The sequence below is a fragment of the Hypericibacter sp. genome (genome assembly GCF_050729195.1).
In the GTDB taxonomy this organism is placed as follows: domain Bacteria; phylum Pseudomonadota; class Alphaproteobacteria; order Dongiales; family Dongiaceae; genus Hypericibacter.
Genome location: NZ_JBOHKS010000031.1, coordinates 1 through 50,442 on the forward strand (window position 1 = coordinate 1; position 50,442 = coordinate 50,442).

Consider the following 50,442-nt stretch of genomic DNA (forward strand, 5'->3'; position numbering starts at 1 on the left):
GCGACCTGAAGCTTAATCTCTCGAGCCTCGCGAGCGAGGTGGGCCTGACCGAGCAGCAGCGTGCCGGGACCTTCGTCGCCTCGGCGCTGGCCTCGCGCAATGCCGAGGTCAGCGAAGCGATCCTCGCGGAGTTCGCGCCCAGGCTCACGCCCGAGGCGCTCACTGCGGCGAAATCGGCCGCGGCGATCATGGGGATGAACAACATCTATTACCGCTTCGTCCATCTGGCTTCCGCGCCCGACTACAAGACGCTGCCGGCGAAGCTGCGGATGAACGTGATCGCCAAGCCCGGCGTCGAGAGGGCCGATTTCGAGCTCTGGTCGCTCGCGGTCTCGGCCGTCAATGGCTGCGGCATGTGCATCGACGCCCATGAGCGCGAGCTGCGCAAGGCGGGCCTGGCACCCGAGCAGATCCAGGCCGCGGTGCGGATCGCAGCGGTCGTCCATGCGGTCGCCACCACGATCGAGGGCGAAGCCATGACCGGTGCTCCGACGGAAGCCGCCGCCGCATAAAGGCCTGCCTCTGATTTGGTTCGGCGCCGCCCCCGCCGATGGTCAGACGCTGAGGGACTGGCGCCACGCGAACCCCGACATCGATATGATCGCTGCGCTCTACTTCAAAGCTTCGAACGAGCGCTTCGATCTCGGACGCCGACCTTCTTCCCCCGGAAGGTCGGGGTTTGTCGTTTGGGGCGACGGTCCCCTGTTGTCATGCCCGGACTTGATCCGGGCATCCAAGCGTTCAGGCGTTCAGGCGTTCAGGCAAGGAGCCGTTGCCCTGGATCGCCGGATCAAGTCCGGCGATGACATAAGAGCGAGCGTCTGCCCACCGCGTGAGAGATCACCAGGCGACATGCGACTCCGCGGGAGTCCCTCACCTTCGCTGACATTCCGGCAGGAATGTCGTCATATCGTAGGCGGCCTCGTCTACGGTGGGGGCGCAGACCGGGAAGCCAGCCGTCCGCATGGCCTCCGAGAACAACTTCCGTTCTGCTTCGCTCCAGTCGGGGCCTCCGAGCAATCCTTCAATCGTCAGATCCGGATAATGCTCCAGTGCCTTCGCAACCCAGGCCTTGGCTTCGTCGCGTCGGCCGAGCACGGCATAGCAGACGGATCGAAAAATCCATGTGTACAGGTTGTAGTTCTCCGTCGACTGGCGTTCGAGGACCCGCAGCGCATCTTCATAGCGTCCAACCATGAGATACGCGTAGCTGAAAGGCGTGGTTTTCCCCGGCGGGTATCTGGGGTTTAGTCGGATGGCCCGATCCGCAAGCTCGGCGCCGCGCTGCGGCTGGCCGAGCACGGCCGCAAACGTTATATAGGCCGACATGACATCGGCGGATCCCGGGTTCAGGCCCAGCGCAATGTCGAACTCGGCCTCCGAGCGTTTGAAATCACCCTGCATGCCAAGAAGCTGACCCAGTAACGCGTGGGCGTCGGCATCCATCGGATCGAGTTCTATGGCGTGCCGCACCGCGTCTAGAGCATTCGGCAGCGCGATCTGCGAGTCAGCGCCAAAGTCAACCATTGCCTCGTAAGCGCTGCCAAGCGCGGTCCAGCCCTGGGCAAACTGTGGAGCTTCCTTAACCACCGATTCAAACAATGGAATCGATTCCTCAACGCTCTCCTTGGTGAACCGCGAAAGTGCTTCATCGCCCCGCAGGTAGGTGTCATAGACTGTCATGTCCTGCGGTTGGGTCCGGCGATGAGTTTGGTGTTCCGCCAGAGATATCGCGCCTTGCCAACCGACCACCTGCGCTGCCACCTGTTCTGAAATCTCGGCCTGCACCGCAAAGAAATCGGCAAACATGCGGTCCCAACGCTGGGACCAGAGATGCCCGGCAGTTCTCGCATCGATCAGCTGAGCGGTTATCCGGATCCGGTCCTCGTCGCGCTGGACCGAGCCTTCCAGCACGTAGCTTACGTTCAGGTCTTGGCCGACCTGCCGAACGTCAACGGGCTTGCCCTGGTATACGGCTGTCGAGTTGCGCGCGATAACGTCCACGTTCCGATACCTGGCCAGATCCGTGATGATGTCCTCCGTGAGTCCATTGGCGAGCCGCAGGGTGGCCTCGTCGCCGCCAAGATTCTCAAAGGGCAGCACGGCAATCGATGCATTGGCCATGAGCCTCGACCCGCCCGTTCCGAAGAGCCAGAGCCCGGCTCCGGCGAGCGCCAGGGCGATCGCCAACGCGACCGCAACGGCCGTAGCAGTCCTCAGGCGGCGCCGTCGCGAAATTCGCCTGACCCAGCTCATCCGGGAGCCACCGGGTCCTACGCGATAGATTCGAATCGGCCGCTGGATGTTCTTGACGCGCTGCTCGCCCACGAACCCGATCGGCACCGCAAGCTTGCCCTGGAGCTGATCGAAGCCCGTGCCGGAGACGAGCACCCCACCGGGCTCGCAGATCTGCTCCAGGCGCGCAGCGACGTTCACGCCGTCCCCGATCAGGTCATCACCGTCGACGACGACGTCGCCGAGATTGATTCCGATGCGGAAGACAATGCGACGATCGGGCGATGATGTGGCTTGCCGGGCGGCGAGCGCGTTCTGCATATCCACCGCGGCGCTCACGGCATCGACGACCGAGCCAAACTCCACGATCAGCCCATCGCCCATAAGCTTGACGATGCGTCCGTGGGCTTCGGTCAGCAGCGGATCGATGATGTCGGAGCGCAGCTTCTTGATGGCCGCAATCGTCCCCGCTTCGTCGGCCTCGATCATCCGAGAATAACCGACGATGTCGGCGACCATGATCGCTGCTAGCCGTCGCTCTGGCCTGTCTGCCACAGCTGCATGTCCTGCAAGCGATGCTCCACGATCAGTCTGTCAGACTTGATGTCACCTGACTAGGCAGACGTGTTTGTCCCTGCGACAGGGTGCGGCTTGGATCATGGCGGCGATCCATGCGGTCGCCGTCACGGTCGAAGCCGAAACCGTGACTGGTGCCAGGGCGGATGCTGCCGCCTAAACACTCACCTTCAATTTCGTTCGGCACAGGCCCCCAACATCGATGTGATCGCTACGCTCTACTTCAAAGCTTCGAAGGAGCGTTTCGATCTCGGACCCCGACTTTCTCCCCCGGAAGGTCGGGGTTTGTTGTTTTGGGGTGATTAGGTTGCTTCGCTCTCAGCGCGCTTTCTTCACCTCCCCCCTTGAGGGAGAGGCTGGGGTGGGGGGTAGCCACGGACTCGCTGGTCCAGAGATCGCGCAACTGCCTCAAACGATTCGCGACGCGCTTACACGACTGAGCGTCTGCCCACTCCCCACCCTAACCTCCCCCTCAACGGGGGAGGGGAAAGGAACTCAGGCAGCGACGCGCCGAACAGCCGCTCCACTAAACCCTTCGATCTAGGGTGCGCCCGCCATCGGATACCGGTCCAAGCAATTTCCATCGGCCTCCACCGAAATCGCCGCGTCCTCATCTCAACGGGGGAAAGAATTCACGGTTTGGCAACGGCTCTGACCTAAATCTCTTCCTTGGAAATCCCCGCGGAAATCCCCCGCCATTGCGCCTGGTTGCGCCGAGGTTTGGACGATGAAGAAGTTCACGATCGCTCACAAGCTGGGCCTGGCCTCGCTGCTGTTCCTGGTGCCGGTCGCCTATATGGTCTGGGCGCTGGTGGCGTCGCAGAACATCGCGATCGATTTCGGCGACAAGGAGAACACCGGCAATTTCTATCTGCGCGGGCTGTCCCAGCTGCAGATGGAGGTCGCGCAGTCGATCGTGTCGGGCAAACCCGTCGACGGCAAGGCCGCCGCGACGGCGATCCGCGGACTCGAAGCGAGCTATGGCGACGGGATGGAAAGCGCCGAGCTGGCCGAGGCCGCGGCGACCGCGCTCGCCGATCTCGATGGCGGGCTCACGCCGGAGAAGCTCGAAGCGGCCCGCGCGGCCTTGCGCGCGGTGATCTACCGCATCGGCGACAAGTCGAACCTCATCCTCGATCCCGATCTCGACAGCTATTACGTGATGGATCTGGTGCTGATCAAGCTGCCGGACATCCTCGACCGCACCGCCGGCATGATCAATCTCGGCCGCGCCGACTGGAAGGACGGGAATATCGGCGGCGACGAGCAGGTCGATTTCTTCGTGGCGCTGGGCGGGCTGACCTCGCTGCTCGACGGCGCGGATGCCTCGGTCGCCTCGAGCTATAGCGGCAATGCCGACGGCAGCCTCAAGGCCAATATGGACGGTGCCTATCAGACCGCCAAGACCACGCTCGGCGCTTTCGCCGAGAACGTCGCCAAGGGCGCCACCTCCGACGCCGATGCGGCCAAGACCTTCGCCGCGATCGACGGCTTCTACAAGCTGGCTTCCAGCGAGATGCAGCGGCTGCTCGAGCGCCGCGTCGCCGGCTTCAATCAGGACCAGCTGCTCTCGCTGATCATCACCGCCCTCCTCTTCCTGGGCGCGATCGGCGTGGTGCTGGCCATGATCCGCCTCAGCGTGATCCGTCCCTTGCACAAGATGACGAGCTCGATGCAGCAGCTCGCCGACGGCACTCTCGACGTCACCATCGACCGCGCCAAGAACGCCGACGAGGTCGGCGAGATGGCGCACGCGCTCGTAGTGTTCCGCGAGAATGCGGTAAAGGCCAAGGGTCTCGAAGCCGAGCAGCTCGCCGAGAGCGAGCGCCGCCTGCAGCGCCAGGAAGCGCTGGAAGCGATGGCCAAGGCCTTCGACGCGGCCATCAGCGGGCGCCTGGAGTCGGTCTCCAAGGCGGCCAAGGAGCTGGAATCGACCGCCTCGACCCTGTCGCATCAGGCCGACGAGACCAACGCCCAGGCCGGCGAGGTGGCACAGAGCGCCGCCACCGCGACCGAGAATTCGCAGACCGTCGCCGCCGCGACCGAGGAGCTGGCGGCCTCGAGCCGCGAGATCGCCTCGCAGACCGACCAGACCACCGCGACCGCCGAGCGGGCGGTCACCGAAGCCGATCAGGCCACGAAGATCGTCGAGGAGCTTTCCAAGGTCTCGCGCGATGTCGGCGGCGTGATCCAGTTCATCACCGAGATCGCGAGCCAGACCAATCTGCTGGCGCTGAATGCCACGATCGAGGCCGCGCGCGCGGGCGAGGCCGGCAAGGGCTTCGCCGTGGTGGCGAACGAGGTGAAGCAGCTCGCGGGCCAGACCGCGAAGGCGACCGACGAGATCGGCGCCAAGCTGCAGGCGGTCGATGCCGCGACCCGCGAGGCAACCGGCGTGATGCAGCGCCTCGCCCGCATCATCGCCGAGATCAACACCAGCTCGGGCGTCATCGCCGAGGCGGTGAAGCAGCAGGGCAGCGCCACCGCCGAGATCAGCCAGAACGTCCAACAGGCCGCAAGCCGCACCGGCCAGGTCTCGGCCAGCATGACCGAGGTGACGAAGAGTGCGGAGGTGACGAAGAGCGCCTCGACCGCGCTCTTGAGCTCCTCAAGCGCGCTGACGCGCCAGGCGAGCGACCTCAAGACCGAGATCGATCGCTTCCTGGCGCAGATCAAGGCGGCTTAAAAGGCCCCGACCCTCGATCCCCTTCCCATTGTCGGCTAAGCTCGCGTCCCCTGCGCTCGCTTCCCCTGCCTTCCCGGGGGTGCCGGAACCAGGAGGCCGAGATGGCCCCGCACGATCTCACGAAGGGCATGCAGACGGCGCAAACGATCTGGCATGAGGCGCATGACGCCGCCGGAGGACGAGGCGGCCGCTTCGACCTGGCGGCCTTCAAGGGACAAATCCTCTATGCGAACGGCGAAACCGCGGCCTTCGCGGGCGCCGAGGTCATCGAAACGAGCGATGACAAGGAGCCGTTCACGGGCAACTGGACCGTCCTGCTCAAGGATGGGTCGGTCTCGAATCAGACATTCACGGGCGTCGCGACATTCAAGGAAGGCCCGGACCGCGTCGGCGGCACCGGCAACTGGGCAATGATCGGCGGCACCGGAAGATTCGCCACGCTGCGCGCCCGGGGGACCTTCACATGGTCTATCGACGGCGACGATTATCGCGCCGAGTTCAGCGCGGCTTCGCCGTGATGGCGCCGTAATTCTGGAACACAGGGCTCATCGAGACAGCGGTGCTGTCTCACCAAACCGGGTCGCGCCGGCACAAAGGGCGACCGCGGTGCAACAATTGAAATCTCAATCCCACGGCGGCGACATCCTGGCAACATGATCGATATCTAGCCTGGACCCCCATGCGGCGATGACCTGAGGGCCTGCGACCGAGACGACGGTTCGGATCGCGGCTCTTCGCCGACACATCGGTTCATGCATCGGGCTCGGAGGAAATCGATATGTGTGGGATCGTCGCACTGTTCACGCGCCGCGACAGGATTTCCCCGGACGTCATCCAGCGCGCCACCCGGCGGCTCCATCACCGTGGCCCCGACGGTCAGCGCCACTGGATCAGCGCCGACGGCCGGGTCGCTCTGGGCCATGCGCGGCTCAGCATCATCGATCTTGAAACCGGCGATCAACCGATCGCCAGCCAGGACGAACGGAGCCGGATCGTCGCCAATGGCGAGTTCTACGGATACGAAGCCATTCGACAGGAGCTCCAGAATTCGGGTCATCGCCTGCGCACGCGCTCGGACAGCGAGATCGCACTGCATCTCTATGAGGATCTCGGCGCGCAATGCCTGCATCGGCTGCGGGGCGAGTTCGCCTTCGTCATCTGGGACGAAACCAACCGGACACTCTTCGCCGCCCGCGACCGTTTCGGCATCAAGCCGCTGTTCTACGCCTTCCACAACGGAACGCTCTATATCGCGTCGGAAGTGAAGGCGCTGTTCGCCGCAGGCGTGCCGGCGCGCTGGGATGCCGAATCCGTCTATCACGTCTTCGGATTCGGCGGCTATCAGTCGCGGACGCTGTTCGACGGCGTCTTCCAGGTGCCGCCCGGCCACTACCTGCTCGCAACCGACGAGCATGTTCAGCTCCATCAATATTGGGATTTCAATTACCCGACCATGGAGGCAGGCGGGGTGCGGCGCTCCGATGCGGATTATGTCGCGGAGTTTCGCCAGGCGTTGGACGAGGCCGTTCGCATCCGTCTGCGGGCGGATGTTCCCGTCGGCTGTTATCTCAGCGGGGGCCTCGACTCCTGCTCCGTGCTCGGTCTCGCCGCGCGCCATCATCCGAAATCCATTCACGCGTTCACCTTGAGCTTCGACCGCGCCGAATATGACGAGCAAGCGCAAGCCCGGGAAATGGCGGCGAAGGCCGGCGCCGAGTTCGTTCCCATTCCGATCCACCAGGACGACCTGGCCGATCATTTTTTCGATGCGATCTTCCAGTCGGAAACACTCTGCTTCAACGCCCATGGCGTCGCCAAATATCTGCTGAGCCGTGCCGTGCGCAATGCCGGCTACAAGGTCGTCCTGACCGGCGAGGGCTCGGACGAGATCCTGGGCGGTTACGCGCATTTCCGCCGCGACATGCTGCTTTACAACCGGGAAGGCCAGGATCCGGATCACATCAGGGATCTGCTTGACGAGCTGCAGAAGACCAATACCGTCTCCCGTGGCCTGCTGCTGCCGGACGGGGAAACGGGGCCGCTCGATGGCGTGAAGCGGACGCTCGGCTTCGTGCCCTCCTGGGTCGAGACCTTCTCGGGCCGCGCGCAGAAGATGCGGGCGGTGATGGCGGGCGATTTCCTCGATCGCTTCGGCCAACGGGAAGGCTATCACGCGCTCCTCAACGAGGTGGATGTTCACGGCCAGATGGCCGGACGCGAACCCGTGCATCAGTCGCTTTATCTCTGGTCGAAGACGGTGCTGCCCAACTATGTCCTGTGCATGCTCGGCGATCGCATGGAGATGGCGCATTCCATCGAGGGGCGGGTGCCTTTCCTCGATCACCATGTCGTGGAGGTCATCCGCTCGCAGCCGGTGAACCAGAAGATTCGCGGCATGACGGAGAAATATGTCCTCAGGGAAGCAGCCCGCGATGTCATCACCGACACCGTTTATCGCCGGCAGAAGCACCCCTTCCTGGCACCGCCGGCGGCACTCGACCCGCAGCAGAAGCTGAGCGCACTGATGCAGGACACGCTGCGCGGCGGTGTTCTCGCCTCCATTCCCTATTTCGATCGGCGAAAAGTCCTAGCCCTTCTCGATCGCGTCGACGACATGGATGATGGCCAGCGCGCCGTCATCGACCAGGTGCTCATGCTGCTGATGAGCACCTGCGTCCTTCAGGAGCGGTTCAAGCTGGCGACTTGAGCGGCTGCGAACGCGACCGCATTACCCCAGCCGCTTGCCGGTCTCCGCATCGAAGAGGTGCACATGATCGAGCTGCGGGTAGAGCGGCAGCGTCGTCCCCGGGGAGGGGTTGCGGCGCTCGGCGATCACGGCGCTGATGGGCGTGTCTGCGACGCGGGCCGAGACGAAGGTGCTGGCGCCGGTTGGCTCCACCACCTCGACGATCGCCGGCAGGCCCGCGCCCGCCCCGGTCAGCGCCAGATGCTCGGGCCTGATACCGTAGATGAGCGCCCGGCCGTCCACGGCGTCGGGAAGGCGCGCGAGCGGCAGCCTGATGCCGGCGCTGTCGACGTAAGCGGTGCCGCCCTCATTCACCAAGCGGCCCGTCAGGAAATTCATCGCCGGCGAACCGATGAAGCCCGCGACGAAGCGGTTGACCGGCCGGTCATAGAGCTCGAGCGGACGGCCCACCTGTTCCACATGGCCGCCATTCAGCACGACGATACGATCGGCCATGGTCATGGCCTCGAGCTGGTCATGAGTGACGTAGATCGCGGTGATGCCGAGGCGCTGATGCAGCGCCTTGATCTCGCCGCGCATCGAGACGCGCAGCTGCGCGTCGAGATTGCTCAGGGGCTCGTCGAACAGGAAGACCTGGGGCTGGCGCACGATGGCGCGGCCCATGGCGACGCGCTGGCGCTGCCCGCCGGACAGCTGCCGTGGATGACGGTCCAGCAGCGCTTGCAGCCCGAGGATCTCGGCGGCGCGGCCCACGCCCTTGTCGATCTCGGCCTTGCTGGCGCCGCGCAGCTTCAGGCTGAAACCCATATTCTCGCGCACCGTCATGTGCGGATAGAGCGCGTAGTTCTGGAACACCATGGCGATGTCGCGCTGCTTGGGCGGCACCTTATTGACCACGCGGCCGCCGACCGCGATCGTGCCCTCGGTGATCTCCTCGAGTCCTGCCACCATGCGCAGCAGGCTCGACTTGCCGCAGCCGGACGGGCCCACCAGCACGACGAACTCGCCATCCGGAATGGCGATGTCGATGCCCTGCAGCACCTTCTGCGTGCCGTAGCTCTTGCCGACGCCGGCGATATCGACGCTCGCCATCGCGCTCAGCCCCCCGCGCGGCGGTAGGCCGCGCTACGCCCCGACATAACCGCCGCCATTCACATGGATGGTGGTGCCGGTGATGTAGCTGGCGGCGTCGCTGCAGAGAAAGGCCACGGCCTGCGCGACATCCTTGGGCTCGCCGAGGCGGCGCATCGGGATGGTGTCGATATAGGCGGGGCCATGCTGCTCGAGCCAGCGCGCGACCATCGGCGTGTTGATGGTGCCCGGCGAGACCGCATTGACGCGGATGCGCGGCGCCAGCTCGCGGGCGATGGTCTTGGTGAAGGCCAGCACCCCGGCCTTGGTGGCGCCATAATGGGAATGCATCGGACTGCCGCCGGTATGAGCGGCCTCGGAGGCCAGATTGACGATCGCCCCGCCTTGTTTCATCGCCGGCACCGCGCGGCGGCAGGCATAGAAGACGCTGTCGAGATTGGCCGCGATGGTGCGGCGCCATTGCTCGTCGGTCATGGTCTCGAAGGGATGGTCCTCGAAGATCGCCGCCGCCGTGACGAGAAAATCGAGCCGGCCGAAGCGGCGGGTGCAGAGCTCGACCGCGCGCTCCACATCGGCCGTGTCGCTGGCGTCCAGTCTGACGACCGCCGTATGGGCCGAGGCCGGATCGATCGAACGGACGAACGCCGCCGTGCCGGGCTCGTTGATGTCGGCCAGGACGACGTTGGCGCCGGCCTCCAGGAACTCCCGCACGATCCCCCGGCCGATGCCGCCATTGGCGCCGGTCAGCAGCAGCACCCGCTGTGAAAAATCGAACACGCCCGCTTCTCCCCTTGCGCCCCGTAACGCCTGTCAGCTCGGCTTCATCTCGAGCAGCTCGATGATGATCCCGTTGGGATCCCGGAGATAGCCCGCATAGCAGCCGCTCACGGGACCGGTGCTCACATCGGCGATCTGGCCCTGGGGCGTGGCCCCGGCCGCCATCAATTCGCTCCAGGTCTTCCGGATATCGTCGGTCTCGAGGCAGACATGCGCGGCCGCGGTCTGGGCCGGCTGCGGCGGCGCGCCCTTGATGGCGCCGTCGAGATACTGGATGAACTCGATATGATGCCCATGGCCATAGAGATGGGCCACCATGAGCGAGGCCCCGGCGATGCCCGTGACCTCCTCCTGCCAGATCCCCTGGCGCGGCGAGACCGAGGCCGCCTTGAAGCCCAGCAGCTTGGTCCAGAACTCCACCGACTTGTTCATGTCGGTGACGGTAAAGCTGGTGTGATTGAATCCGGTGATCATCGCTCGCTCCTACACATAGCCATAGGCATTCCAGCCGCCATTCACTTCCAGCGTGTGGCCGGTGACATAGCTCGCCTTCTCCGGCGCCAGCAGGAAAGCGATGCCCTCGGCCGCTTCCTGTTCGGTGCCGAACCGCCCCATGGGGGTGCGGCGGTTGATGGCGTCCGTCGAGAAACTGCCGGCAGCGACCAGCGCCGCCGTCGGCTCGTTCATGATATAGCCGGGCGCGATCGCATTCACGCGGATGCCGCGCTCGGCCCATTCGATCGCCTGCATCCTGGTCAGGCTGATGAGGGCGCTCTTCGAGACGCAATAGGGCCCGCGCGTCGGCGCCGAGATCTGGCCCATCACCGAGGCGACATTCACGATGGCGCTGCCCCGCTCCATGCGGCGCACGGCGGCATTGGAGATCTCGAGCGGCGCCCAGAGATTGATGTCGAAGATATGCTTCCACCGCTCCAGGGTCAGGTCCAGCAGCGGCGCATGATCCCAGGCCCCGGCATTGTTGACGAGATCGTCGATGCCGCCCCAATCCGCCACCATGCCATCGAGGACGCGCTCGATCGCCGCGGGATCGGTGACGTCGCCCTGATAGGCATGTGCTTGAGCGCCGATCGCCGTCGCGGTGCGCTCGGCGGCGGGGCCGTCCCGGTCGAGCAGCGCCACCCGCCAACCCCGCTCCACGAGCAGACGCGCCGTCGCGGCGCCGATGCCGGCACCACCGCCGGTGATCAGAGCGCGTCGTCCGGCCGAAGAAGGCGCTGCCGACATAACCGATCTCTCCCTGTTGTTCCCTGACCTGAACGTCTAACGAGACGCCGCGGCCAATTCCTTCGCCGCCGCCAGGATCGCCGCGGCCTTGGGCAACAGGACCGCCTGCAGCAGCGGCGAGGCCGGGATGCGGGTATCGGGCGCGCCCAGGCGCCGCACCGTGGCACCAGGATAGGATTCGGAAATCCGCGCCGCAATCTCGGCACCGACGCCGCCGGTCCGGTTGGCTTCATGCACGATGAGGACGCGGCCTTTGCACTGGGCCACGACGGCCGCGATCGCCTCCTCGTCCAGCGGCGAGAGCCAGCGCAGATCGAGGACGGCCGCCTTGATGCCGGCGGCCGAGAGCTGGTCGGCGGCCTCGAGCGCCTCGGGCACGGAGGTGCTCCAGGCGATGATCGCGAGGTCGCTGCCATCGCGCAGGCGCCTGGCCTTCCCCATCGGGTCCGGCACCCGATCGAAATCGACGGCCTCGCGGCGCTGATAGAGCGCGCGGGCCTCGATCAGCATGACCGGATCGGATGCCGTGGCCGCGACCCGCAGCATGTCATAGGCATCCTGGGGCGTGGCCGGCATGCCCAGACGGATGCCTGGAATATGAAACAGCAGCGCTTCCAGCGACTGCGAATGCTGCGAGCAGGACCCGGGGGTGGCCCCCTGCTGGGTGCGGATCACCAACGGCACGCTGGCGCGGCCTTGCGTGAGGTAACGGATGTTGGCCGCCTGGTTGATGATCTGGTCGAGGGCCACCAGCAGAAAATCGCCCCACATGATCTCGACGATCGGCCGCAGCCCGGTCATGGCGGCGCCCACGGCCGAGCCCAGGATTGCCGCCTCGGCGATCGGCGTGTCGAAAACGCGGGCTTCGCCGAACTCGCGCTGCAGATTGCGCGAGGCGCCGAAGATGCCGCCCGCCTTGCCGACATCCTCGCCATAGACGAGGCTCGAGGCGTCGTCGGCCAGGATGCGCCGCAGGGCTTCGTTGACGGCGCCGATATAATTGATCTCGACTGGGGCGCTCGATGAGGACGCCGAAGCCCGCTGGGCATTGGACAGCTCCCCGGTGATATGGAGGCGCGCCGAATTGGCATCAGGCATCGGCCCCTTCAGCACTGCCGCCTCGATGTCCGCCATCCGGCGATCGGTTCCGGCACGGGCCTCGGTCAACGCGGCTTCGTCGACCACCCCGGACTGCAGCAGGCGCTCCGCCAGCAGAAGGATCGGATCGTTGGACGCCGCGGCAGCGCGGTCCTCCTTCGGCCGGTAATGCTCGATGTCGCGGTTATAATGACCCCAGAGCCGCGAGACGCGGCATTCGACGAAGCTGGGGCCGCCGCCGCTCCGCGCGCGCTCGGCCGCCTGCGCGATCGTATCGCGCACGGCGATCGGGTCGACACCGTCGATGGTGGCACCGACCATGCCATAGCCGTTGGCGCGCTTGGCAAGCCGGTCGATCCTGATGATGGCCGAACTCGCGGTCATCTCCGACCAGCCATTGTTCTCGCAGAGAAAGATCACCGGCAGGTCGTGGGCCGCGGCGAAGACCAGACTCTCATGCAGCGCGCCCTGGCTGGTGGCGCCGTCGCCGAAGGAGACGGTGACGATGCCGCCGGTCTTCTTGGCTTGGGCCGCGAGCGCCACGCCGCAGGCGATCGGTCCGCCGGCACCGACGATCGAGTTCTCGCCGATGAAGCCGGCCCAGGGCGCAGTGATCAGGGCCGATCCCGCCCGGCCGCCATTCACGCCATCGGCGCGGTGGCAGACCTCGGCGAACACCTCCTGCGGATCGAGCTTGCCGCTGAGCGCCCAGCCATGGCCGCGATAGGTGGCGACGATCTGGTCCTCGGGGCCTAGCGCCGCCATGGCACCGATGGGCACCGCTTCCTGGCCGGCGCAGAGATGGATCGAGCCGGCGACGACCGGCGGCGTGGCGGTACTGAGATCGAGGCAGCGCTGCTCGAAGGCCCGCAGGAACAGCATCTGCCGGTAGGCCGCCATGGCGAAGCCCGCATCCTCCGGCTTGATCGGCTTGGGGGCGTTGGCGAGCGTCATGACGCGACTCTTCCTTTGTCTCTCAGGCGTGACCAGACAGCGGGGTTTCGACGGAAGCTGTAGAGGGCGGACGGCCGCTTCCCTCAGCCGGCCTTCCGCCACCGGCTTGACGCCGGGGCGGAAGGGTTCGTCCGTATGAGGCGGGGCTTTCGGCTACTGGCCGAAAGACTCGGCCCAGGTCTTGTAGTTCGCGATCTCGTCGCCATGCAGGCTGCGCCATTTGGTGATGACGTCCTGATAGGTGGCCGCCGCCTGGTCGACCGTCATGTCGCCGCCGAGGATGCCCTGGAACACGACGAAGTTGCCGTTCACGTCCAGGTCGGTCGGATAGAAATTGGCGCGGTAGAAGCTGACGCCGGGCTTGGTCCATTCCATCAGCTGCTTGTCGGTCGGCCGGGTGATCTGGGAGGTATCCCAGCGGGAATCGTTCGGCAGATCGCCGACATTCCCGTAAAGCGCCTTCATCCGGTCTTGGGTGTGGAGGAAGGCCAGGAAGTTGCCGGCCAGCGCCTTGTTCTTGGCAAAGCTGGTGACCTGGAAGCCGGGTGTGTCCATATAGAGCAGCTTGGCCTCGGCTCCCGTCCCGAAGACCGGCACCTTCATGATGCCGACCTCGGCGCCGCCCTTCTCCATCTCGACGATCATCTGCTGGAAGCCGGGAGCCGCGAAGATCATCGCCGCCTGGCCCTGCTGGAATCGCCCCAGCCCGTCGGCGAAATTGATCGAGTTGGTGTCGTTGTTGAAATAGGGCTTCAGCTCATGGACCTTCTCGATCCAGGACTTCCACTTGGCATCGGTGAAATCGCCGCCGATCGTCATCTGCAGCAGTTCCGGCACGGTATAGACCTGCGCCTGGAACGCGGCGGCCAGCATCTCGCCGCCGAAGCCGTCCTTGAGGCCGACGACCAGGGGATCGATACCGGCCTTCTTCAGCTTGTCGGCGGCGGCGATGAACTCGGCCCAGCTCTGCGGCGGCTTCGCCGGGTCCAGCCCCGCCTTGCTGAAAAGCGTCTTGTTGTAGATGACCGGATAGATGCGGGCATCGACCGGATAGAGCCAGGTCTTGCCGTTCCACCGGGTCGAGGCCACGGTCGGCACGGCCTTGATGTCTTCCGCGCTTAAGGCCTCTTCATTGGGAACGGTGCAGCCGCCCCAGACCTGCTCCAGCGACCAGATGCCGCCCCAATTGTACCAGAGGTCGGGACCCGTGCCGCCCTTGCAGGCCGTGCCCTGGATCGTGGTGTAGGTGTCGGTCGATTGCAGCACCGCGGTGACGGTGATGTTGGGATATTTCTTCTGGTAGAGGCCGATCGATTCCTTCATCCAGTCCTCGATGCCCGGAACCTCCTGGTTGCCGAGCCACCAGAGGGTGAGCGTCGCCTTGCCGGCGCCGGCCGGGTCATAGGCGCTTCCCAGTCCGTCCGCGGATGCCGAGCCCGCGCCCAGCGCGCTGAGCAGGGCGGCCGCCAATCCGACACGCTTCAATCGATCGAGCATTCTCATGATGAAGGCCTCCACAGAGTTGTTTCTTATTGGCAGGAACTGTGATGCAGGCGTGGCGACGGACCTCTCGCCGTTTCAGGCGTTGAGGCAGCCCGTGCGGTTGACATAGATCGCCCAGAGCGAGTTGGGGCCGGTCATGAAGAGGCGGCTCTTGCGGGGCCCGCCGAAGGTGAGGTTGGTGATGTATTCCGGAACCTTGATGCGGCCGAGCAGGGCCCCGCCCGGCGAGAACAGATGCACGCCGTCGCCCGCACTGGTCCAGATATAGCCCTCGGTATCGAGGCGGAAGCCGTCCGAGCAGCCGGGATTGACCTCGGCGAAGACGCGGCTGCGCGTGGGCTTGGCCTCGCCCACCATGTCATAGGCGCGGATGTGATGAGGGCCCCCCGCACGTTCGGTGAAGCCGGTGTCGGAGACATAGAGGATCTTCTCGTCGGGGCTGAAGGCGAGACCGTTGGGGAACTCGCAATCGTCGACCACAAGCGTGACCTCGCCATGATGCGGATCGACGCGATAGACGTAATTGCCGGGCTGCTCCTGCGGCGCCTTGATGCCTTCCCAGTCGTTCATGATCCCGTAGGAGGGATCGGTGAACCAGATCGAGTTGTCCGACTTCACGACGATGTCGTTGGGCGAGTTCAGCTTCTTGCCGCGGTAGGAATCGGCGATGACGGTGATGGAACCGTCATGCTCGGTGCGGGTCACGCGCCGGCCGCTATGCTCGCAGCTCAGGAGCCGGCCCTGGCGGTCGCGCGTATTGCCGTTGGTATGGTTGCTCGGGCTGCGGAAGACCGAGACGTTGCCGTCGATGTAGCGCAGCAGCCGGTTGCCGGGGATGTCGCTCCAGATGAAGCTGTTGGCATCGCCGAACCAGACCGGGCCCTCGCCGAACTGGGTGCCGGTGTAGAGCTTCTCGAGCTCGGGGCCGAGCAGGATGCAGCGGCGGAACTCTTCCTCGTGAATCTCGAAAAGCTCGCCCATAGGCTCCCCCTGTTGCGAGATCGGTTATCCCGAAATCATCATATAGCGATAGATCATCACGGTATGATACAAGCCGTCAAGTCCGGAATCCCGGACTTCCGGGCCCGTTCCGCCCCGTTCGACGCGGCGCTCAGGTGAGCTCGCCGGCGATCCTTTTCATGATCGACAGATAGGTCGGGAACATCTGCTCGAACCGGTCGGTCGGCGCCGACATGGTGAGCGCGAAGGGCTGCGTGCCGCCACCGAGCCCGACCGCGAGGCAGCAGAGGCCGGTAGAGAATTCCTCGAGATCGGTCGCGTAGCCTTGCGCCGTGATCCGCTCGAACTCCTCATAGAGCTTCGGCAGGGTGGTGATGGTCTTGCGCGTTCGCGGGCTGAGCCGGTGGCTCGAGAGATAGTCGGTGCGGACCTGCTCGCTGGAATAGGCCAGGAGCAGCTTGCCCGAGGCCCGGGCATGGGCGTCGAAATAGGTCCCGTGCGAAACCTCGATCGCCTGCACCGAGCTGGTGCCGCGCGCCGTCACCAAGGTCACGATCTCGCCGTCCCACCAGCCCGACGCATAGGCGGTCTCGCCGGTTTCCTCGGCGATCTTCCGCACCACCGGGGCCAGATGCTCCGGCGGCGCCAGCTGGCGTTTGAAGCCCTCGATCAGCATGCCGACCCGAAGGCCCAGCACATATTTGCCCGGCCCCGAGCGGGTCAGAATGCCGGTCGCGACCAGCGTATGGAGCAGATGATAGCAGGCCTGGCGCGGCAGGCCCGTGGAGGCGACGACCTCGGCCGCCTTCAACCCATCCTTGCTTTGCGCCACGGCGAAGAGGATGCGCATGGCGCGATCGACCGACTGCACGCGCGGGGCCGGCTCCGCTTCTTTCGGACGGGCCGTAATCATGGGACGCGGTAACCAATCATGATGGGCAAGAGGAACTCGACTACGAACAGGGTCATCGTCAGCATACAGCATCCGTCGATTCGGCAATCGGGGCCGCTCAGCCCTTGACGCCGCCGGCGGTCAGGCCGCGGATGAAGAATCGCTGGCCGGCCAGATAGAGCAGAAGCATGGGGAGCGTGCCCCAGAGCATGCCGGCCATCACCATCGGCACATCGATCCGATAGCGCGAATTATAGACCGTGAGGCCGACCATGAGCGTGCGCAGATGGTCGCTCTGCAGGAAGACGATGGCGATCAGAAGCTCGTTCCAGACCCAGAGTGCCTGGACCGTGACCACGGTCGCGAGCGCCGGACCCGACAAGGGCAACAGGATCGAGCGAAAGATGCGCCAGCTCCCGGCGCCATCCATGCGCGCCGCCTCGACCAGCGAGGGCGATAGCGTGCGGAAGAAGCTCGCCAGCAGGAAGGTCGAGAAGGGCAGCAGCATGCCCGTATAGATGACGATGACGGTTTGGTAAGTGTTGAGCTGGCGCAGGCCCGCGGCGATCTGGAAGAGCGGGATGACCAGCACGATCGGCGGCACGACCATGAGCGCGATCAGCACGCCCAGCACGTAAGGTCCCGCGCGCCACTTCATCAGCGCGATCGGATAGGCGGCGAGGGCCGCCAGCGCGGTCGAGAGCAGGACCGAGCCGACGGTCACCGCCAGCGAATTGAGCACCCAGTGGAAGAGGTCGCCGCCGGCCAGCGACTGGACCAGGGTCGAGAGCACCGGCGCTTCCGGCGGCCCGAACTGGTTGCTCAGGAACTCGTCGCGCGTCTTGAAGGCGCTGACCAGCATGAAATAGAGCGGCAGCAGGGCGATGCCGGCGAAGGCGATCAAGGTGCCGTGCTGCAGAGCCTTGGCGGGCCAGCCGCTCGCCTGGCTATTCGCTTTCATAGATCGCCAATCTGCCGGTCAGCCACTGGCGCACGGCCAGCAGCAGCCCGACGATACAGAGCAGCACGACGCCGGCGGCGGCACCCACGCCGATCTGGCTGTTCTGGAACACCTGCTGATAGATGTAGAACTCGGCGACGACGGTGCTGTTCTGCGGACCGCCGAGGGTCATCACATAGACGTAGGAGAACACCCAGGACAGCATGTTGATCAGCTCGACGATCGCATAGAAGGCGAGCGTCGGGATCAGCTGCGGCACCGTCACATAGCGCAGCACCTGGAACCAGCTGGCGCCGTCGACCCGCGCCGCCTCGTAATATTGCTCGCCCACGCTGCTGAGCCGCGCCAGACAGAGGATGATGCCGAAGCCCAGCTCCTTCCAGATGATGACGAACATGATGGTCGGCATCGCGAAGGCCGGGCTGCCGAGCCAGTCGGCCGCCAGCGCATCGAGCCCCAGCGCGCGCAGGCCCGTGTTCAACTGTCCCTGATATTGGAAGAGATAACCGAACACGACGCCGACAACCGGGATCGACAGGATGTAGGGGATGAAGAGGATCGAGCGATAGATCTTCCAGCCCCGCGGCCGGTCATGGAGCAACTGCGCCAGGAGAACGCTCAAGACCAGCAGCACCGGCACGCAGAGGAAGAGCCGCAGATTGTTGCCGATGGCGCGATGGAACAGCGAATCGGTCGCGATGTAACCGAAATTCGAGAGCCCGACGAAGGTGGTCGGCAGGTAGGCCGAGCGCCCGACATGCTCGACGCTGTAGGTGAGCAGGCTCAAGGTCGGATAGGCGAAGGTCAGCCCGACGAAAGCGATCATCGGCAGCGAATAGATCCAGGGCAGCCAGCGGTCGAAGCGGTCGGTCATCATTCCCCTGGGTCGCGGCGCCGGAATACGGTAAGGCCGATATATCACAATATGATATAGTTATGTCTATATGATAGAGAGCCGTCAAGCCACGACCGCTCGTCGGCTCGCGCGCGACTCAGAGTACGGGGGGGTGGAGTGACGATCTCTTCTGAAAGAACCCCTCCCCCTAACCCCCTCCCGCAAGGGGAGGGGGCTGGGACAATTCTTGATTCATCGCTGATGTGGCGCGACGGATGAAGAGAAGACGGAGCGGTTCAAAATGCTCTCGCCCCCTCCCCTTGCGGGAGGGGGTCAGGGGGAGGGGTTGCTTCAAGACAAGACGGCGGCCCCGATCCCCAATCTCGCTCGTAGCTTAAAAGTAGAGCGAAGCGATCGGACAGAATTGCGCAGCGATCAACCTAAAACGTCACCTTATCCCCGCCCTTGAGCTTGAGGATCTGGCGCGCTTCGGCCGCGGTCGCGACCTCCATCGACAACGTCTCGATGATGTGGCGGATCTTGCGGACCTGGTCGGCGTTGCTCTTGGCCATCTGGCCCTTGCCGAGATAGAGGCTGTCCTCGAGGCCGACGCGGACATTGCCACCATTGAGCGCCGCCATCGAGACGAACGGCATCTGGTGGCGGCCCGCCGCCAGCACGCTCCACTGGTAGTCCTCGCCGAACAGCTTGTCGGCGATGCGGCGCATATGCATCAGGTTCTCCGGATCGGCGCCGATGCCGCCGAGGATGCCGAAGATCGTCTGCACGAAGAGCGGCGGCTTCACCAGCTTGCGGTCGAGAAAATGCGCCAGGGTGTAGAGATGGCCCACATCGTAGCATTCGAACTCGAACCGCGTGCCATGCCCCTCGCCCAGCTCCTTCAGCACATATTCGATATCCTTGAAGGTGTTGCGGAAGATGAAGTCGCGGCTGTTCTCGAGATGCTTCTGCTCCCACTCATATTTGAAGGTCTTGTAGCGGTCGAGCATCGGATAGAGGCCGAAATTCATCGAGCCCATATTGAGCGACGTCATCTCGGGGCTGGCCTGGAGCGGGGCCGCGAGGCGCTGCTCCAGCGTCATGCCATGGCCGCCGCCGGTGGTGATGTTGATGACGGCGTCGGTGTTCTGCTTGATGCGCGGCAGGAACTCCATGAAGACCTTGGGATCGGGCGTCGGGCGCCCGTCCTTGGGATCGCGCGCATGGAGATGGATGATCGAGGCGCCCGCCTCCCAGGCGGCGATCGATTCCTTGGCGATCTCGTCCGGCGTGATCGGCAGATATTCCGACATGGTGGGGGTATGGATCGATCCCGTCACCGCGCAGGTGATGATGACCTTGCGTGCTTGTGCCATGGTCTGGCTCCTTTACTTCTTGATCTTCTGTGAGGCGTCGCGCTTATGCGCGACCAGCGCCATCAGCCGGCGGTCGCGCCAGGCCTGACGTTCGTCCAACCGGTCGCGCGGCAGTCCGGCTTCCAGCTCCTTCTCCACCTGGTCAGAGGTCGCCGCCCAGGAGGCGATATGCTGCTGGCTCGGCCAGAGCCGCCGATAGATGCCCTCATAGCGCGCGATATAGTCGCGCACGCCGCCGGGCGCATTGAGATCGATGGTCTCGAACGGTCCCATGAAGGCCCAGCGCAAGCCCAGCCCGTCGCGGATGCCGATATCGATATCCTCGGCCGTGGCATAGCCATCGGCCACGAGGCGGAAGGCCTCCTGCAGCAATGCCCCCTGCATACGGTTCATGACGAAGCCGTCGAGCTCGCGCTTCATCACGATCGGCGCCTGGCCCAGCTCGCGCATGAATTTCGCAGTGCGATCGACCGTCGCCTGCGCGGTCCAGGGCGCCGGCACCACCTCGACCGCCGGCACCAGATAGGGCGGATTGATCGGATGCACCACGACGCAGCGATGGCGGCCCTTCAACGTCTCGGTAAATTTCGAGGGCAGGATGGCGGAGGTCGAGCTCGCCAGGATCGCGTCGGGCCCGGCGACGGCGTCCATCTCGGCCCAGATCGGAATCTTGGCCTCGAGCTTCTCGGGCGCGTTCTCCTGGACATGGACGGCACCCTCAAGCGCTTCCTTGAGGCTCGCAGCGACGCTCATCCGCCCGCGCACGATCGCCGGGCTCGCGCCGCGCAGCAAACCGTTAGCCGCGAGATCGTCCAGCACCCCGTCGACGAAACCCAGCGCCGCCGCCGCGGCCCCCGCCTGGGGATCATAGAGGGCGACATGGGCCCCGCCCCGCGCAAAGGTGATCGCCCAGGCGCGCCCGATCAGACCGGCGCCAACGACGGCGACTTTAGGAACGAGTTTGCTGGTCATGAGCCGTCCATTATCGATGACAAGGGAAACGATCCTCTTTCAGTTTGCTTTCGCTGTTTCCTGTCATGCCCGGAGTTGATCCGGGCATCCAGTCCTTCAGCCCCTGGATCGCCGGATCAGGTCCGGCGATGACAGGCATCAGTTGCACGCTCACAGCGTTTCGACATTGCCGCAGACGCTGAGCGCCTGGCCCGAGATATTGCGCCCGGCCGGCGAACAGAGGAACAGCGCCATATTGGCGACATCCTGCGCGCTCACCATGCGGCGCAGCGACGCCTTGTTCTTATATTCCATTTCCATGGTCTCGTAGGGCACGCCGGTTGCCTGGGCGCGCGCGGAGATCACGCGCTCGATGCGCGGGCCCTCGACGACTCCGGGGAGAATGGCATTGACCCGGATCCCAGCCGGCCCGAGCTCCTTCGCCAGGCTCTGGGTGAATCCCACGATCGCCCATTTGGTGGCGGCGTAGGGCGTGCGATAGGCATAGCCGAGCCGCCCCGCCACCGACGACATGTTGATGATGGCGCCATCCTGGGTCTTGCGTAGCGCCGGCACGGCTTTGCGTGCGGAATAGAACTGGCCGTTGAGATTGATGGCGACGGTCCGGTCCCATTCGGCCGGATCGATGTCCTCCACCCCCGCCGTCGGCCCCGCGATGCCGGCATTGTTCACCAGCACGTCGAGCCCGCCCATCGCCGAGAGCGCCGCGTCGAAGAACCTGTCCACCTGCTTGACGTCGGAGACGTCGGCCAGCGTGGTGCCGACATCGGGCAGCGCCTTGCGGCAGGCGTCGAGCGCCTCCTGCGACACGTCGCAGACATGGATGCGCGCGCCATGCGCCCGCAGGGTCTCGGCCACCACCCGACCGATCCCGCTGGCGCCGGCGGTGACGATGACGCGCAGGCCCGGTTTGATACCCGAAATAGTTTGTTCCGCCATGATGACCCTACTTGCTCACGCAGACCGCTCGCGCAGGACGAGCACGGCGCCCAGCACGACCAGACCGAAAATGATGTCCCGCACCGCATGGGGCAGCGTCGTCCCCGCCAGCAGCGTCAACAACGCCGTCAGCAGCAGCACGCCGCCCAGCATGCCGGCATAATGGCCGCGACCGCCGGTGATGAGCGTGCCGCCCACCACCACCACGGCAATCGACGGCAGCAGATATTCATCGCCCATGCCAAGGCTGGCCTGGCCGCTGAAGCCCGTCAGCAGGATGCCGACGAGCGCGGCGCAGAAACCGCTCAAGGCGTAGACGCCGATGAGCGTGCTGCCGACGCCGACACCCGACAGGGTCGCGACCCTGGCGCTGTTGCCGACCGCATAGACCCGCCGCCCGAAGGCCGTGCGTCCCAGCAGCACCAGGGCGCCGGAGACGAAGAGCACCACCAGTACCACCACCGGCGTGACGCCGAGGAAGGTCCCCGTCATGAACCAGCGCAAGGTGGGCGAGGAGAAGCCGTCGGGCGTGCCGTTGCTGTAGACCAGCGCGAAGCCCTGGAGGATGCCGTTGGTGGCGAGCGTGATGACGATCGGCGGCAGGCCCAGCAGCACCACGCCCAGCCCGTTGAAGGTGCCGATCAGCGCGCCGATCGCCAGCACCATCGGGATGACCCAGACAGCCGCCTCGTCGGAACCGCGGATGAGGCCGGCGGCGAGGATGCCGCAGAAGCCGATGGTCCAGGGAATGGAAAGGTCGAGGCCGCCGGTCAGGATGGCGCTGCCCTGCCCCAGCGCCAGGATCGCCAGGAAGGAACCCAGCACGATCAGCGAATCATAATATTTCCAGCCGAAGATCGTGTGGCCGCCATAGACGACCTGCGTCACCACGATCACGGCGATGAGGCAGACATAGGCCGGCATGACGAACCGCAGCAGCTCGGCGTTGCGCCGATACCAGGGAACTTTCTGGGCTTCGGCGGCGGCACGCGATTGGGTGGCGAGCCGCGGCGCCGGCCGGGCTTTCTCACTGTGGAGGAAATGCGAGGGCAGCGATCCCTCGCGCCGGGCCTTGAGGTTGAGCCGGACCTGATGGAAATAATGCGCGATCGGCGATTGCCGATTGATCGAGCCGGCCAGCACCGCCAGGACCAGCACGACGCCCTCGGTCACCGACGAGTAATAGGCCGAGACGTTGAGCACCAGCAGGATATTGACCATCAAGGTCAGCGTGTAGGCGCCGACGATCGAGCCGATGGCGCCGCCCCGACCGCCGCCCAGGAGCGTTCCGCCCAGCACCACCGCGGTGAAAGTCTGCAGCAGGACCGGATTGCCGATCAAAGGATCGCCGCCGCCGGTCTGGGCGCTGATGAACATGCCGGCCGCGCCATAGAAGCCGCCCGCGATCGTGTAGGTGAAGAACTTGATCCAGCGCACGCGGATGCCGGCCGAGCGCGCGGCGTCCTCGTCGCTGCCGACGGCATAGAGGCCGGTACCGTAGCGGGAGTTCTTGATCAGCAGCCAGATAACCGCCGCCACCGCCAGCACCACCAGCGGCGCCGGCAGGATGCCGGGGATCGCGTCGCCGGTGAAGAAGGTGGAGAATTCAGGCGCGATCATGCCGCCGGGCTTGTCCAGGATCAGCAGGGTGACGCCGCGCACCAGGAACATGGTCGAGAGCGTCACGACGATCGGCTGCAGCCGCGCGAAGGCGACGAAGAAACCGTTGAAGGCGCCGACCGCAGCCCCCACCCCGATGGCGAGGAAAGCCATGCTGATCTGGGAAGCGGCGCTGTCCTGCATCTGCGTCGCCAGCACGACATTGACCAGCGACACCACGGCGCCCGCGGAGAGATCGAAGCCGCCGCTGAGGATCACGACGGTCTGCCCCATGGCCGCGAGCGCCAGGCTGGCGCTGCCGCTCGACATGAAGCTGACTTCGAAATAGCTGAAGGGCCCCGGCGTGATCGCCATGATGAAGGAGAGCAGCGCCACGAAGACGGCGATGACGACGAGGAGGCCTCGGTTGCGGACCAGCGATGCCGCCAGTCGCGAAGGCCGGCCGCGATTGAGCGCGAGCGTCGCCATCAGTGCATGCCTCCGACGGCGGCGGCGATCGGCCGGCTGGCGGCGCCATTCTTGGCCGCCTCGTCATTGGTCTCGCCCAAGGCCGCGCGCATGATCCCCTCTTCGGAGATCTCGCTGTTCGCCAGCTCGCGCACGACGCGGCCGCCATACATCACCAGGACGCGGTCGCAGAGATTGACCAGCTCCGCGATCTCGGTCGAATAGAACAGCACCGCGCCGCCGGCATCGGCGAAATCGCGGATCAGCATGTAAAGCTCATGCTTGGTGCCGACATCGACGCCACGTGTGGGGTCATACATCAGCAAGGTCCGGCTCTCGGCCAGCAGCCATTTGCCGATCGCCATCTTCTGCTGGTTGCCGCCGCTGAAGGCCGAGATGCGGGTATAGAGGGCCCGCGGCTCGACCTGGACGCGATCGAGCACCCGACCGACCGCCTCGCGCTCCGCCGCCTTGTCGATGAAGCCGAACCGCGTGAAGCGGTCGATGATCGGCAGCGACATGTTGCGCAGGCCGTCGAGCTTCAGGAACAGGGCCTCGGTCTTGCGGTCCTCCGGCACCAGGCTGATGCCGATGTTGGCGCGGACCGCATCCCTGGGCGAAGCGAGCAAGATCGGCTTGCCGTCGACCTCGATACTGCCCGACTGCAGCCGTGTCATGCCGAAGCAGGCGAGGAACAGCTCGAGCTGACCCATGCCCTGCAAGCCGGCAATGCCCAGCACCTCGCCAGGTGCCAGCGCGAAGGAGGCATCGGCCAGGCGACCGCCGGTGCAGAGATGATGGCCGGCCAGTGCCGCCGCCCCGGTTGGGGGGCGTGGCGGCTTGCGCGGCGGAAAGGTCGCCGCCAGCGAACGGCCGATGATCATGCGGATGACCTCGTCGTCGCTGATCGCGTCGACCTGCGAGGTGCCGATATCCTTGCCGTTGCGCAAGACCGTGAGCACGTCGCAGAAGCGGCGCACCTCGGGCATGCGGTGCGAGATGAAGACAACGGTGGTGCCATTCGCCTTGAGCCTGGCGATGAGGTCGCCCAGCCAGTCGATGTCGCGGCCCGACAGCGTCGAGGTCGGCTCGTCCAGCAGCAGGATGCGCGGACGGCGCAGGATGGCACGGGCGATCTCGATCTTCTGGCGCAGCGGCAGATCGAGGTCGCGCACTTCGGCGCGGGGATCGATCTCGCCGAGGCCCAGCGATTCGAGATGAGATTTGACGATCTGCTCCGCCGTGCGGCGGCGCACCGAGCCCCACCAGGAAACCGGCTCGTAGGGCAGCAGCATGTTCTGCGTGACCGTGAGGTCGCGCACCTGGGTCATTTCCTGGAACGCGGTCTGGATGCCGAGGCGATGGGCATCGCGCGAGCTGGAGAGATGGCAACCCTGGCCGAACACCCGGATCTCGCCGCTGTCGGGGTGCAACAGCCCGCTCAGCATCTTGACCATGGTCGATTTTCCGGCACCGTTCTCGCCCAGCAGCGCATGAACGGTTCCCGCCGTGACATCGAAGCTGGCATCGTCGAGGGCGACCGTGGCGCCGAACGCCTTGCGCGCGTTGCGGATCGAAATGGCGGGCTGCGTTGCGTCCATCGGATTCAGGAACCTTGCTTCTCGGCCATGCTTCGGCGTCTCAAATCAAATTCGGCGCCGGTTGCCGGCAGCGCGACGGGCCGAAGCCCGTCCGCCACCGGCAACCTTTGCCAAGCGTCAGATCATTCTTCCGGCTGACCGACGAGGGCGCCTTGCAGGCCGACCTCGGGGGTCTGTTCGGAGTAGATCGAGGCGAACCAACCCGGATTCGGAACCAGCGACGGCTGGAAGGCATTACAGCCCGCCTTCATTTCCGCCCAGGTGCCTTCCTTGCAGAGCTTGATCGTGTCGTTGGTGACGAGCGGCAGCGGCAGGATGGTCAGCTTCGGGATTTCCTTGCCGTCGAGCTTCTGCACCGCGAGCTTCAGCGCCAGCGCGCCCGAATAGGGCGGGGAGGCGTAGGAGATGCGCGGCGCATTCATCGGCGTGTAGGTCGCGTTCGCCCCTTCGACTTCGGTACCGACCGGCAGCATCTGGATGCGGCCGCCATTGGCACCTTCACCGGAGCAGGGCTTGAGCTTGTCCGGGCTGATGCCGGATTCGACCTGCATCGAGTTCGCGGTGTAGCAACCGACCTGCAGCCAGAGACCGTCGATCTTGTCCCAGCCGCGCGTGGCGAGGATCTTCGACAGCTCGGTGCGGGACACGGCCTGGCTCCACATGCCGACGGACTCGGCGACGATGTGGATGTCCGGATATTTCGCGAAGACTTCCTTCGCGGCTTCGGTGCGCTGCGTATCGACCGACGTGCCCGGCACGCCGGTCAGGATGACGATGTCGCCCTTGCCGTTCAGCTTCTTCGCCAGCCATTCGGCCGTGACGCGGCCCGCTTCATGCTGGTCGATATGGACGTTATAGGCGCAAGGCTCGGTGATCTCGGCGTCATAGGCGATGACGACGACGCCCTTGTCGCAGGCGTTCTTCACCACCTGATTGAGCGCCGTCGGCGAGATCGGGAACACGATGATCGCCTTGGCGCCCGCCTGCACCATCGAGTTGATCTGCTGGATCTGGCGTTGGGCGTTCGGGCCCGCCACCTGGATCTGCAGATCGACCTTGTCGGCCATCGACTTGTGCGCCGCCATGGCCTTGATCATGTTCGCCGCCTCGGCCTGCCAGTCGTTACCAATGAAGCTCATGCTCAGATAGATCTTGTATTTTTCGGCAGCCGCGTCGCCCGGATGGGACGCCAATCCGAGGCTGAGGGCCATGGCGCCTGCCAGGCCTATCAGGACTCGTCTGATCGAAATGCGCATTCTTTCCTCCCGTTGGTTTTTACTTGCGATCGATGGGTAGCCCGTGCACGCCGGTAGGCCAGTGATGTCGTCAGCCAAGCAACTCCTTCATTGAAACAAGCCGGTAGCCGAACTCGACCGAAAACCCCTGATGGTCGAGAGCAGGAAGGGCGGACCCGCGCTCATGCGGATGCCCGGAAGACGAGGCGATAGGGCAGCAGTTCCTGATGCTGCCGGATGCCGGGTTTGGCGTCCCACAGGCGCTGGAACACGCGCTGGGCCGCCGGCCCGAACTGCTCATAGGGCACATGAACGGTGCTGAGCCAGGGGGCCAGCCATTCGTTCAGGGGATTGTCGTCGAAACCGAACAGCGCGACATCCGCCGGCACGCGCAAGCCCACCTCGCGGCAGCGCCGATGGACGCCATAGGCGATGAGATCGTTGCCGCAGAAGACCGCGCGCGGCAGGGGCTGGCGATCCAGCAGCTCGACCGCGGCAGAATAGCCCGCCGACATGGTGAGGGCCGCCTCATGCACGTTGCGGTCGTCGAGCCTGACGCCTTCGGCGGCGAGTCCGTCGCGGAAGCCCTCGAAGCGCTCGCGGCTGGCCGACGAGGCCGCGGGGCCATGGATGACCGCACAGCGCTGGTAGCTGCGCTCGACGAAATGCGTGCCGATCTCGCGACCGGCCGCGTAATTGTCGATCCCGACGAAGGGGCCGCCGCCCGGCATGGGGGGCTTGCGGTTCATGAAGACGAGCGGGGCGGCACTCGCCACCAGCCGCTCGAGGCCCGGGCTCGCGACGGCACCCAGAAGGGCGATGCCGCGGGCGAGATGGGCCTCCATCTCGTCGAGATAGGCATCCTGCACGACCGGATTCTCGGCGGTGTTGCAGAGGATCATCGCGGTCGAATCGGCGCGCAGCGCCGCCTCGACCGAATGGGCGATCGCGGCATAGAAGGCGTTGGTGGTGTCGGGGATCAGCATGCCGACCAGATGGCTTTCGAGCCGGCGCAGCGCGCGCCCCACCCGCGTCGGGCGATAGCCCATCTCGGTGATGACCGCGCGGACACGCTCGATGGTCTCCTCCGAGACCTTCTTATCGATGCCGTTGAGGACGCGCGACACGGTCGCGATCGAGACGCCGGCCTTCTCCGCCACATGCTCGATCGTCACCTTTCCGGAGGGGCGGGAGCCCCTGATTCCCCGGATCGGTCCGCTGCCAATGGCAGGTCGCGTCATCGTCATTGCGCCCCGTTCTCTCTCAGCCGGCGAAACGAGGTTCGGGCAGGCCGCGCACGCCCAGCCCCTTCACCGCGAAAAGATGACCGGCCTCCGCCTCCTTCGGCGGCACGCCGTTGATCGCGCGCGCCATCGAGGTGACATAGAGGGTGTCGAGATTGCGGCCGCCGAACATGACGCTGGTGAGGCTGCGCACCGGAAACTCGATCTCGCGATCGATGCGCCCGTCCGGCGCATAGCGCACGATCCGGTTGCCATAGACCTGCGCGTTCCAGATGAAGCCCTCGGCATCGACAGTCGAGCCGTCGGGAGCGCCCGGATCCTTCGTCACCACCCAGGGGCGCTTGTTGGTCGCGGCCCCCGTGGCGAGGTTGTAATCATAGGCGTAGATCGTCTTCTTCCAGGTGTCGGCGAAATAGAGGGTCTTGCCGTCCGGGCTCCAGCAGGGGCCGTTCGAGCAGATGATGCCGTGATCGAGCTGCTGCGTGCGGCCGTCGGTGCCGAGGCTGTGCAGGCCGCAATTGTCGCGCTTCTCCTCATAATCCATCGTGCCGGCGATGAAGCGGCCGCGGCGGTCGACCTTGCCGTCATTGAAGCGCGTGTTGGGGCGATCGGCCTCGGGATCGGCGATGGGCGTCGCCTTCGCCGTCGCGAAATCGAAGAAATGGAATCCGTTGCGCAGCGCCAGGACAGCACCCCCGCGCTCACGCAGGGCCATCGAGCCGATATGCTCGGGCACCGGCCACCAGCGCACGTCGTGGCCCGCCTCGTTGCAGCTCCAGATCGACTTGCCGAGGCTGTCGATCCAGTAGAGCCGCTGCTCCGCGACGTCCCACAAGGGGCCTTCGCCGAGCTCGTTCCGGGCGGGAACGAGGAGGTCGATCGAGACCATGCCTGCCTCCCAATGGCTTTTCCCCGGAGGCAGATCCAAGGGAAAAGGATTTCCTTTTATTGGCGGTCCGCCTGTCCCGGTTGAGGCTCGGAGGCGAGGCGTCCGCCGCTTTTTTGATCGCCTCAGCCTGCCATCAAGGCAAAACCCTGGTCAAGACGGCATCAGGGCTGCCTTGTTTTTGCCCAGCCCCGACTTTCCGGCAGGGATTGCGTTGGGAACGGCGCTGCAACATTGATGAAAAAAGCAGCAATCGTTTTCCTAAATCCGCGCTGGACAAAGCGGAATCGATTCCGGAACAACAACCCCCGATGTCCCCTTACGCAGTTGCGGAATAGGAAGCGAAGCCGCGCCTCCGCCGGCAGGCGATATTTCCACGGCCCCGCCGGTAATAAACGGCGTTAGCCCCGGGCGTTCCATGCGAAGATTACGAAGCGTTGAGAGTCATCGGCCGCCAAGAGCCCACTCAAACGCGCCTTTCGGGCCCCGTGGAAGTTCAGCAGCGAAGCTGTGGGGGGACTCATGCCCAAAGGCTCGGAAAAGCGGCCGCCTGCGCCGCCCAAGCATCAGGTCTTCGACGTCTTTATCCAATCCGACGCGCTCCAGATTCGTGGACGGCTATTCCACAAGGGATCCGATGTCGCCCTCGCGGGGCTTCAGGTCGAGGCGTTGTGCCGGCCGGGAGCCGGCAAGAAGGGCGGGAAGCCGATCGGTTCCGCCGTCTCAGGCCCCGACGGACAATTCCAGATCGACCTCGATCGCGGCGGGATGGCGGGGCTTCCCGTTTTCCTCTGCAACAGCAGCGATGCGGTTCTGGCGATGCGCGTCGCCGATGGCGACGGCACGGCGCTGGCGGATGTCGACCTTCGCATCGTGGCAACGCCGGCCAGCCCGATCGAGATCCCGCTCAGCGCCGGCGAGGCGCCGAAGAAACCGAGCCTTGGCGTTCTGGCCGACTTCCTGACGGCTTCGCGGCGCGTTCGCATGAACGAAGTCGCGGCCGATCTGGGCGCGCCCGCGCCCGACAGCCCGTTGCAAGCCTTCTCGGTACGGGCGCGGATCGGGCTGCTCGACAAGCTCGCCGCGATCAAGCCGGATCCGCGTCTGGATTTTCGTGGCGAGACCTCCGACGGACCGGGTCTTCTTGCCGATACAAGACTGATCGACCCCAAGAAGCTGCGCGACGGCAAATACGAGATTAGCGATCAGCCCGAGATCGATATCTGGAAGCTGGGGGTGGACCCGGAATACCACTCCCCCATCTTCGGCAACCTTCCCTGGGCACGCCCCGACGACGAGTCCTATCGCGACTATCTGCGCGGCGTTTTCGTTCTCTATGCCCATCAGCAGGCGGTCGGGTTCAGCGGCAATCTCACGCAATGGACCACCATCATCGAGCGCCAGCTGGTGCGCAGGTTCTTCCAGGATTTCCGCACGCAGAACCGGACCGAGATCAGTCTCAACAAGCTCCTGATCCCGATCGTGACGAAAATTCTGCTGGCGCCCAAGGGAAACGGCTTCGGATTTGCGGTGGCGCCCGCATCGGTGCCGGGTCAAGGAACCCTGGCGGACCGGGATTATCTCGACAAGCTCATCGCCCGCGCGCCGGTCACGGTCGCGGAATTCGAAAACCGCTATCGGCTGCCGCTCGGCGAGCCCGACAGCGTGCTCTCGAGCGCGGTGCTGCTCAATGTGTATACCCTCAAGCTCATCCTCAGCGACACCGCCCAGGGGCCGGTCGAGCCGAAAGAGAACATCATCGTTCCGCAGCTTCCGGGTTTCGAGGGCAAGCCCATCCTCTGGGACAATGTGGTCGGCGCCGCACCCTTCTTCCTGCGGTTCGAGGAATGGCTCGATCGCCAGAAGCCCTTCTACCCGGAAAACCTGTTCAGCTTGCGGAGCCAGATCCAGGCCTGCGTCAGAGGCGAGCCCTGGATGGACAAGAAGACCGAGGACTACCTCAACTACCATCGCACCATTGCTTTCACACAATCGCTCACGCCCTATAACGGGCAGTTCGCTTCGATCGGCGAGGTGCATCGCTCGGCGGAATTCCTGCTCGCCTTCGGGGTTGCAGACCGCAAGCTCTTCGAGCTGATCACGGCCATCGACAAAGAGGAATATCCCAAGGCGCTCCGGCTGGCCGACGAAGCCGAGGCGCTGCTGCGCGCTGCCAAGGCCAGCCCGGCCACGGGCGAGAACTGGGAACCGTCGCAATCGCCGCTCAGCAATTTCCCCCGCCCGATGAGCTTTGCGAAACGCCGGAACCTCGCCGTCACCGACATCCTCAAGCTCACCGGCGTTCCCGACGACTATCCCGCGACCGGCTTCGAACGATTCTTCGAGCTGCCCCGGCTTTCCGACCTGTGGATGGACAATGTCAGCTTCGCCGATGCCCGCGACCTGGCAACGCGCCTCGTCCGCTATCAAAGGGTTTTCCTGCTGCCGATTCTTCGCGGGCTCATCTATCAGGCGCGCGGCGACCATGCCGCCGCCATCAACTGCTTTGCGACGGTCAGCGGGTTCTATGTCGGTATCGCCAAGCTCGCGACGCCGCCGGGTGCGGCCTTGAACAAGGACCACACCAAGGATCTGCATGCCGTGCATTGGGAGACGCGGAAGGTCGTCTATGGCAAGGACGTCGTCGATCGCGGGGACCGGCCCTACACCGCCCGCCTCACCTATGACGACGAGCGCTATCCCCAATCCCCCTCTCCCTTCGTCTCGCAATACACCGACTGGGGCTTCAACAACGCCCCGAATCCGGAGATGAAGCCGACGGATCTGCATGCGCTCGAAGTGAACTTCCTCCACATCGTCCAAGCCGAGGCGATGCTGCAATGGGCGGAAATCCTCTACCGGAACGATGAACCTTCCAGCCTGGAACGGGCACGCGAGCTTTATAAAGGCGTGCTGTTCCTCCATGAAGAAGACCCGGGCACACCCGCCTACCGGGCCAAAGTCCTGCTGCTGCCGCCCTTCGGCCGCGTCTCAAATCCACGCCGCCAGAACCAGGTTGGCCGCGCCCAGCTGGCCATGTTCCAGCTCAAATCGGGGCTGAATTTCTACGGTTATCGCGACGACGCCGTCCCGACGCTGCGCTATAAGACGCTGCTCGACGCCGCCGGCCGCTGGTCGACCGGTGCCAAGGCCGCGCAGAACGACTTCCTCGCCTATATGACCCGGCTCGAGCAGCTCGACCTCGACATCATGGCCGCGCAGGCCCAGCAGAAAAAAGCCCAGGCCTCGGTCCAGATCGCGACCGAGCAGATCGAGATCGCCAAGAACGGCGTCGTCGTGGCCAACAGGCTGGTCAAGGAAGTCCAGAAGCAGATCGCGGCCAAGCAGAAGGAGATCGACGATTCCAACTCGATCTTCAGCCAGTTCAAGGACTACTTCAAAGGCATGAAGGACAGCGCTTCCTCGCTGGTCGATGTCGGCAAAACAGGCTACGAGGGAGCAACGGGTGCGGGTCTTGTCACGGATGCCGAGGCCAAGACCGCCGTGCAGGGCCTTGGCTCCGATGCCGCCGCCGGAACGGGGGTCGGCGCCGCGGGCGTCGTGGGCGCCTTCGCGGTTTTCGCGGTATTGAGCACGATCACGCTGCAAGGCATGGCGGACGCGGCGACGAAACGGGACGCCGAGCTGAAGGCCCTGTCTGGAGAGGCCTTGCCGGCCGCCCAGGCCGCCGTGCGGGTGCAGGAGCGGCTGGTGACGATCGCGCAGCTGCAGGGCGTGATCGCGTCGACCGAGCTGGCCTATACCAACGACCTCGTCAATTTCCAGGCCGAGCGATTCCTCAATCGCGACTTCTGGCAGTCGCTGGCCAATGTTGCGTCGAGAGTCATGCGCCGACAACTCGATCTTGCGGCACAGGCAAGCTGGTTCGCGGAGCGCGCGCTCGCCTATCAGATCGGCCGTGCGATCCGGATCATCAGGCTCAATTATTTCGACGTCCGGATGAGGGACGTGACCGGTGTCGATCGGTTGATGCTCGATCTTGCCGAGCTCGAGGCGGTGCGGCTGGCATCCGCGCGCCTGGTCCTGCCGATCAAGCGGACCTACTCGCTGGCGCGCGACCTGCCCCTGGCCTATGGCGCTCTCAAGCGGACCGGAAGCTGCCGGTTCACGCTCACCGATGACGATCTGCGGCTTTCCCATCCGGGCACCTTCGCCCACCGCATCAGGGCGGTCGATGTCGCGACCGAAGCGCCCGGCGCGGTCCCTGCGCCGAGGGGCGTGCTGTCGAACCGGGGCCTGTCCTATCTGCGGCCGTCCCTCACGGGACCGGGCCAGCCTCTCATTCGCTACGAGGACGCGCTCCCCATCAGCGAATTCCGCATGCGGACCGACATGACCATCCATGACATGCCCGGCGAGCAGTTGATGCCCTTCGAGGGGTCGGGCTTCACCACCGAATGGATGCTGGAGTTCCCGGTCGCGGCCAATGCGACGGGTCTGTCGCGTCTCACGGACGTGCTGCTGATCTTCGACATCCAGGCCAATTTCGATGGCAGCCCGCCCCCGGCCGGCCCCGCGCCGGGGCCGATCTCGCGCGCGTTCTTTGCGTCGGCCTTGTCGCTCGATACGGCGGGACTGGGAACGATGAGAGGCGCCGCAGCCAGCGGCAAGGTGCGTTTCAAGACCGCAGACCTCTCGATCCCCGGCGCTGCCGCAGCACCCAAAGTCACCAACATCGCGGTGCTGCTGCCGGGCGTCGACAGCGGGAGCTTCACCGCGAAGCTGCGGGCGGGCGCTGCCACGATTCCGTTCACGATCAAGGACGGGATCGCGACGTCGAATGCTGCGCATCTTTCGGACGGGGTCGCCGCCAACGCGCAGCCCTTGAATGCGATCGCCGGCGCCAAGGCCGTCCAGGATTTCGAGATCGAGATCACGAAAGGCTCAAATGGGCCGCTGCTCGCCACCACGCGCGATGTGCTGCTCTGGCTGGAGTATGAGCATCCGGCCTAGAACCCTCGTGGCGCTCAGCCGGCGAAGCGCGGCTCCGGCAGGCCCTTGACGCCGAGACCGGTGATGGCGAAGAGGCTGCCGCCGAGCGGTCCGTCTTCCGGAAAGCGCGGCAGCGGCGGTTTCGCCATCGAGGTCACATAGAGGATGTCGAGATTGGGTCCGCCGAAATTGACGCTGGTCACCTTCAGCACCGGCATCTTGATGGTGCGGTCGAGCCGGCCATCGGGCGCATAGCGGCGGATCTCGCCGACATAGACCAGCGCCATCCAGACATAGCCTTCGGCATCGACCGTGGCGCCGTCCGGCGCGCCGCCCGTGCCCTTGACCGAGCAGAAGGTGCGCTTGTTCGAGGGCGTGCCGGTCTTGAGGTCATAGTCATAGACCGAGATTTCCTCCGACCAGGAATCGGCGAAATAGAAAGTCTTGCCGTCGGGGCTCCAGCAGGGGCCGTTGGAGCAGATGATGCCTTCCTCGAGCTTATGGACGCTGAGATCGGGATCGAGGCGGTAGAGCGCGCCGATCGGACCGGATTCCATCATGTCCATCGAGCCCGCGAGGAAGCGGCCATGCTTGTCGACCTTGCCGTCATTGATGCGGGTGGTCGGCTTGTCGGGCTCGGGATCGTGGATCAGCTCGGTCTTGCCGGTTTTGAGATCGAGGAAATGGAAGCCGGTCTGGAGCGAGAGCACGGCCCCGCCTTTGCGCCGCAACGCCATCGAGCCGATCTTCGCCGGCACGTCCCAGGTCTCGATCTCCTTGCCGTCGGCGGTCGCGCGCCAGACCTTGTTGCCGAAGCTGTCGATCCAGTAGAGCCGCTGCTCCTCGACATCCCACAAGGGACCTTCGCCGAGGATCGTCTTGCAATCGACGAGAACCTTGATCTCCATGGCCGGACGTCTCCCTGTCGGTTTCTTCAGCGGCCCCTACTAAGCAGCGGGTAAAATTTACCTGCAAGAGGCGAAGCGAGGCTCGCCTCGCGCGGCGGGTGGTGCTTTGCGCTGGAAAAGGCGTCCCGAGCCGCGCCAGGATGACGCGCCATGAAGGCTGGAGTCGCCCGTCACCTGATCCTCACGCTGGGCCCGCGGCGCCAGGATCGGCGTCTTCTCGCGGTGGAAGCGCTGCTGCTGGCCGGCCTGTTGATCGGGTGGATCGCCGTCAGCCGCACCGCGCTCGGTTCCGTGGATATCGCGATCTGGCTCATGGCCGCGACGCCGCTGGCGCTGTCGGCGATGACGCAGACGATGCCCGTGCTGGCCGGCGGCCAGGGCCTGGCGGCCGGGTCGACCGCTCTCCTCGTCAACGCGATGGTCGCAACCGCGCCGATCGCGAACGGGACCGACGCCCTGCTCTGGATCCTGCTCGGCATCGCCGCGGGCGGCGCCATCGGTGCCCTCAACGGCATCCTGATCGGCGCAGTGCGTCTGCCTTCGACGGCAGTCACCTTCGCCACCAGCGTTGCGGTGGCGAGCCTCGCTCAATATCTCGCCGCCAATGCGGACATGGCGCCCGATGCGCCGCCGATCCTCCAGGATGCGCTGGCCCAGGGGTCCTGGGGCCTCCCCGTCCTGCTGATCGTCGTTGTCTGTCTGGCCGGCCTCGCTTTACAGCGCTCGGCGCTCGGCCGCGGGCTCTCCGCCATCGGACGCCGTCCGACCTTGGCACAGCGCCTCGCCCTGCCGACCGCGCGCTGGCGCATCCTGGCTTACATCGTCGCCGGCCTCGGCTATGGCGCGACCGGCGTGTTCCTCGCCGCCCAAGTGGGCGCCATCGACATGGTCATGGGCGCGCCCCTGTTGCTGCAGATCTATGCCGCGGTCGCGCTGGGCGGCGGCGTGCCGGGCCTGCGCGCCGGATCGGTGCTGGGTTCGCTGCTGGGGGCGCTCATTGTCTCGGCGACGGGCAACCTGCTGCTGCCGGTCGGACTCGACGATTATCTCGGCACCGGCTTCGACGCGATCTGGCTGCTGCTCGGCGTGGCGCTCTGCATCCTGCTGGTCCGCCGTCATCCCGGCAGCGCCATCGCGCCGCCGCCGACAATATCTTCGCCCGTTTCTCCGAATGGGTTGCCGCTGCTGGCAGTCGGGTTCGCCTCGATCCTGCTGCTGGCGCTGACGCAACCCGGCAATCGCGACCTGCTGACGATCTCGGCTTTGCTGCCACTCCTCGTCATCGGCCAGGGCGCCGTGTTGCGGGCAGGCGGATTCGACCTCGCCATGCCGGCGCTGATCGCCTTTGCCGGCATGACCGTTGTCACGCTGACGCAAGGCCTGAATGAACGGCTGCCCTTGTCGCTGCTGGCGATCCTGATTCTGGCGCTCGCCATCGGCTGGCTGCAGGGCACGCTGGCACCGCGCCTGCACCGCGGCATCGTGGTGCTGAGTCTCGCTGTCGGCGGCCTGCTGTTGACGGCGGCCGACGCGCTGGTGGTGGAATCGCCCACCGGCTTCTCGCCGCCCGCGTTGACGATGCTGGCGACGACGCGCTGGCTCGGCCTGCCACCGATCGTCTGGCTGGCGGTGCCGCTGTTCCTGGCACTCGGCCGGGCCGTCGATCGCTATGGGCGCCGCTGGCGGCGTGGCGCCTATATCCTGAGCGCGCTCACCGCGGCACTGTTCGGCCTGATGATGGCGGGCTTCGCGGGGCAGTATAAAATCGGCTTCGCCGACACCTATCTGACGCCGACCCTGGTAGCGGCGACGCTCGGCGGCATCTCGTTCCTGGGCGGGCGCGGCAGCATCCTCTCAGCGGTCGGGGCCAGCCTGCTGATCACCACGATCGACAGTCTCCTGATCGCGCTGGGTCTGCCCTTCGAGTTCAGGCTGATCGGATTTGCGGCCCTGCTGCTCGCCGCCGTCGCCTGGCAGCAGCGGGGCGCGACGATCTTCGGACTTCAGGGCCTGTTGCCGACGGCGCGTCGAACGAGATCGTGAAAATAAGCGACGCCGGTCTCGAGGCGCGGATTGAGCGGACCCGACCGGTAGATCCCGACCTCGAGATTGCGTTGCACCTGGCTGCAGATCGGGAAATCCTCCTCGACCACCTGGCAGGTGGTGGCCGCCTTGCGATCCTTCTCCGCCTCGCTGAAGCCGGCCTGGGGATCGAAATAGAAATCGAACAGCAGCCGCAGCCGCGAGACCGATTGCGGCAGGATGCGGCAGATATTGAAGCCGCCGCCATAGACGCCGAGGCTGTTGTTGGGCCACCGCCACATAAAGAGGCCCTGATAGGCGCCGTTCTCCCCGGCCGACGCCTTCACGCGCGGGGCCGCATGATGCACCGACACGCGGTCGCCATTCACGACGCGGTAGGTCGCCATGTCGAGATCGGCCGCGAGCTGCGGATGCAGATAGGGGATGTGATAGGCATCGAGATAATTGTCGGTATAGGTCTTCCAGTTGAAGTCGAGCTCGTAGCTCTGTCTCTTGTGGAAGCGATAGCGTTCGAGCGGCACGTCCCGCGTCGCGACTGCCATATCGCCCAGACCCGAGAGGAGATCGCCCGCTTCGGGGTCAAGATTGACGAAGACGAAGCCGCGCCATTCCTCGACACGAACCGGAAACAGCCCCAACGCGGCGCCGTCGAAATTCTCCTCATCGGCGAAGCCCGGTCGTTTCTTCAACCGGCCGTCATGGTCATAAACCCAGCCATGATAGGGACAGCGCAGGACGCCGCACCGGCCGTTGCCCTCGGGCAATAACCGCGCCGCGCGATGGCGGCAGACATTGTGGAAGGCCTTGAGCACGCCGTCCCGACCGGCGAGGACGAACACATGCCGCCCCGCGAGCTCCATCGCGAGATAAGCACCCGGCTGCGCCAGCTCATGGCGATGGCCGACCAGCAGCCACTCGCGCCCGAAGATCGCCGCCATCTCCCGCGCATAGATCCCGGGGTCCACATACCAGTCGCTGTCGAGTGTGGTCGTGAGTTTGGCGCTCATGATCAGGCGATCCATTCCGAGACGGGCGCGCGCGCCTCTTGCAGCGGCTGCGCGATCACATCGACCAGGGTCGGCGAGGCGGATTCGATGGCGGCCTTCAACGCCGAGCGCAGCTCGCGCGGATCCTCGACCCGCCAGGCCTCGAGCCCATAGGCCTCGGCGATGCGCGCATGGTTGCTGCGGTCGAAATCGACCGAGAAATAACGCTCATGGAACTTGGTCTTCTGGCCGGCCTTGATCCAGCCATAGCTGGCGTTGGAGAAGACGATATAGGTGATCGGCAGCTTGAGCCGCATCACGGTCTCGAGCTCGCCGACCGTGAAGCCGAAGGCGCCGTCGCCCATGGCGGCGACGCATTTGACGCCGGGCCTGCCGATCGAGGCGCCGATCGCGGCCGAGAGCGAATAGCCGAGCGCCCCATGCGCGCGGTTGGAGATGAAATGCCGCCCGGCGCGGCGTTGTTCATAGAATGCCGAAAAATAGGGACAGGGCGTGCCGGGATCGGCGATCAGGATCGCGTCGTCGGGCAAGAGCCGCTGCAGCTCGGCCACCACGCGCTCGGGCCGGATCGGCCGCTCCTCGCTGGCCGCGATCGCGTCGAAAGCCATGAATTTCTCGGCCTTGGCCGCCGCGACTGCCTCGCGGCCCCAACTTTCGGTTCTCTGATGCGGATGACCCAGGGCCTCGTTCAGCGCGGCCAACGTCAGCTTGGCATCGCCCAGCAGCGCGACGTCGGCGGGATAGGTGACGGCGATCACGCCGGAATCGACATCGAGATGGAGGAAGCACCGTCCCTCGCGCGGTGGATGGCGCCAGCGATCGGTCGTGACCGAGCCTGCCCGGCAACCGATGAAGAAGACGAGATCGGCCTGATCGAGCACGCGCGCGGTCTCGGCGCTGCCGCCATTGCTGCCGACGACACCGAGGGCCAGCGGATCGGTCTCGGCGATGCTGCCCTGGCCGCTGATCGAGGTGGCCACCGGCGCGCCCAGCCGGTTCGCAAGTTTGGCCAGCTCCGGCTCGGCGCCGGAGATCACGACACCGCCGCCGCAAAGAATGATCGGGCGTTTCGCCGTCGCCAGTAGCGCGGCCGCCTTCTCGACCGCCTTGGGATCGGCGCCCGCGCGGCGCGCCGGAAACTGGTTCAAGCCGGGCTCGACCCAGATGTCGCTTTCGTCGACCGCGTCCTGCTGCACGTCGAAGGGCAGTCCCAGATGCACGGCCCCCGGCCGGCCGGTCGTCATCTGCGCGAAGGCCGCCCGCAAGGTGCCGGGGATCGAGCTGGATTTGTCGATCATCCGGTTCCATTTCGTCACCGGACGAAACAGCGCCTCCTGGTCCAGCTCGGTCAGGGTGAAGCGACCGCGTGAAGTCACGGCGATGTCGGTGGTGACGGCGAGCACAGGGATCGAGGATTCGTTGGCCTCGGCGACGCCCGGCAGGATGTAGGTGGCGCCGCCACCGCTCGGACCCTCGCAGACGCCGACCTTGCCGGTCACGCGCGCATAGGCGTCGGCCATATAGGCGGCCGAGCGCTCGTCGCGGGTCAGAATATGGGTGATGCCGTGATCGAGGCGGAACAGCGCGTCATAAAGCGGCAGGCTGGTGTCGCCGCAGAGTCCGAACACATGCCGCACGCCCTGGAGCTGCAGCATGCGGACAAAGGCCTCGGCACCCGACAGGCGATTCATGGCGTCCCCCAGACCGGCCGGCTGAGATTGGCCAGTTCGGAGAGCCAGTCAAGATGAGAGGGGCTCGAGTGTCCCGGCCTGATTCGAGAGATCACGCGCAATTAGTCAGTTACCAACTGACTTAAGGTCAGTAGTTAACCGACTTTTCGCGCGTCTATATCCGAACAGAAACGTACCGAGCTTGCGCAACAAAGCCAGCTGTTGGGGGGCTCAGCCCAGCGCCAGCAGCGAATCCCGCACCCGGCTCAGATGCTTGAACAGCATCTTGCGGGCGGCCTCGGGGTCGCGCTCCTTCAGCGACGCCACGATCTCGGTGTGATCGCGGTCATAGCTGTTGCGGACCTCGGGCGTCACGCTGCGCTTCTTGAGGCGATACCAGTCGGGCTCGTTGCGCACGACATTGATCGCCTCGCACCAGGCCAGGAGGATCGCGTTCTTGGCGGCGCGGAAGATGGTGAGGTGGAGTTGGGCGTCCCAATGCTCGAACTCGGCCAGCCCCTTGGCGGCGATCGAGTGCTTCAGCGCGAGCTCGATCTGGGCGATGTCCTCGGCCGTTGCCCGGCTGGCGGCCAGCGCCGCCATCTGCGGCTCGATGATGATCCGGACCTCCATCAGGTCGGCCGGGCTGGCTCCCCTGAGCTTGGTCGTCAGGTCGCCGCTCATGCTGCCATTGGCGAGGAGGGCGGCCCCATGGCCGTTGTGACCATTATGGCCGTTCGAGCCGTTGCTCTTCCCCTCGTTGGGCGAGCGCACGAAGGTGCCGCGGCCGACATGGCGTTCGAGCAGCCCCTCCTCTTCGAGCAGCTTGAGCACCCGGCGCAGGGTGTTGCGGGCGAGGCCGAACTGCTCGGCGAGGGCGCGCTCAGGGGGAACCTGACGGCCGGCTGGCCAGCCGCCGGTGGCGATCTGGCTGCGGAGCTCTTCGGTGACAGTCTGAAGGCGGGCGGATTGTCCGTTCGTTGTCATGATATTTGATCCTTTGAACCAAGATTGAACCAATAAAATGGACTCTGCAAGCCCAAAAAGTAGGCAGCCTGCCTCTTGACTCTGCCCATTGAGGGTGCAGAATCTGGGGGTCATTGGATCAATGGTTCAAATTTGGTTCAATCACAGGGAGAGAGCCGGTGAAGCTGGTCGTTTTCGAGCGTGAGGGACGTCGCGGCGTCGGAATTCTCGAGCAGGACGACCGGATCCGCCCCTACCGCCTGACCGACGCCGAAGCCGCCCAGGGCCTCCAGACCATCGTCGACGCCAAGGTCGCCGGCCGGATCCTGCCCCTGGCCGACGTCACGGTCGCCCTCGACGGCGTCAAGCTGATCGCCCCCTTCCCCCACCCCCGGCGCAACATCTTCTGCGTGGGCAAGAATTATTACGAACATGCCCATGAGTTCGCCCGCAGCGGGTTCGATTCCTCGGCCGCCTCCGGCGCCGTGCCCGACGCGCCGATCGTCTTCACCAAGGTCCCCGAATGCGTGACCGGGCCCTTCGACGCGGTGTTCATTGAAGCCCGGGTCTCGGCCGCGATCGACTACGAGGCGGAGCTCTGCGTCGTGATCGGCAAGGGCGGGCGCGGCATCCCCAAGTCCGAGGCCATGGCCCATGTCTGGGGCTACACGGTCGTCAATGACGTGACCGCGCGCGACCTGCAGGCGAAACACAAGCAGTGGCTGATCGGCAAGTCGCAGGACAGCTTCTGCCCGATGGGCCCCTGTGCCGTCACGGCCGACGAGATCGACCTGGCCGACACCACGGTCCAATGCTGGGTCAATGGCGAGCTGCGCCAGAACGCCAATACGCGCGATCTGATCTTCGACGTGCCGACCCTGATCGAGGCGCTCTCGGCCGGCATCACGCTGCTGCCGGGCGATCTGATCGCGACCGGCACGCCGGTGGGCGTGGGCATCGGTTTCAACCCGCCACGCTATCTCAAGCCCGGCGACAAGGTCCGGATCGAGATCGGCGGCATCGGCCGGATCGAGAACGAGATCCAGGAGCTTTCGGCGCAGCAGCGCAAGGGCTCGGCGGCATGAGCACGCAGACCATCGAACGCATGGCGGTCGAGGTCGAGGGTGAGGGCGACCCGATCGTCCTGGTTCATGGGCTGGGCGGCAGCTCCAACACCTGGACACCGCAGCTGGGTATTCTCGCCGGCCGCTACCGCATCATCCGCCCGGACCTCCAGGGCTCGGGCCGCAGCCCGCTGGGCTCGGGCTCGCTCTCGGTCGATGGTTTCGTCGACAGCCTGATCCGCATGGTCAAGGTGCTGGGCGTCGAGCGCGCCCATTTCGCGGGCCATTCGCTGGGCACCATCATCCTGCAGAAGCTTGCCATCGCCGAGCCGCGGCTGGTCCGCAGTCTCACGCTCTGCGCACCGCTGCTGGCACCGCCCGATCAGGGCCGCCAGGGCTTGAAGGATCGTGCCGCCAAGGCGCGCGCCGACGGCATGGGCGATATCGCCGACGCGGTGCTCAAGGTCGCGATCTCCAACCATACCAGGCAGGCCAATCCGGTCGCCTTCGCGGGTGCTCGCGAATCGCTGATGCGCCAATGTCCGCAAGGCTATGCCGCCACCTGCGAGGCGCTGGCCGCGGTCGAGGCCGCCGATGTCACGCGAATCACCGCACCTACCCTGCTGATCGCGGGCGAGGACGACCCGATCGCGCCGGCTTCGGTCGCGCGCACCATCGCCGACCGCATCACGGGTGCGCGCCTCCATGTGCTTTCGCGCATCGCCCATTGGACGACGTTCGAGGCCGCCCCCGAAGTCAACGCGCTGATGAAGGATTTCCTGGCGGCGCAACGCTGATCGACCGAACCATCGCCTGAGGCCTCCGCCAAGATCCCGCTTTCGACAAGGGACAGGAGGCCGGGCCAACCCCTTGGGAGGGACCTGACTATGGGTAACACGCTCTTCACCAACGTCCGCATTTTCGACGGCACCGGCGAGCATCCCTACACGGGCGAGGTGCTGGTCCAAGGCAACCGCATCAAGCATGTGGGCCGCGGCAGCCGCACCGTCCCGGTCAATGGCAACACCGTCATCGACGGCGCCGGCTGCACCGTGATGCCGGGCATGACCGAAGCCCATACGCATTTCTCCTGGAATAACGCGTCGAGCCTCGACGCGATCTTCCGCATGCCGCCCGAGGAACACACACTGCTCGCGGCGAGCTCGGCCAAGACCTATATCGACATGGGCTGGACCTCCTGCGTCGGCGCCGCGGCCGCCAAGCCGCGCCTCGACGTGGTGATCCGCAACGCGATCAATTCCGGCCAGATCCCGGGACCGCGCTATCTGGCGAACAGCCAGGAGATCGCCACCATGGGCGGTCTCGGCGACACCAACCCGCCCCATGTCGACGCCCCCGAGATGTCCTTCGGCTGGGTCGTGACCGGTCCTGAGGAAATGCGCAAGGCCGTGCGCATGTTCATCAAATACGGCGTCGACCTCATCAAGCTCAATCTCTCCGGCGAGGAGATGACCGACACCAAGGCGCAGGAAACGCCGATGGCGGAGGAAGAGATCGTCATGGCCGTGACCGAGGCCAAGCGCCGCGGCTTGCGGGTCTGCGCCCATGCGCGTTCCGACGAGTCCGTGCGGCTCTGCATCAAGCACGGCATCGAGATCATCTATCACGCCTCCTATTGCAGCGACGACACCATCGACCTGCTGGCGCAGCACAAGGACAAACACTTTGTGGCTCCGGGCCTCGGATGGCTGGTCAACACCGCGCGCAATGCCGGCCCCTACGGCATCAAGTCGGACTCCCCGCTCGGCATGTATTACGAGCGCGAGCTCCATATCGCGGTCGAGACCATGCGCAAGATGCACAAGAAGGGCATCCGCGTGCTGCCCGGTGGCGATTACGGCTTCGCCTGGACCAAGCATGGCACCAACGCCAAGGACCTCGAATATTTCGTCGACATGGTCGGCATGAGCCCGATCGAGACGCTGGTGGCCTGCACCCGCTATGGCGGCCAGATCATGGGCAAGCCGAACGAGCTGGGCCAGGTGAAGCCGGGCTTCCTCGCCGATCTCCTGCTGATCGACGGCGATCCGGTCGCCAACATCCGCATCCTCCAGGATCGCAACCGCATCCTGGCCGTGATGAAGGATGGCGAGTTCTTCCGCTCGCCCGACATGCAGCCCAGCCGGGCCCGGATCGCGGTTTAAGGCGTAAGGATCGGGACCCAGTGACGCGCTCCGACGGGCCGCCGGCTCGACGATCGCTCTCGGGGCCGCGCGATCGCGCGGCCCCGGGCGGCGAGCGTTGCGCCCATCAGATGGCCGGGCTGATCACCGCCCTGCCGAAAGGAAAAGCCGCGGCCCGTACGGAGGGGCCGAACCCGGAGACGCCAAGCCCCGCGCCAGCCTCGACGAGGCGACGGGCGTGAAGCTCTTCCTGCTCACCTTCATGAACGGGCTGACGCTCGCCGCCCTCTATTTCCTGGTGGCGAGCGGCTTCACCCTGGTCTTCGGGCTGATGCGCAACGTCAATCTCGCGCATGGCTCGCTCTATCTGCTGGGCGCCTATCTCGGCTACAGCGTCATCCAATGGACCGGCTCCTGGTATCTGGGCGTGGCCGCGGGCTTCCTGGGCATGGCGCTGGTGGGCCTGGCGTTGCAGCTCCTGGTCTTCCGCCATATGGAAGGCCAGGACATGCGCCAGACCATGGTCACGATCGGCATCTCCATCGTGCTGGCCGACATCATGCTGTGGATCTGGTCGGGCAATACCTATCAGTTCGAGGCGCCGGAGTTCCTCTCGGGTGTGGCGCATGTGCCGCTGGTGCGGGTCTATCCGGCCTACCGCCTGGTGGTGCTGGCGGTCGCGATCGTGATCGGCGTCGGGCTCTCGCTGTTCCTCAACAAGACGCCGATCGGCATGATGATCCGCGCCGGCGTGGACGACCGCGCCATGCTGTCGGCGACCGGCGTCAATGTGCATCTGATCTTCGCCGTCACCTTCGCGATCGGCGCGGGGCTTGCGGGCTTCGCCGGCGTGGTCGGCGGCACCGCCCTCTCGATCGCGCCCGGCGAGGACATCCGCTATCTGCTGGCCTCGCTGGTCGTCACCATCGTCGGCGGCATGGGCTCGATCACCGGGGCCGCCATCGGCGCGCTGCTGATCGGCCTCGCCGAGCAGTTCGGCCTCGCCTATTCGCCCACCTATGGCGTGGTCTACACCTTCGTCATCATGGTCGTGGTGCTGGCCTTCCGGCCCCAGGGCATCATGGGCCGGCGGAGCTGAGGCCATGGCCAGCGTGACCGAAACCAACCAGGCCCCCACCTCGCTGCCGGCCCAGCTCGTGGACAAGCTGCGCCCGCACCATTTCCTGGTCGCGGCCTTCCTGCTGGTCTATCCGCTGATCGCCAGCGATTTCTGGATCGTGCAGATCGGCGCCCAGACCTTCTTCCTGGGACTGATCGCGCTGTCGCTGACGCTCCTCGCCGGCTATGGCGGCATGGTCTCGCTGGCGCAGCTCGCGATCGCCGGCGCCGCCGCCTACATGTATGCGATCTTCGGCGAGAACTCGGCGGGTCTCGGCCTCGGCTGGCCCTGGTGGGTGGTGATCCCGTTGGCCCTCGCCATCGCGGTCGTCTTCGCGACCCTGGTGGGCGCACTCTCGGTGCGCACCGAGGGCATCTACACCATCATGATCACGCTCGCGATCAGCGTGGCCTTCTTCTATTTCTGCCAGCAGAACTACAGCATCTTCAACGGATTCAAGGGTTATGCCGGCATCGCGCCGCCGCATGTGTTCGGCGTCGATTGGCGGGCGCCGGTGCCGTTCTATTTCCTGGCGCTGGGTTTGGGCGCCTTCGGCTATTTCGGCGTGCTCTGGCTGTCGCGCTCGACCTTCGGCATCGCGCTCCAGGCCGTCCGCGACAATCCGCGGCGCATGGCGGCGCTGGGCTTCAATGTCCGCGCCCACCGGATCGCGGCCTATGCCGTGGCGGGGCTTCTCGCCGGTTTGGGCGGGCTCCTGCTCGTCTGGTACAACGGCCGCATCTCGCCCGGCACGATCGGTGTGGGCGGCGCCATCAACATCCTGGTGATCGCGATCCTGGGCGGCCTGCGCCGCCCGATCGGCCCCTTCATCGGCGCGCTTTTCTTCGTGCTGCTCGATAATTTCGCCATCGACCTGATCGACCGGGAGCGATTCAACCTGGTGATCGGCATCGCCTTCCTGGCGGTGGTTCTCTTTTCGCCGGACGGCGTGCTCGGCCTGTGGGACGGGCTCAAACGCCGGCTGGCCAAGACCGCGGCTCAACGCGGCAAGGATATGCGGACCCCGTAGCGGGTCCCCAAGATTGCCTAGCCTTCGATGCTGACGGCCGCAGCACCAAACCAGATCCAACGTGCGGTGAGCGGTGGGTAAGAAACGAAATGGGAGGATTGGAAAAATGTTCTCACTAACACGACGCATTCTGCTGCAGGGCGCGGCAGCGGCCATGGTCCTCGGCCTCGCGGCCGGGTCGGCCAAGGCCGAGGACACCATCAAGATCGGCGTGCTCGCCACGCTGGAAGGCGCCTTCACGGTGCTGGGCGAAGACAGCATGCGCGGCTTCGAGCTGGCGCTCCAGCAGCATGGCGGGATGGCCGGCGGCAAGAAGATCGTGGTGGTCACGGGCTCGTCGGACGCCTCGCCCGACAGCGCCATCGCCGCGGCGCGCAAACTGGTCGAGCAGGACAAGGTCGATATCCTGATCGGGCCGCTCTCGGGCTCCGAGGGCCTCGCCGTGAAGGACTACGCCAAGACCCAGCCGCAGGTGACCTTCGTCAACGGCACCTCGGCCGCGCAGGACACCACGCTGCGCAACCCGGCCCCGAACTTCTTCCGCTTCACGACCGATGGCGTGCAGTGGCAGGCGGGCCTGGGCGAATATGCCTTCAAGGACAAGGGCTACAAGAAGGTCGTCGTCATCGCCGAGGACTATGACTTCCCCTATTCGCAGGTGATGGGCTTCATGACCGACTACTGCAAGGCAGGCGGCCATGTCGTGAACAAGTTCTGGGTCCCGATCGGCACCAAGGACTTCTCCTCGATCGTGTCCTCGATTCCCGATGACATCGACGCGGTCTATGTGGCCCTCGGCGGCGCCGATGCCGTCAACTTCCTCTCGCAGTACCAGCAGGCCGGCGGCGAGAAGCCGATGGTAGGCGGCTCGATCACGGTCGACCAGACCGTGCTGGGCTCGGAAGGCAAGCGGAAGGATTATCTGATCGGCACGCCCTCGGCCGGCCCGATCGCCGACTCCTGGGACAATCCCGCCTGGAAGACCTTCGTCGCCGATTACCAGAAGGCCTTCCCGAAGGGCTTCCCGTCGCCCTCGCTCTTCGCCCATGGCTACTATGTCGAGACCGAGGCCGTGCTGACGGCGCTCGACAAGGTCAAAGGCGATCTCTCCGACAACCAGAAGGCGCTGCGCGCGACGCTCTCGTCGCTCGTGCTCGATACGCCGACCGGCAAGGTTCATCTCGACAAGAACCGCAATGGCGTGGCTGACATCTTCCTGACCGAAGTGTCGGCGGGCGCCGACGGCAAGCTCTACAACAAGGTGGTCCGCGTCATCCCGCAGGTGCCGCAGACCATGGGCATGGACGAGGCCACTTTCCTGGCCATCGGCCCGGCCACCCGTGACAACCCGTCCTGCCCGTAACGGCAGGCGGATCCTGGAACGGAACGAGAAGACAGAACGATGAGCGAGACCGCGCTCCGGATTTCACGGGCGGGCTCCGCGAATGCCTTGGAGCTTCGCGGCGTCTCCCGTCATTTCGGAGCGCTGGTCGCGCTCAGCGACGTCAGCATCACGGTGCGCGCCGGCGAGCGGCGGGCCGTGCTGGGGGCGAACGGTGCGGGCAAGACCACGCTGTTCAACGCCGTCACGGGCGATTTCCCACCCACCGCCGGCCGCATCCGCTTCTTCGGCGAGGATGTGACGCATCTCCCCGTCTATGACCGCATCCGGCGGGGCCTGCGTCGCACCTATCAGATCTCGATGGTGTTCAGAGGCCTCTCGGTCCTCGACAGCCTCTATCTCGCGGCGCGCGGCGTCTCGCGCAGCCGCTTCTCCTTCATCCGCCAGCATGAGGGCGATCCTTCGCTCCAGGCCGCGCGCGAGATGCTCCATGCGGTCCATCTCGATCACCTCGCCAACACGCTGGTCGCCGATCTGGCCCATGGGCAACAACGTCAGTTGGAGATCGGCATGGCGCTGGCAGGCGCGCCGCGCTTCATCCTGTTCGACGAGCCGGCCGCGGGCCTCTCGCCGGTCGAGCGGCGCGAGCTGATCCAGATCCTCGGCGCCCTGCCGGCTCATATCGGCTACATCATCATCGAGCATGATCTCGACGTCGCGCTGCGCGTGGTCGAATCCGTGACGGTCATGCATAACGGCGCCCTCTTCAAGGAAGGCACGCCGGACGAGATCCAGAACGATACGGACGTGCAGCGCATCTATCTCGGAGGCGCCCATGGCTGAGCGCTGGGATCGACCCGAGACGGATGCGGCGAAGCGGGAAGCGACGAAGCCCGCCAAGAGCGACGCACCGGCGCTGGTTGTGCGCGACCTCCATGTCTATTACGGCCCCTCCCATGCGCTCCAGGGTGTCGAGCTAACCTTGCAAACCGGCGTCTTCGCCATCGTCGGGCGCAACGGCATGGGCAAATCGACCCTCTGCCGCACCATCATGGGCCTGACGCCCGCCGCGCGCGGCAGCGTCATGGTCATGGGGCAGGAGCTGCTGGGCCGCGCCTCCAACGATATCGTCGCGGCCGGCGCCGGCTATGTGCCGCAAGGGCGCCGGGTCTGGCCCTCGCTCACGGTCGACGAGCATCTGCGCCTCGCCGCGCGCTCGGGCCGCAAGGGCAGCTGGAATGTCGAGCGCATCTATGAGGCCTTCCCACGGCTAAGCGAGCGCAAGCGCAATGGCGGCGGCCAGCTCTCGGGCGGCGAGCAGCAGATGCTGGCGATCGGCCGGGCGCTCCTGGCCAATCCGTCGCTCCTGGTGATGGACGAGCCGACCGAGGGCCTGGCCCCCGTCATCGTGCAGCAGGTCGAGCGCATGCTGCGCCGGCTCGCCGACGAGGGCGAGATCTCGGTGCTGCTGATCGAGCAGAATATCGGCGTCGCGACCCAGGTCGCGAGCCGCGTCGGCATCATGGTCAATGGCCGGATCGTACGCGAGATGGCCGCGGCCGAGCTCGCCGCCGACCGCGAGCTGCAGCAGCGCCTGCTCGGCATGGCGACCCATGGCGAGGAACCGGAGCCCGAAGCAGCACCGGTCGAAACCGAGACGATGGCCGAGCCGGCCACGACCATGTTCCGCGTGCGTCGGCAGGAATCCTCCGACGAGCCGGAGACGAGCCCACTCGTGGACGTCGCCTTCTCGGTCGATCGCGCACCCACGCGCTGGTCGGCGGGCAATCCGCTGATGGAAGCGCCCGCTCCAGCCAATGCCGAGCCGGAAGCGCCGATGACGATGGCGGAGCCGGAACCCTCGGCCGCCTTGAGCCAGGTGCCGGTGGCGCGGCTCACCGGCCGTTCGGCCTATGTCGCCGGCACCTTCGACACCAAGGGCCGCGAGCTGGGCTTCATCGCCAACAAGCTGCAAAAGCTGGGCTTGCGCGTCGTCACGGTCGATCTCTCGACCACGCAGCGCCCCTCGCCCGCCGATGTCGGCCCGGCCGAGGTCGCGCGTTTCCACCCCAAGGGAGCCAATGCCGTCTTCACCGGCGATCGCGGCAGCGCGGTCGGCTCGATGGCCGAGGCTTTCGCGCGCTTCGTCCTGTCGCGCCGCGATCTGGGCGGCCTCATCTCGGCCGGCGGCTCCGGCGGCACGGCGCTCGCCACGCCCGCGATGCAGGCACTCCCCATCGGCGTGCCGAAGCTCATGGTCTCGACGGTCGCGTCGGGCGACGTGAAGCGCTATGTCGGTCCTTCCGACATCTGCATGATGTATTCGGTCACCGACGTGCAGGGCATCAACCGCATCTCGGAGCAGGTGCTCTCCAACGCGGCCCATGCGCTGGCCGGCATGATCGCGCACCGCAGCGATGGACGCGAGGTCACGGCGACCAAGCCCGCCATCGGCCTGACCATGTTCGGCCTCACCACGCCTTGCGTGCAGCTCGTCACCAAGGCGCTCGAACATCGCTTCGACTGCCTGGTGTTCCATGCGACCGGCACCGGCGGCCAGTCGATGGAGAAGCTCGCGGATTCGGGGCTGCTCTCGGGCCTCATCGACGTCACCACCACCGAGATCGCCGATTGCTTCATGGGCGGCGTGTTCTCGGCCGGCGAAGACCGGCTGGGTGCCCCCATCCGCACGCGCCTGCCCTATGTCGGCTCGGTCGGCGCGCTCGACATGGTCAATTTCGGCCCGATGGACACGGTCCCAGAGAAGTACAAGGGCCGGAAATTCCATATCCATAATCCGAACGTGACCCTGATGCGCACCACGCCCGACGAGAACGCGCAGATGGGACGCTGGATCGCCGAGAAGCTCAATCGCTGCGACGGGCCGGTGCGCTTCCTGCTGCCCGAAGGTGGCGTCTCGGGCCTGGATGCGCCGGGCCAGTCCTTCTGGGATCCGGCGGCCGACAAGGCGCTCTATGACGCGATCGAAACGCATCTGGTGAAATCCGACCGGCGGCGCCTGATCCGCCTGCCCTTCCACATCAACGAGCCCGGCTTCGCCTCGGCGCTGGTCGCCAATTTCCTGGAGATCGCCGGGCCCATGACCGCTCAAAGAAACTGGGCCGCCTCGGCCTGACGAAAGAAGCAATAGGAACGATGCCCAAACTCGACCGGAAGACATTGCTGGAACGCTTTCAGGGGATGGCCAAGCGCGGCGAGCCGATCGTCGGCGGCGGCGCGGGCACGGGGCTATCGGCCAAATGCGAAGAGGCCGGCGGCATCGATCTCATCGTCATCTACAATTCCGGGCGCTATCGCATGGCGGGCCGCGGCTCGCTCGCCGGCCTCCTCGCC

At 65.6% G+C, this 50,442-nt stretch carries 38 protein-coding genes; 15 read left to right on the forward strand and 23 right to left on the reverse strand.

Annotated elements, in window-relative coordinates; genetic code table 11:
• The coding region (locus tag ACREE8_RS02230) for a carboxymuconolactone decarboxylase family protein (RefSeq protein WP_431571347.1) at positions 1 to 512 on the forward strand (512 nt) is incomplete at its 5' end.
• Between the two features lie 361 nt (positions 513 to 873).
• Here ACREE8_RS02230 and ACREE8_RS02235 read toward each other — a convergent pair.
• Positions 874 to 2,754, reverse strand: a complete 1,881-nt coding sequence (locus tag ACREE8_RS02235; protein WP_431571348.1) for an adenylate/guanylate cyclase domain-containing protein — start codon at positions 2,752 to 2,754, stop codon at positions 874 to 876.
• A gap of 784 nt (positions 2,755 to 3,538) precedes the next feature.
• Here ACREE8_RS02235 and ACREE8_RS02240 point away from each other — a divergent pair.
• From ACREE8_RS02240 to asnB, 3 genes are all read left to right on the forward strand, one after another.
• Positions 3,539 to 5,497: a methyl-accepting chemotaxis protein gene (locus ACREE8_RS02240; RefSeq protein ID WP_431571349.1), complete on the forward strand. Its 1,959-nt coding sequence runs from the start codon at positions 3,539 to 3,541 to the stop codon at positions 5,495 to 5,497.
• 101 nt (positions 5,498 to 5,598) lie between these two features.
• The gene (locus ACREE8_RS02245; protein WP_431571350.1) at positions 5,599 to 6,015 is read left to right on the forward strand and encodes a hypothetical protein; all 417 of its coding nucleotides are present in this window, start codon (positions 5,599 to 5,601) and stop codon (positions 6,013 to 6,015) included.
• Positions 6,016 to 6,275: 260 nt separating this feature from the next.
• Positions 6,276 to 8,204, forward strand: coding sequence for an asparagine synthase (glutamine-hydrolyzing) (gene asnB / locus ACREE8_RS02250; protein ID WP_431571351.1), 1,929 nt, complete (start codon positions 6,276 to 6,278; stop codon positions 8,202 to 8,204).
• 21 nt (positions 8,205 to 8,225) lie between these two features.
• Here asnB and ACREE8_RS02255 read toward each other — a convergent pair whose 3' ends face one another.
• The 18 genes from ACREE8_RS02255 to ACREE8_RS02340 all read right to left on the reverse strand — a co-directional run bounded on the left by ACREE8_RS02255 (position 8,226) and on the right by ACREE8_RS02340 (position 28,844).
• Positions 8,226 to 9,296, reverse strand: coding sequence for an ABC transporter ATP-binding protein (locus ACREE8_RS02255; protein WP_431571352.1), 1,071 nt, complete (start codon positions 9,294 to 9,296; stop codon positions 8,226 to 8,228).
• A 33-nt stretch (positions 9,297 to 9,329) separates the two neighbouring features.
• A complete protein-coding gene (locus ACREE8_RS02260) occupies positions 9,330 to 10,073 on the reverse strand; it encodes an SDR family NAD(P)-dependent oxidoreductase (protein ID WP_431571353.1) in 744 nt (247 codons plus the stop codon).
• Positions 10,074 to 10,106: 33 nt separating this feature from the next.
• Entirely contained in the window at positions 10,107 to 10,547 is a 441-nt protein-coding gene (locus ACREE8_RS02265; RefSeq protein WP_431571354.1) for a VOC family protein, read from the reverse strand.
• A 9-nt stretch (positions 10,548 to 10,556) separates the two neighbouring features.
• Positions 10,557 to 11,318 carry an SDR family NAD(P)-dependent oxidoreductase gene (locus tag ACREE8_RS02270; RefSeq protein ID WP_431571355.1) on the reverse strand — a complete coding sequence of 254 codons (762 nt, stop codon included), beginning with the start codon at positions 11,316 to 11,318 and terminating at the stop codon, positions 10,557 to 10,559.
• A gap of 36 nt (positions 11,319 to 11,354) precedes the next feature.
• Complete coding sequence (locus tag ACREE8_RS02275) at positions 11,355 to 13,370, reverse strand: alpha-ketoacid dehydrogenase subunit alpha/beta (RefSeq protein WP_431571356.1); 2,016 nt, start codon at positions 13,368 to 13,370, stop codon at positions 11,355 to 11,357.
• Positions 13,371 to 13,523: 153 nt separating this feature from the next.
• Positions 13,524 to 14,873, reverse strand: coding sequence for an ABC transporter substrate-binding protein (locus ACREE8_RS02280; protein WP_431571357.1), 1,350 nt, complete (start codon positions 14,871 to 14,873; stop codon positions 13,524 to 13,526).
• 75 nt (positions 14,874 to 14,948) lie between these two features.
• Complete coding sequence (locus tag ACREE8_RS02285) at positions 14,949 to 15,854, reverse strand: SMP-30/gluconolactonase/LRE family protein (protein WP_431571358.1); 906 nt, start codon at positions 15,852 to 15,854, stop codon at positions 14,949 to 14,951.
• 130 nt (positions 15,855 to 15,984) lie between these two features.
• Positions 15,985 to 16,746, reverse strand: coding sequence for an IclR family transcriptional regulator (locus ACREE8_RS02290; protein WP_431571359.1), 762 nt, complete (start codon positions 16,744 to 16,746; stop codon positions 15,985 to 15,987).
• A gap of 97 nt (positions 16,747 to 16,843) precedes the next feature.
• A complete protein-coding gene (locus ACREE8_RS02295) occupies positions 16,844 to 17,686 on the reverse strand; it encodes a carbohydrate ABC transporter permease (protein ID WP_431571360.1) in 843 nt (280 codons plus the stop codon).
• The gene (locus tag ACREE8_RS02300; protein WP_431571361.1) at positions 17,673 to 18,563 is read right to left on the reverse strand and encodes a carbohydrate ABC transporter permease; all 891 of its coding nucleotides are present in this window, start codon (positions 18,561 to 18,563) and stop codon (positions 17,673 to 17,675) included. The genes ACREE8_RS02295 and ACREE8_RS02300 overlap by 14 nt, the downstream gene beginning before the upstream one ends.
• Positions 18,564 to 18,961: 398 nt before the next feature.
• A complete protein-coding gene (locus ACREE8_RS02305; protein ID WP_431571362.1) occupies positions 18,962 to 19,897 on the reverse strand; it encodes a 3-keto-5-aminohexanoate cleavage protein in 936 nt (311 codons plus the stop codon).
• Positions 19,898 to 19,909: 12 nt separating this feature from the next.
• Positions 19,910 to 20,869: a 3-hydroxyacyl-CoA dehydrogenase gene (locus tag ACREE8_RS02310; RefSeq protein ID WP_431571363.1), complete on the reverse strand. Its 960-nt coding sequence runs from the start codon at positions 20,867 to 20,869 to the stop codon at positions 19,910 to 19,912.
• A 150-nt stretch (positions 20,870 to 21,019) separates the two neighbouring features.
• The gene (locus ACREE8_RS02315; protein ID WP_431571364.1) at positions 21,020 to 21,808 is read right to left on the reverse strand and encodes an SDR family oxidoreductase; all 789 of its coding nucleotides are present in this window, start codon (positions 21,806 to 21,808) and stop codon (positions 21,020 to 21,022) included.
• A 15-nt stretch (positions 21,809 to 21,823) separates the two neighbouring features.
• The gene (locus tag ACREE8_RS02320) at positions 21,824 to 23,896 is read right to left on the reverse strand and encodes an ABC transporter permease (protein ID WP_431571365.1); all 2,073 of its coding nucleotides are present in this window, start codon (positions 23,894 to 23,896) and stop codon (positions 21,824 to 21,826) included.
• Entirely contained in the window at positions 23,896 to 25,476 is a 1,581-nt protein-coding gene (locus tag ACREE8_RS02325) for a sugar ABC transporter ATP-binding protein (RefSeq protein ID WP_431571366.1), read from the reverse strand. Before ACREE8_RS02325 ends, ACREE8_RS02320 begins: the two co-directional genes overlap by 1 nt.
• A gap of 122 nt (positions 25,477 to 25,598) precedes the next feature.
• Positions 25,599 to 26,732, reverse strand: a complete 1,134-nt coding sequence (locus tag ACREE8_RS02330) for a sugar ABC transporter substrate-binding protein (RefSeq protein ID WP_431571367.1) — start codon at positions 26,730 to 26,732, stop codon at positions 25,599 to 25,601.
• 161 nt (positions 26,733 to 26,893) lie between these two features.
• Positions 26,894 to 27,886 carry a LacI family DNA-binding transcriptional regulator gene (locus ACREE8_RS02335; protein WP_431571368.1) on the reverse strand — a complete coding sequence of 331 codons (993 nt, stop codon included), beginning with the start codon at positions 27,884 to 27,886 and terminating at the stop codon, positions 26,894 to 26,896.
• An 88-nt stretch (positions 27,887 to 27,974) separates the two neighbouring features.
• Positions 27,975 to 28,844 carry an SMP-30/gluconolactonase/LRE family protein gene (locus tag ACREE8_RS02340; protein WP_431571369.1) on the reverse strand — a complete coding sequence of 290 codons (870 nt, stop codon included), beginning with the start codon at positions 28,842 to 28,844 and terminating at the stop codon, positions 27,975 to 27,977.
• A gap of 519 nt (positions 28,845 to 29,363) precedes the next feature.
• Here ACREE8_RS02340 and ACREE8_RS02345 point away from each other — a divergent pair.
• Positions 29,364 to 33,815 carry a hypothetical protein gene (locus tag ACREE8_RS02345; RefSeq protein ID WP_431571370.1) on the forward strand — a complete coding sequence of 1,484 codons (4,452 nt, stop codon included), beginning with the start codon at positions 29,364 to 29,366 and terminating at the stop codon, positions 33,813 to 33,815.
• Positions 33,816 to 33,829: 14 nt separating this feature from the next.
• On the opposite strand, the gene ACREE8_RS02350 is transcribed toward ACREE8_RS02345, so the two are convergent.
• Positions 33,830 to 34,702 carry an SMP-30/gluconolactonase/LRE family protein gene (locus tag ACREE8_RS02350; protein ID WP_431571371.1) on the reverse strand — a complete coding sequence of 291 codons (873 nt, stop codon included), beginning with the start codon at positions 34,700 to 34,702 and terminating at the stop codon, positions 33,830 to 33,832.
• A 150-nt stretch (positions 34,703 to 34,852) separates the two neighbouring features.
• Here ACREE8_RS02350 and ACREE8_RS02355 point away from each other — a divergent pair, with 150 nt between their 5' ends.
• Positions 34,853 to 36,745 carry an ABC transporter permease gene (locus ACREE8_RS02355; RefSeq protein ID WP_431571372.1) on the forward strand — a complete coding sequence of 631 codons (1,893 nt, stop codon included), beginning with the start codon at positions 34,853 to 34,855 and terminating at the stop codon, positions 36,743 to 36,745.
• Here the strand turns inward: ACREE8_RS02355 and ACREE8_RS02360 are convergent.
• The 3 genes from ACREE8_RS02360 to ACREE8_RS02370 form a co-directional block, all read right to left on the reverse strand.
• Positions 36,706 to 37,752 carry an aromatic ring-hydroxylating oxygenase subunit alpha gene (locus ACREE8_RS02360; protein WP_431571373.1) on the reverse strand — a complete coding sequence of 349 codons (1,047 nt, stop codon included), beginning with the start codon at positions 37,750 to 37,752 and terminating at the stop codon, positions 36,706 to 36,708. The two genes, ACREE8_RS02355 and ACREE8_RS02360, sit on opposite strands and share 40 nt — an antisense overlap.
• Before the next feature lie 2 nt (positions 37,753 to 37,754).
• Positions 37,755 to 39,443: a thiamine pyrophosphate-binding protein gene (locus ACREE8_RS02365; protein WP_431571374.1), complete on the reverse strand. Its 1,689-nt coding sequence runs from the start codon at positions 39,441 to 39,443 to the stop codon at positions 37,755 to 37,757.
• 210 nt (positions 39,444 to 39,653) lie between these two features.
• Positions 39,654 to 40,409 (reverse strand): FadR/GntR family transcriptional regulator, encoded by a 756-nt coding sequence (locus ACREE8_RS02370; RefSeq protein ID WP_431571375.1) that lies wholly within the window; start codon positions 40,407 to 40,409, stop codon positions 39,654 to 39,656.
• 158 nt (positions 40,410 to 40,567) lie between these two features.
• On the opposite strand from ACREE8_RS02370, the gene ACREE8_RS02375 reads away from it, so the two are divergent.
• From ACREE8_RS02375 to ACREE8_RS02415, 9 genes are all read left to right on the forward strand, one after another.
• The gene (locus ACREE8_RS02375; RefSeq protein ID WP_431571376.1) at positions 40,568 to 41,473 is read left to right on the forward strand and encodes a fumarylacetoacetate hydrolase family protein; all 906 of its coding nucleotides are present in this window, start codon (positions 40,568 to 40,570) and stop codon (positions 41,471 to 41,473) included.
• Positions 41,470 to 42,249, forward strand: coding sequence for an alpha/beta fold hydrolase (locus tag ACREE8_RS02380; RefSeq protein WP_431571377.1), 780 nt, complete (start codon positions 41,470 to 41,472; stop codon positions 42,247 to 42,249). Before ACREE8_RS02375 ends, ACREE8_RS02380 begins: the two co-directional genes overlap by 4 nt.
• A 90-nt stretch (positions 42,250 to 42,339) precedes the next feature.
• Complete coding sequence (locus ACREE8_RS02385) at positions 42,340 to 43,617, forward strand: amidohydrolase family protein (protein ID WP_431571378.1); 1,278 nt, start codon at positions 42,340 to 42,342, stop codon at positions 43,615 to 43,617.
• Between the two features lie 217 nt (positions 43,618 to 43,834).
• On the forward strand, positions 43,835 to 44,695 hold the full coding sequence (locus ACREE8_RS02390; RefSeq protein WP_431571379.1) for a branched-chain amino acid ABC transporter permease: 861 nt from the start codon (positions 43,835 to 43,837) through the stop codon (positions 44,693 to 44,695).
• A 4-nt stretch (positions 44,696 to 44,699) separates the two neighbouring features.
• Positions 44,700 to 45,746, forward strand: a complete 1,047-nt coding sequence (locus ACREE8_RS02395) for a branched-chain amino acid ABC transporter permease (RefSeq protein ID WP_431571380.1) — start codon at positions 44,700 to 44,702, stop codon at positions 45,744 to 45,746.
• A gap of 106 nt (positions 45,747 to 45,852) precedes the next feature.
• Positions 45,853 to 47,109 carry an ABC transporter substrate-binding protein gene (locus ACREE8_RS02400; RefSeq protein WP_431571381.1) on the forward strand — a complete coding sequence of 419 codons (1,257 nt, stop codon included), beginning with the start codon at positions 45,853 to 45,855 and terminating at the stop codon, positions 47,107 to 47,109.
• A gap of 39 nt (positions 47,110 to 47,148) precedes the next feature.
• Complete coding sequence (locus ACREE8_RS02405) at positions 47,149 to 47,931, forward strand: ABC transporter ATP-binding protein (protein ID WP_431571382.1); 783 nt, start codon at positions 47,149 to 47,151, stop codon at positions 47,929 to 47,931.
• The gene (locus tag ACREE8_RS02410) at positions 47,924 to 50,224 is read left to right on the forward strand and encodes an ABC transporter permease (protein ID WP_431571383.1); all 2,301 of its coding nucleotides are present in this window, start codon (positions 47,924 to 47,926) and stop codon (positions 50,222 to 50,224) included. The genes ACREE8_RS02405 and ACREE8_RS02410 overlap by 8 nt, the downstream gene beginning before the upstream one ends.
• A gap of 20 nt (positions 50,225 to 50,244) precedes the next feature.
• A partial coding sequence (locus ACREE8_RS02415) for a phosphoenolpyruvate hydrolase family protein (protein ID WP_431571384.1) occupies positions 50,245 to 50,442 on the forward strand: 198 nt, incomplete at its 3' end.

Bases quoted from the DNA above. Each gene is read 5' to 3' on its own strand.
- ACREE8_RS02235 (WP_431571348.1), bottom strand. From the start codon at position 2,754: ATGGTCGCCGACATCGTCGGTTATTCTCGGATGATCGAGGCCGACGAA.
- ACREE8_RS02240 (WP_431571349.1), top strand. From the start codon at position 3,539: ATGAAGAAGTTCACGATCGCTCACAAGCTGGGCCTGGCCTCGCTGCTG.
- ACREE8_RS02245 (WP_431571350.1), top strand. From the start codon at position 5,599: ATGGCCCCGCACGATCTCACGAAGGGCATGCAGACGGCGCAAACGATC.
- asnB (WP_431571351.1), top strand. From the start codon at position 6,276: ATGTGTGGGATCGTCGCACTGTTCACGCGCCGCGACAGGATTTCCCCG.
- ACREE8_RS02255 (WP_431571352.1), bottom strand. From the start codon at position 9,296: ATGGCGAGCGTCGATATCGCCGGCGTCGGCAAGAGCTACGGCACGCAG.
- ACREE8_RS02265 (WP_431571354.1), bottom strand. From the start codon at position 10,547: ATGATCACCGGATTCAATCACACCAGCTTTACCGTCACCGACATGAAC.
- ACREE8_RS02270 (WP_431571355.1), bottom strand. From the start codon at position 11,318: ATGTCGGCAGCGCCTTCTTCGGCCGGACGACGCGCTCTGATCACCGGC.
- ACREE8_RS02275 (WP_431571356.1), bottom strand. From the start codon at position 13,370: ATGACGCTCGCCAACGCCCCCAAGCCGATCAAGCCGGAGGATGCGGGC.
- ACREE8_RS02280 (WP_431571357.1), bottom strand. From the start codon at position 14,873: ATGAGAATGCTCGATCGATTGAAGCGTGTCGGATTGGCGGCCGCCCTG.
- ACREE8_RS02285 (WP_431571358.1), bottom strand. From the start codon at position 15,854: ATGGGCGAGCTTTTCGAGATTCACGAGGAAGAGTTCCGCCGCTGCATC.
- ACREE8_RS02290 (WP_431571359.1), bottom strand. From the start codon at position 16,746: ATGATTACGGCCCGTCCGAAAGAAGCGGAGCCGGCCCCGCGCGTGCAG.
- ACREE8_RS02295 (WP_431571360.1), bottom strand. From the start codon at position 17,686: ATGAAAGCGAATAGCCAGGCGAGCGGCTGGCCCGCCAAGGCTCTGCAG.
- ACREE8_RS02300 (WP_431571361.1), bottom strand. From the start codon at position 18,563: ATGATGACCGACCGCTTCGACCGCTGGCTGCCCTGGATCTATTCGCTG.
- ACREE8_RS02305 (WP_431571362.1), bottom strand. From the start codon at position 19,897: ATGGCACAAGCACGCAAGGTCATCATCACCTGCGCGGTGACGGGATCG.
- ACREE8_RS02310 (WP_431571363.1), bottom strand. From the start codon at position 20,869: ATGACCAGCAAACTCGTTCCTAAAGTCGCCGTCGTTGGCGCCGGTCTG.
- ACREE8_RS02315 (WP_431571364.1), bottom strand. From the start codon at position 21,808: ATGGCGGAACAAACTATTTCGGGTATCAAACCGGGCCTGCGCGTCATC.
- ACREE8_RS02320 (WP_431571365.1), bottom strand. From the start codon at position 23,896: ATGGCGACGCTCGCGCTCAATCGCGGCCGGCCTTCGCGACTGGCGGCA.
- ACREE8_RS02325 (WP_431571366.1), bottom strand. From the start codon at position 25,476: ATGGACGCAACGCAGCCCGCCATTTCGATCCGCAACGCGCGCAAGGCG.
- ACREE8_RS02330 (WP_431571367.1), bottom strand. From the start codon at position 26,732: ATGCGCATTTCGATCAGACGAGTCCTGATAGGCCTGGCAGGCGCCATG.
- ACREE8_RS02340 (WP_431571369.1), bottom strand. From the start codon at position 28,844: ATGGTCTCGATCGACCTCCTCGTTCCCGCCCGGAACGAGCTCGGCGAA.
- ACREE8_RS02345 (WP_431571370.1), top strand. From the start codon at position 29,364: ATGCCCAAAGGCTCGGAAAAGCGGCCGCCTGCGCCGCCCAAGCATCAG.
- ACREE8_RS02350 (WP_431571371.1), bottom strand. From the start codon at position 34,702: ATGGAGATCAAGGTTCTCGTCGATTGCAAGACGATCCTCGGCGAAGGT.
- ACREE8_RS02355 (WP_431571372.1), top strand. From the start codon at position 34,853: ATGAAGGCTGGAGTCGCCCGTCACCTGATCCTCACGCTGGGCCCGCGG.
- ACREE8_RS02360 (WP_431571373.1), bottom strand. From the start codon at position 37,752: ATGAGCGCCAAACTCACGACCACACTCGACAGCGACTGGTATGTGGAC.
- ACREE8_RS02365 (WP_431571374.1), bottom strand. From the start codon at position 39,443: ATGAATCGCCTGTCGGGTGCCGAGGCCTTTGTCCGCATGCTGCAGCTC.
- ACREE8_RS02370 (WP_431571375.1), bottom strand. From the start codon at position 40,409: ATGACAACGAACGGACAATCCGCCCGCCTTCAGACTGTCACCGAAGAG.
- ACREE8_RS02380 (WP_431571377.1), top strand. From the start codon at position 41,470: ATGAGCACGCAGACCATCGAACGCATGGCGGTCGAGGTCGAGGGTGAG.
- ACREE8_RS02385 (WP_431571378.1), top strand. From the start codon at position 42,340: ATGGGTAACACGCTCTTCACCAACGTCCGCATTTTCGACGGCACCGGC.
- ACREE8_RS02395 (WP_431571380.1), top strand. From the start codon at position 44,700: ATGGCCAGCGTGACCGAAACCAACCAGGCCCCCACCTCGCTGCCGGCC.
- ACREE8_RS02400 (WP_431571381.1), top strand. From the start codon at position 45,853: ATGTTCTCACTAACACGACGCATTCTGCTGCAGGGCGCGGCAGCGGCC.
- ACREE8_RS02405 (WP_431571382.1), top strand. From the start codon at position 47,149: ATGAGCGAGACCGCGCTCCGGATTTCACGGGCGGGCTCCGCGAATGCC.
- ACREE8_RS02410 (WP_431571383.1), top strand. From the start codon at position 47,924: ATGGCTGAGCGCTGGGATCGACCCGAGACGGATGCGGCGAAGCGGGAA.